The organism is Vulcanisaeta distributa JCM 11216, from assembly GCF_001315985.1.
GTDB lineage: Archaea > Thermoproteota > Thermoprotei > Thermoproteales > Thermocladiaceae > Vulcanisaeta > Vulcanisaeta distributa_E.
The window spans coordinates 55,288-110,866 of sequence record NZ_BBBI01000004.1 but is presented as its reverse complement, the minus strand read 5'-3'; the positions used below and the strand labels follow the sequence as shown (position 1 = coordinate 110,866).

The following is a 55,579-nucleotide window of genomic DNA, read 5'->3' as shown; positions in this document are numbered from 1 at the left end:
AATTTGAGTATTACGTAAACCCGAGCTTCATAGAACCCGTGATGGCTCTTTTACCTCCAACATACGTATCCCAGTTAAATGGTGATTTCCAACTTGGCCTTTTCGGGATAGTGGGTACCGTATCGATAATTCTAGTGCTAATCATGATGTACATAGTAGTTAATACATTGCAAGGTAAAGCCCATGAGGTAGGTAAGTCCGTAAAGGTGACTTTACTGGTCCTATTCATAATACAGATTTTCCTAGGTAATGTTGGGCTTATACTTGGGTTAATAATTGGCCTTATTAGTCTCGCGTTAATGAGGTGATCAACATAACGAAGTTACTTGTGACGGGTGGTGCCGGTTTCATAGGCTCTTTCCTAGCGGAGAGACTTGTGGAGGAGGGTTTCGATGTGCTTATTATTGATAACCTAAGTTCAGGTGAGTTAAGTAGGCTTAGGAATGTTATTGATAGGGTTAAGTTCATTAAGGATGACCTAAAGAACTTAAGCGACCCCGGGGGGGCATTTAGGGGGGGCGTTGACACGGTGTTTCACCTAGCAGCTAACCCAGAGGTTAGGATATCAGTAACCGAACCCAGGACACACTTTGACGAGAATGTTGTGACTACGTTTAACGTGCTTGAGCTATCCCGTAAGTACGGGGGGGTTAAGAATATCGTGTACGCATCATCAAGTACTGTATATGGCGATGCCAAGATCATACCAACACCTGAAGATCACCCAATACAACCAATAAGTGTCTACGGTGCTGCCAAGGCGGCTGGCGAGATTATGTGCGGAACCTACGCAAGGCTCTATGGAATTAACTGCGTGGTCCTCAGGTACGCGAACATTGTTGGGCCTAGGCTTAGGCATGGCATAATCTACGACCTACTAATGAAGTTGAAGAAAAATCCAGGCGAGCTTGAGGTCCTTGGTGATGGCACGCAGGAAAAATCATACCTATACATAACCGATACTATAGACGCCACATTAAAGGCTTGGGAATATGCCGTGAAGAACGGCGGTGCTTACACGTACAATGTTGGGAATTGGGACTCAATAAGTGTTAGGGATATAGTGAGTATAGTCATCAAGGCATCGGGCTTCAACCCAAGGATCAACTATAAACCAGCAACACCCGATGGGAGGGGGGGTTGGCCTGGCGATGTTAAGCGGATGTTATTATCAATCGATAAGATAGTCAGGGAGGTCGGCTGGAGACCAAGCATGAGCAGTAGGGAGGCTATTGAACTCACCGCCAAGTCACTAGCTGAGGAGCTTGGTGTTGGTAATGAAGGTGCTCATTCTTAGGGCCTCGGGAAAGATCAGGCCAATTCACGTTAATGGCGTCGACGTAATTCAAGTACCAGTCATTGACATCGTACCCAATGAGGACGTGATTAGCAAGGTCTCACTTAACGGTGTTAATTACGTGATTATAATGAGCACCACCGTGGTGAGGTACGTTAGCGAAAAGCTACGGCGGTTAAATAATGACGTGAAGGTAATCGGTGTTGGTCCACAAACATGTAACGAGGTGGAAAAACTGGGTGTTGCATGCATAGTGCCTAGGGAGTTCTCGAGCTACGGTATAATAGATATGATGCGCAGTTTACCGCGTGGTAAGGTCGTGGTATTAAGGTCACTGAGGGGGGGTAATAATTATGTCATTAACGAACTTAGGAAACTAAATTACGATGTAATTGAGTATGGGCTCTACGATGTGGGGGGGCCAAACCCCCCCGTGGGTGTTGAAATTACGTGCAGGCTCATTAATTATGTTGACTATGTCGTCTTCATGAGCCCAATGACCTATGAGGCAGTGAGAAACTGCGTCAGGGATAAGCTTAGGGGTAAGTCCGTTATAGCCATTGGTAGGGTTACGGAAAGCTACATGAGGAGTGATGGCATAAATCCCCCCCTAACTCCAAGCGAGTACACGCTAAATGGTGTTTTAAGGCTATTAGTGGGTCACTTAATGACGAGTAATGAATCGCCTGGCTGAATCACAAAATCATTACCTGGGTTAAGAATGACCTCACCACCCCTGATCACACCAATGACTAAGTAATTCAACCTAGACTTAACCAATTGCATGACCTCCATGAACCGCCTCCCAACATACTCACTGGCCTCCATTAAGCCAGGTTACCCCCCCTATTAATTATGTTCATTAATACTGAGGATAACCCACGATCAAAGACCTCATTGGCTATCATGACAGTCGTGAAGGAGCCCAGGGATATCACGGAATTAGCACCGGCACTCAGGGCATAGTCCCTATCAGTCTCATTAAGAACCTCAGCAATTATGTATGCGTTGGGGTTCAACTTCCTGACACTCATGGTTAACAATATAACCTTCGCATCCGCGGTCTTGACATCAACATCATTAAATGGGAGTATAACCACGGTGAAAGCCCTATCTACGCCAGCCCTCAATAAGTCATTAGTATTAAATGGATCACCATGAACAAACTCAACATCACTAGGTAATGACGGCGGCCTATCGCCATTACTTATATATAGAATATCAACGACCTCACTCCTCCTGTTCATTAATTCCTCAATAACATTAATAACCCTCAACGACCTATCAACATCACCAATAATAACGACATGCCTACCCTTTGAGGTTGCATGATGACCCATACCCCTCGTTATCGCTATGTTCGTTAGTTCCGTGGCTATTGAAGCCGTTAATAGACTTATCGTAGCAATACCCACAGGCATAATAACCATATCCACTAACTTTCCAAGGTATGTATTAGGGACGACATCGCCATAACCAACGGTCGTTATGGTCTCCATAACAAACCAAACAGCATTAAAGTAATTATTAAACCCAGGGTTCTTGCCGTGCTCGATTAAGTACATTACGAGAGCGCCAACAAATAAAATAACCAGGAATAGAATTAACGAATAAAACACAACGCTTCGAGTAACCCTACGAAGCTTCTTCAAAATCCTTAGAACAGTGATGGGTATGACCATAGCTAGAAAGACCGGACCAACGACCTTAATAAACCTAATCAAATAATCACACAATACCGTGGTGGGCCCGCCGGGACTTGAACCCGGGATTTCGGGCACGTTGACGTGACTCCCGCGCGTCAGGCTTGTACGGGGCATCAGCCCCCTGGGCATCCTACCAGGCTAGACTACGGGCCCCCCCGTTGATTCCTTAACTGTGTTGTTTTTAAGGTTTTAGCTTCCTTGAATTTGTTAGAGCAATTCCTTAATAAATGCCGTGATTACCTCACTTTAATGCCTGAGGTTGTGGCTTTGGGCGAGCCCTTGGTTCAGTTTAATGCCGTTACAGATGGACCGCTTAGGCACGTTACTTACTTCGAGAAGCATGCAACGGGTACCGAGGCCAACGTATGCGTTGCCCTGGTTAGGCTTGGTGTTAGTTGTGGATTAATAACTAGGCTTGGTGCTGATGAGTTTGGCCTATTTATCTATAATTGGCTTAGGGGGGGTGAGGGCGTTGATGTTAGTCATGTTAAGTTCGACACTGAGAGACCCACGGGCATATACTTCGTCCAGAGGAATTACCCAATACCCGGCGTCAGCGATGTTCTCTATTACAGGAGGGGGGGTTCCGCAGCCTCAGCCCTAAGCCTGATGATGTGGACCCGGACTACGTTGGTAGTGCCAGGGTTTTTCATACGACGGGCATAACCATGGCTATCAGTGATACAGCTAGGTCAGCGGCATTTAGGGGTTTGGAGATTGCCCGTGGTAAAGGCGTCACCACGTCATTTGATGTTAACTATAGGAGGAAGCTGTGGGTGCGGGTGGAGGACGCGATTAACGTGCTCTCAAAGGCGCTTAATTTCGTGGATATTGTGTTCCTTGACGAGGATGAGGCCAGTCTATTACTTGGCGTGTCTGCAATCGATGATGTGTTTAGGGAGTTACGTTCGAGGTTCGGCATTGACAGGATCGTGCTTAAGCTTGGCGTTAAGGGCTCGGTGGCGTATTGGGAGGGTAAGATCGTTAAGGTCAATGCCTTTAGGGTTCCTGTGAGGGACCCGATTGGCGCTGGCGATGCCTATGCGGGTGTTTTCCTTGCATCAATACTTAGGGGGGGTCACGATGTGGAGAGCGCCATGAGGAGGGCTTCGGCAGCGGCTGCGATGGTGGTGATGGTTAGGGGGGGTGATGAGGAAAACCTGCCTAGGGAGGATGACCTGAGGAGGTTTCTTGAGGGTTATGGTAGGCAGGTTGACCTTAGGTAAATCGGTTTTTAAATACAGCCTTGCTTAAGGCTTGTGCGTAAGGCGTTAATTATAGGGGGGGTGAATGAGATAAGTGTCGTAGTTGCTAGGCTATTGGTCGGTAATGGCTATGATGTGGGTATGATAGCGGGTAATGAAAATGAGGCGAAATTGGGTAGGGGGGGCGTCCCTGCCTATGTCTATGTTGGTGATCCAAGGGATGAATCAATACTCAGGAATGCCGGTATCGATGAGAGCGAGGTTGTGGTTCTATCCATGGATGATGAGTCCAACCTGGAGGTTGCTAGGATTGCGAAGTCGAGGGGGGGTGTACCAACAATAATAGCGCTGGTTAGTAATAAGGAGAAGTACCTTGACTCATTCATTGAGTTAGGCGTCTACGCAATACCTATTGTGGACGCCATCCTATCGAAGATCGCGCATTACCTAAGGTTGCCGTTTAAGCAATTGCTTTATTCCGATGATAAGGTGCAGGCATACTACGTCGTGATTAGTTCGGAGTCACCATACATAAACCAGGAGGTCAGGGGTATTGCTAGGAAGTGTGGTGTGGCGATACCATTGATCATAAGGGGGGGTGAGGATGTGATAATTAGTGATGAGGAGGTTAGGATTGAGGCAGGTGATAAATTACTTATTGTTGGTGCGTCGGACTCCGTGGTCAAGTGCGTCGAGAAGATCTATTAAGCATGTACAGTAACATGCCTATGGATAACCATGACAGCACCACCAACACATATATCGACTTAATTATAATTATGAGAATTATCGAGAATGTGTATATGGCGATACCGATAATTGACACAATAGGTATTTCCAACCGTCTTATGACTACGCCAGGTATCCTGAAGTAACGCATTAAGTGAGGTTCCTTATTTCTGAATATTATTAGTGCGATCATAGTCATTAAGTACACCATGGTCGAGGCTATTGCGTAGGAGTCCGCGATAAGCTCAACACTGCCTGGTATCACGAATAGCATAGCTACTAATGATGAGATTATTATTGCTAAATGGGGTGTTCTATACCTACCATGAACACTGCTTAACCTGCCCGGTAACAAGCCGTCTTCACTCATTACGTAGATGCTCCTTGAGAAGTCCACAATGCCGGCATTGACGGATATGAGGAGCACTATTGCTATTGATATTGAGATATAGGCGGATAAATACGTATTATTGAGTAAGTACCTGGCCAGGGCACCTATGGGATCACCAGTATTGCTGGAGACGGCCGTTAATGCGCCTGATAGTATTGTTAATAGTGATATTAGTAATGCCACGGCGGTTGATAACGCGGAGACGCTAATTATCGCCCTTGGCACTGATATGTAGGGGGTCATGGCCTCCCCCCCTGTCGATTGTGCAATCACGTCGATGCCCGTGTAACCCCCCCTAAATGAGTATGTCAACCCATGAATTAAATAAGCATAATTGAATGATAACCTGGGCATAGTAATCCCACGACTAATTACCAGGTAATAACCTAGCACCAATAATGTCATTATTCCAAGCAAATCAATTGTTAGTAGGGTTAGGTTAAAGCGTGCAGAGGCCTTTATCCCAAGTATGTTTATCACCATGATCATTACTATGACTAGTATTGACAATACAGAATTAATAGGCCATCGCGAGACAAGGGGGATTATCGCACTGAGGTAATTAATTGTACCTAAGGCGCCATAGGCAATCATTAGTATTTGGTCGAAGCTCAGTAACCAACCTGCAATAAAGCCCCAGGTATCGCCCAGTTCACGGTGGACGTAGTAATAGGCGCCGCCTGTCCTTGGTATTGCACTACCAAATTCGGCATAGGCCAACCCAACGAGCCATAGGGATAGGGACCCCAGGAGCATAGTTACTGGCAGTAATGGGCCTGAGTTCAGTGCCACTATGCCGAGTGTGAAGTAGTATGTTGATGATACATCTGAGTAGCCGAGAGCCAGTAACTCTAGGGTGCTTAGGTCCCTCTTTAGCCACGCAATTCTCTCCCTCATGACGGTGGCTCCGCCAGTTTCAACAATTTAAAAATAGTAGTGGTACTTTCCACGGATTTTCCACGATTTTTCCCAGCGTATTTTTTAAGTAATAAAAACAAAGCAACCTATTGGTGATTTCATGAAGGGTTGGGTCATAGGGGGGGCAATAATAGTTATAGTAGTGATAGGGGGGGTTATTGCCTACCTAGTGCTTAGTGGCCATGGAATTAGTATAACGAGTGGCCCAACAAGCCAGGTATATATCTACTTATCCGACAAGCCTGTTAAGGTTGACCACCTATACGTAACAATAAGCGAAATTGCTTTCCATAAGGAGGGTGGTGGCAATAATACCTGGGTAACCTGTAGCCTAACGCAAACAACATTTGACTTAGCACAGTTAGTTAATACCAGCCAACTCGCTGCCCAGTGCTCGCTAACCAATGGTACATACGACATAATACGATTATACGTTACTGGTGTTCAGGCCGTAGCCAACGGGCAAACATATAATTGCACATTACCGAGCGGTAAATTCGAAATACCCCTTGGACCAAGCCCCATTATTGTTAATGGCACTAGCTATGACGTCAATGTGGACTTTGGCGCTGTGAATAACGTTGTCATTGCGGGCAATGGTAAGTGCGTGGTGATCCCGGTAATTCATGCATCGATTAAGAAGCACTCATAAGTCCCTATTAATATCAAAATCATTTAAAACAATTGCCATGTTTTGCAACCTTCTTTAAAGGTTGCAATAAGGTTGCCGTTTAGTTGCCTGTGCGCCTTTACGATATGGTTAAAGACTGTTGCAGAGACTATGTCTCTTGATGTACAGGAAGAAACCGAGGACTAGGATTGAGATATACGCGGACATACTTCTCTCTCTGGATAAAAATGGTAGCTGTAACAGGTTGAGTAGGCTTGCGATGATGGTTGGTGTGCCCTATGACAGACTAATACGCTACTTAAATGAAATGAAGAAACTAGGGCTAATTAGGTGGGAACCGTACTCAGGGGGGGTTTACCTTACTAATAAGGGCTCAGAAACCCTGGTTAATTCCCAGGGCAATAGGGATAACCTAGTCCTTATTCTTACCGAACTTGTTCAGGGCGTTAAAACCATTACGTAGAATTAAAACATTAGTAACGCCAGCCCTCCTCCTCTCAATAACCCCCTTAGCCTCAAGCTTCTTCACAAGCCTGGACACTTGATACTTACTAAGCCCTAATTCACGCCCTAACTCCGCCTGTGTCATCATACCACCCCTCCTACGTATTATTTGCAGAGCCCTCTTTTCTAGGGTTGATAGGGCAATACTACTTACCGCATTAACACCATCTCCACGGCCATCACTACCCATTACCAAATTGTCCTGGCATCCACCAGCACTCCTATACTTATTGCCCATTAATGAGGAGTAAATAAGTACTGAGGCTAGTATGATAGTATGGCTGTTAGGACCATGCTTAATACTATATCATACGCCAGGACGGGGGGTTGCAAAGGGGGTGTATTGACCCAATAAACCTCATAGAGCCATCAACCTCAACAGCCATTATAGGCACCCTAAGACTTAGGAAGAGGGTGTCGTACAACTTAACGATTAGGTATACGGATAATGCCATGAGGGCAATACCAGTCCATAATTTGTAATTTCTCACGGTGGTCCACTCAGTCATACACATCACTTAGTGTATTTCCCTATAGAAACTACTTAAATTTTCTTCCTTAATGCAGGGTAAGATTTATTGGCTCAACACCATTCCACATTTTAGTGAACGTTTTCATAACATCAACAATGAGTGATTCGGGAAAAACAGTGATCGTAGGCGCACTATTAAGGATCCTTAGTACCAAGGGCCTCCATGCATCACCGTTTAAGGCGCAGAACATGTCACTCAATAGCTACCCGTCCATTGAGGGTGGCGAGATAGCGCTGGCCCAGGCCATGCAGGCCTACGTGGCCGGCCTAATGCCCAGCATCTATCATAACCCAGTCTTAATAAAACCCATGTTAAACGACAAGGCTGAGTATATAATTCTCGGTAAGCCAAGGGCCCAATTATCCTTCAATGAGTACCTTAGTGATAATAATGCTATCCGAAGACTTGCAATAAATGCCATTAAGACCAGTATACATAAGTTAACCGAGGAGTATGACGTAATAATTGGCGAGGGTGCCGGGTCGGCCTATGAACCTAACTTAGCTGGTAAGGACTTGGCTAATTTCAGACCCGCCGAGTGGCTTGGGGCCAATGTATTCGTGGTACTTGACATAGATAGGGGGTGGCTCATTTATTCAGGGGCTTGGCTTAATGAGGTCATTACCGCCGAGGTGGAGGAGGTTAGTTAAGGGTTTCATCATCAATAAGTTTAGAGGTAATGAGAAATTGCTGAACACAGCCATAAAGTGGCTTGAGAGAAAGACGGGAAAACCTGTTCTTGGTGTTATACCCTATGTTGATGATTTGTGGCTATGGCCTGAGGACTCTATGGACCTGAGACCAATTGGTAATGGACCTCTAGACATTGCATTAATAGCCTATCCATACGTCTCGAACTTTAACGACATCTATCCGTTAATTCTTGAGGATGACATTACCGTTAGGATAGTTAGAAGCCCTAGGGAATTAGGCGAACCTCACCTGGTCATATTGCCCGGCTCTAAGAACGTGGTCGCTAGCTTGAGTGGATGAGGAGGGTTGGGCTGGATAGGGCATTAATGAGGATTAAGGGCTCAACTGTTATATTGGGCATATGCGGCGGCTTTCAAGCATTGGGCAAGGTATTAAGTGACCCGTATGGCCTTGAGGCAGGTGTTCCAGGTAATTATCATGGGCTTGGTCTTATTAATGTCAATACTGTCTATGGTGTTGATAAGGTCGTATCATTATCAAGGGCTATTGGATTGAGGGATGGAATAGAGGGCGTTGAGATTAGGGGGGGTTACGAAATACATAGAGGCGTTCCTCAGTACGTTGATGAGAAACCACTAATAATGATCAAGGAAAGGAATGGAAAACCCACGGAGCAAGCAGATGGGGGGGTGTTTAGAGAGAGGGATTTAGTAATTGGGGGGGTAACACTGCATGATTCATTGGGTGACCCTAACTTTAGGAATTTTGTACTTAACATGGCTAGGGAGGTCGCTGGTTTACCTAGGCGTGATTTACGTGGATTATCAAGCATTGAATTATTATTGAGACAAATTGATAATTTTTCTTCGATAATAAAGAACGTATTAGATATTGATTTCATGATCAGTGATGGATAATATGATAATATATTTTCGTTAATTATTGTTATTTTTTGGGGGGGTATGTTTAAAAGCTACCTAAGCCCTGGATCAGCATATGGATAAGTGGCCCGAGAGGAAAGAACCGTACTTTCACCCTGCAGTAATAGAATTCGAGAAGATGGCTTCCGACCAGAGCAAGTACCTGGAATTCCTTAAGGAATGGCTTGCTCACTCATGGAGGTGGGCTAGGGAGGATAAGTATAAACTCGTCTTTAAGGTCCAGGCCGAAATAATAGACGCGTTAAGGGACTTCCTCAACTCAAGGGGGGGCTTTACCGAGGTATTAGCACCAATAATAGGCCCAGTGACTGACCCAGGGATTAGGGGGGGTGCGAAGCAAGCCACCGTGGATTTCTACGGCATGGAGTATAAGGTTATGTCAAGTGCCATACTCTATAAGCAGTACATGGCCGCGTCACTAGGCAAGATCTACTTCCTAAGCCCAAACATTAGGTTTGAACCGAATGATAGCGTCTTCACCGGTAGGCACCTTGTTGAGTTTTACCAACTTGACCTTGAGGTTTACGGCGCCACCTACGACCAGGTAATCGACCTTGCCGAGGACATGATGATATACGTGATTAGGAGGGTTAAGGATAACTACGGTAAGGAACTTGAGACGAAGCTCAATAGGCAGCTCCCAGACTTCAATAAGCCGTTTAAGAGGTATACACATAGGGAGGCTGTGGAGCTCGTTAATGAACTTGGATGTAAGAACCCGCAAAACACCGAGATTAGATGGGAATGCGAGAAGCTCCTGTCCGCTTATCACGATAACCCGCTTTTCATAATTGATTATCCAAAGGGTGCCAGGGGGGGATTCTATGATAGGGAGGACCACAGAGGCCTGGCATACTCAGGGACTTCGACATGCTATACCCGGAGCTTTGGTGAGGCCATTAGCGGTGCTGAGCGTGAGTACGAACCAGTGAGAATAATAGCCAGGATGAGGGAGGGTGGTGAGGACCCAAATAAGTATAGGTGGTACCTGGAGATGCTTAGGGAATTATACCCACTGAAGACCGCGGGCTTCGGTATTGGCGTGGAGAGACTGACAAGGTATGTATGCGGCTTGAGGGCTGTTTGGGAGGCTAGGCCTTACCCAAAGGTTGCTGGTATTGGGCCGGCGCCGTGAACTTCACACCCTATAAATTCTAAATAATTAGTTGTTACCTCCGTGCTGGGCTTTGGCGTAATACTTTATAAACTAAGTAATTCGTACTAAGTAATGCAGGAGCTAACCTTCACAACGTCGGTTGTCGGCAGCTTCCCAAGGCCCAGGTGGTTGATAGAGGCCTTTGATAGGTATAATAAGGGTGAGATTAGTAAGGAGGAGCTTGATGAGTACTTGGATGATGCTGTTAAGTTGACGGTTAAGGAGGAGGAGCTCGCCGGTTTAGACGTCATAACTGATGGGGGGGAGCAGAGGAGGACTAGCTTCGTGGCGTTCGTCGGCCAGAAAATACCTGGGTTTAAGTTGATTTACGTGACGGACATCAATCCAAAGGCGATAGATATAATGAAGCAGTATAAGGCTCAGTTGACCTACTGGAGGGCTGTGGCTGTTGAGCAGATTAGGGATGCGGTGATAGCGCTTGATGAGTTCAGGTTCACGAGGTCAGTCACAGAGAGGAGAATTAAGGTCACGCTGCCAAGCCCGTACTTGATCATGTGGGAGACCTGGGACGCGAAGTACTCAAGGCAGGTATACCCGCAGCCTGAGGATCTTGCTAAGGACTACAGTAAGGTGCTTAGGCAGGAGATAATTAGGCTCAGGGACGCCGGTGTAGATTTCATACAACTTGATGAGCCAATGCTTGGTGACTTAATAGAGGCCAGGGAGAACGAGCCTGACAGGTATAGGAAGGTCATTGAGGCGATACATGGGCAGAAGTACAGGGGGTTTAAGAACGAGATTTACCTGGCCAGGGACCTAATAAATGAGACGGTAAAGGGGATTGACGGTGTTAGGATCGGCATGCACATGGATAGGTGGCCAAACCCAGACTCGCCATTCTATGGCATAGGCTTTGAGAGACTGGCGCCTGAGGTCTATGACATAAAGGTTAGGCAGTACGTACTTGAGTATGCAAGCCCAGGCAGTGGCGACCCGGCGGTCTTCGCTAAGGACCTGCCCAGCGATAAGGAGCTTGGGCTCGGCGTCATTGACGTTAGGAACCCGCAGGTTGAGGATCCGCAAACCGTGGTGCAGAGGGTTGAGAGGGTTGTGAGGGTTCTTGACCCGAGGAGGATTTGGCTGAACCCAGATTGTGGGTTTGCGCCTGGTATGTATAGGAAGTTTGAGAGGAGGATAGCCTTCTCCAAGATACGCTCAATGACCGAGGCGGCAAAGATTTTAAGGAGTAAGTACGGCGAGAAGTGAGGTAGTTCCTTAAGTGATGAGTACGGACCGGCTCGATAAAAATGAAGAGTGCTATCCTTGCTGATCAGTTAGGATACCCATCGTCACCCATCAGTTCCCAATTCATCATCACTAATTACCCAACACCGTAAGGGCTATAAGTGGTTTTTACGCATTAATTACTGCACTGGTGATCAGTGAGCCACTTGCCCCCCCCACTGAGCGCGTGATGATAGAGGTGATTGAGTGAAAGGTTATTATAGTGATTATGCGTTGATTATCCGTGCCTGGAGCCCTAATAGATATTCTAAACATGACTGGGCAATTAATAGCGATACTTAACCCAATAGGTGCGATACCAACACTCTCCATATACATAATAAACATGGAACCAGAACAACTAAGGAGGGTCTACCAACTAGTTGGCATTAGCGTACCCTTACTAATGGTGATATTCGCGGTCGGCGGCAGGTACATACTACAGGCCTTCGGCGTAAACCTCGACGCCTTCAGGATAGCAGGCGGTGTGTTACTCATGGGCATAGCCATGGAGACCCTCATGGCCGGTGGACCCAGGGCGGTCAGCACCGTCAAGGAGCCTGAGGAGTTCGTGCTCGTGCCAATAGTTACACCGCTTCTCGTTGGTCCGGGCACAATAACAGAGCTAATACTCTTCTCAGCACTATACCCAATTTACGAGGTCATAATAGCGTCACTACTAAGCTCAGCATTCACGTACGCCATAATTAGGTTCTCACAACCACTACTGAAGAGACTAGGTAGTAACACACTTAAGGTCCTTGGCAGGTTCATGAGCCTAATAATAGCCGCACTAGCCATAGGGATGATACTAACCGGCGTAACGAACTACATAGAATCATTAAGTACTGCCTAGATTTGCCCGTTCTTATTTTGGCCGGATATATCTGCTCAACTTGTTGAGAGGTCTGTAACGCATTATATACTGTAAAATCAAGCGCATACACTGTGCACAGGCATTAATTATTTCCTTAGGAAATCATAGAAGCGTTCTAGATAAATATTCATTATGACTGCTTCTTTCCGTACAATTTATAAGCCCTCACTATACTCGCCACCTGAAAGACCTTGAAAGCTATTTCGGAGTTATCCTCCCACCACCAACGCTTCGCAATCTCAATGACCCTCTCAAGCTCCTCAATACTCATTTGATCAGGGTCCTTGGAGAACACGGACTTAATGAACTCAAGCTCCTCCTTACTAATTGGGTTAGCTCTGACCATACCGACGACCCTACTAACCTCATTAGTCAACACCCTAACCTCATCCTGCGAGAACAAGCCCTTAAGCCCCCCCATGTACTCAATAAGGAGTGAATTAACATTTACAACAGCCGACTTAAGCCCACTCTCTAAATTACTCATTCTATTTTCCAGATTGTTCATTCTATTCTCTAACCTAGTCTCTACCTCCTTAATCCTATTGCTCAATCTCTCCTCCAAATCCCTAAACCTCCAATCAATGCCCTCGAACTTCCTGCCCAGCCAATACGTGAATGCCGCCAGGTAGGCTATTATCGTGATCAACAGACCAATCACGTAAATAAACTCATCCACAGTAACCACTTAGCAATAAGTTATTAATAAACTCTATTTAGGCCCCTGAGAAACCCATAACAAGACTTTTGAACCTAAATTAAGAAACCAACCCGATGAGCGAGCCAGTGCCAATACATGCCGAGGGAATATTCACGATGGGCATTGATGGCGGTGTTTGGGAAGATTTAATCTTTGAATATTTAGATAAGGATCATTATTACAAGAACCTACTTAAGGATAGGGAGGGATTACTTAATGAATTGAGGACTATCACGGGGGGGAATATGCAGGGCTTCCTGGACGAGGAGACTATTAAGATTAATGGTGAGATTGTTAGGGCTAGGGTGGTTGATGTTAGTCTCGGCTTTAGGGGGGGCTCTTTCGATAAGCCGTATCTCGAGTTTTATATTTACTTCAAGGGCAATTTAAAGAAAGGTATTAACAAATATGAGGATTATTATGAGGAGGAGGTTGCCGAGTATGACTATGAGATTGTTTGGCTCTTCCCACCCGGCTTCAGGATTATTGAGTATGAATTCGCCGGCGAGGGCTCCATACTGGGTAATGGGAACATACTGAGGTTGACGGTTAAGAAGGGCCTTAGGGTTGGCAACTACGAGAGTATAACGTTTGAAGTTCCTTAAGTTTGTTATCCTAACAACGGCTTTTCAGGTATTGTCCACCAACCATTCATCTTTTTGATTACTCCTTCGTTAATAGCCTTCCTGAAGATTTCCCTCAGTTTCTCAAAGGTTCCATCATCATATAATACAACGCCGTAGTCCAGGGCATCATAGAGCGAGATTGAGCCCCTATTCACCAGCCTCTTAACCTCATCAAGCGTGTATGGGAAAACCTCAAGGGCTATTCTCGAGTCCCAGCAAACCGTGAATTCACGAATCCTATCAAGGAAGTCCTTACCCGAGTTTGGGACAATGATTAGTAAGTCAACATCACTATCAACTAGCCAGTCACCCCCCCTTACACGTGACCCAAACAGTACGACTGAGTTGATGCTAAAGCCACGATTAATTAGGCACTGAACGTACCTCCTCAACTCACTAATAATTTCTTCACCCATTCAATCACCCGAGAAGCAGACTCAACACAATGCTGAGCCTCCCTCTTTGAGTAGACTTCGCTGGGCACGCCATTGGCTGCATCGGGATAACGAGCGACCAGGTAATGAGGATTTAAATCTCTTAAATAATCAATCACCTCATCAACAGGTATACCACTGCTCCTTAATCTTTCAGCCAACTCCAGTAGATGGGTCTTTGGTGGTAATAGCCTTAGTCTCACTATGATTAATGCTTTTAACGCCTTCTCCGCAGCTTGATGCGAGTGAAACGCTGCATAATTGAGGTATCCAATCTCAAGTAAATGGCGCGCTAATTCGAGTTCTCTAATCGCTTCCCTTAACCATTGCTCTGCCTCCTCACGCATTTTCCTGACCCTTACCTCTGGAGTACTTTATATCCTTAAAATGATTTATATCATCATAATTATGCGGAATCTTCATAACGTTAAATACTTACTTAACTCATCGTTATTATTTATTATATTTCTTAGTTGTTCATGGTCCTTTATTGGTCTCGCCGCAATTATTTTGGTCAATATTTTCCTGTTCATGTGAGGAACGTACTTAAGAAGTCTCTTTGGTGCCTCATTAACGCTAACTGGGTATGGTACACCGATCACAGATCTGAAGCCGTGCTCCGATACGACAACGTCAATCCACCTCCCAAGCTCTATCTTGGCGGGTATATAAATTAACAGTGGGTATGAACCGACTTGTCTCGCGTATGTCCCATTTCCATAGTGAACCTCCGTGAATACCCTCCTCAGTATTGTACCCTTAGGCACGACTCTCCCAAGCATTTCATGGTCGAAGTACCTCCTGACCCAGTACTTAAAGGCTAGAAAGTACTTCCTATGGTCCTTCAGTAATTGCCGGATGTCCTCTGCCTGGCTCCATAGTGGTGTTGGTGGTAGTACAAGGACCTGCCTAATGTTAACCCTCCTGACCCAAATATCATCATTCAATAACCTCCTAAGAAATTCAATATTCAATCTAAAGGTCTCCCTTGTCTCGCCGGGCAACCCAACGACGAAGTTAATGCCAGGCAGTAGCTCAGGCATTCCATTCCAACCCCCCCTAACCCTACCCAACTCACTAATTGTCTTAATTGCGAAGTAAGCCTCGTCAGGCATCACCTTGAGGTTATTCAACTTAACAACCCTCGGATCCGCAGTCTCAATGCCCATCGCAGCCACATCACCGGGCGTGTGGTACTTCATTAGTATCTTCGTAACCTCAATACTCTCCTTGGGCCAGTGATAGATAGTGCCTGGATTGACATTATCAATATGCAGCGTCTCCAGTTCGGGTGCCACGTTTCTAATGCCAACGAGCAATCCCTCAATAGCCCCCCCTGGGTTAGGCCTTGGGAAGTCCAGTTTGCCTGTGTCGTGGGCCATGTAGGTGTAGAAGTCGGCCTGCCTACCAAGCCTAAAGTGCTAACCCCGAGGCTATATAATGCCTCAACCTCCTCAACAATTGCCTTAGTCTCCCTATACTTAACTGGGCCATACCTAACAGTGGCGCAGAAGGAACAGCCGCCAGTGATGTACCTTGGGCAGGACTTATACGTCTCAAGCTCGATGATCAGGTTCTTGCCGTAATTGGGGGGGTGTTGAGTGACTACTCGGGCGCCAAGCACGGCGAATTTATTAATTAGCCCGTAGTCAACGTGCATTAACGCAGGTGAGACCTTCGATGATTGGTAGCTATTCCTCAGTAATTCATAAACGACCAGGTCCACATCACCCGTGACCACTAAATCATAATACCTCTGAAACCTACTCCTAGGAATAGCTATTGTACCACCTGCTGAACCATAGCCAAACCTGGCCACTGGGCCTCCGAGGATCTTTATGGGCTTAGTAATTATGTTGGTGATTCTTTCAATTTCCTCAAGCCTTATGGGCTCGCCCCCCCAAGGTACTTACCAGGTGTTACAATGCCGGCAATGACAATGAGTACCCTGGCCTCATTGGCAATCCTAACAAAGCCTGCCCAATCGCCCCCCCTGGCCTGGTCTATCGTGAAGTACCTAACATCGATGGACCTATCCACACTCCACACTGCGCCAGCGACATAACGCGGATAAACATCTAAGTAGGGCGGTACACCAAGCCCTGCCGGCTCATCCGTATACCCATCAAGTATTACTACCCTATCCATGCCTCACTAAATCATGGCTTAAGACCCCCCCTTTATACTTTTCATGAAACCTTCAATGACCTCAACATACTCCGAATCACCGAATATACTCGTCTGCTCATCAATGACCTGCCTCATGTACTCATCAAACGTCTTGCTCATGTAGTCATAAACCCTCTCAACCTTCTCCCTAAACCTCTCATTACTGATTGGGTATGCCCTAAGGCCGACCCTGCCAAGGGCACTTCGTATGATCATCCAGTGGGCAATGACCTCCTTACTATATAATTTCGACACCTCACCCCCCCAACCCAGTAACTTGTTATGGAGCCAATAAATCTCCCTGGCGAAGTTCTTGGTTATCACAGCTAGGAACTATCCTCCCTACTCCTTATGGCCTCCCTGCACGCATTAACATTGCTAGGTACTTGCGTAGTTCATTGTATAGTTCCTCACGATCACTATACACCGATAAATTCGTTATAGCCATTACGAACTCCTTATCCCTGAGAAAGGCATCGCAGTCCTCATTAACGTATAGCCATAATGCCGTTGCCACACTATCGAGAATGCCCCCCCTGAAGAACCTCTCCTCAAGCTCCCTTAAGTCACCCTCGAACCTATTACCTAAATACTCACCGTCCAGTAACGCCTTGAGTCTCTTGAAATCAACTATCCCAGCGAACACTAACTCGCCATTAATGAAGATGCTCGGCACGGACCTGACGCCCCCCCTCTCCATGGCCGTGTATGGATCCCTGGACGTATCTATCACCCTAACCCTATCCAGGTAACCCCCCCACTGCTTCAATAACCTAATTAACGTGTGGCAAGTACTGCATGTCGGGTGTATGAATACCTCAATGTTTTGGGTGTTCACAGTTCCGTGGTCAATTAAGCCTTGTTTTTAAGGTAATTGCGGTTTTTACTGAATTTTTCAGCCTGTCGCATTTATGCCGAGCTTATTGAGCAATGACGTTGCATTACTGATTAGGTAGGTTCCATCTTGGACACTGGTTGCCTGTAATACCTGTGTCATGTTTATAGTTATCTGTTGCCCATTAATGTTAGATGAACCATACATACTTAATTCTATTAGGAGTGGTATCCCATCCTGTGTCATGCATACTTCGCCTATTATATTTATTGGTAATGAACCAAGGCCGGCTTCTATCGCAATGGGCATTATGGAACCTAGTGTTGTTGAGTTTCTTGATATGTAGCAATAGGCATTATAGCCAAGTAATTTTTGCGTGCCTGCGTATGTGAATTTTGAGTAATTGATAATGGGTAACATAAGACTTACCAGGTTAAAGGTTTGATTAATTGGGGAACAACCGGCGCTTGTGGGTCCAGCCGTGCAAAATATTGTTGTTCCATTACTTAATTTCGCGGTTACCATGTAAGCACCCATTTGCGGATAGCTTGACGAAATGACAAAGATGTACCTGTCAGTGGTTCCTTTTTGACTATATGTAAGGATGCCATTTTCCGTACTATTTTGATTTAATATGTTATAGTAAATGTAATAACTATAGCTGGCTGTGTAGGTGTTGTTACTTGTTCGTGCAAGCAATTCATTTAGACTTGGATGCATTTGAAGTACTACGACGATACCTATTATCACTATGGCCACCGCTATCACGGCTATTATTACGTACTTCATATTCATAACTAATGACCATAGCTTTCCAAACATGCCTATTAATAAATATTTACTATAATGTAATGTCGCCTTATGGCGCTCAGGTATTGCATTAAAACTTACACTGTACTCAGTGGTATACTAATAAGCAAAAACTATTATAATATTGAGCCATTAATGCTTAGTGGCCGACATATTCTACGATATTTACTATAAACGATTAATCGAACTTAACGGAGCTCACGGTATGAGGAGGATTAATGCAGCACATGATATGTTGAGTAGGATAATCAATGCCAGTGATATTAAGGATCTCTGGAAACCCCCCCTCCCAGTACTTAATAGGGCCAGTGATGCTAAGGCTGTCGCTGTTGATGGTGGTGTTAGGGAGCTTGAGCTTAGGGATGGGAGCGCCATAGTAATTGCGAGGGCTATTGCGGTTAATAATGCCGGTGAACAACCGACCAGAGATGTCATTGTGAATTGGGTACCAGTATTCACGCCATCTATTAAGTGGGTATTATTGTCGTACATAGAGAGCGAGGTTGCATTAAGGGCAATAACTGGTGGTAGGTACAGCTTTCTATTGCTGGATGGTAGTTTATACGCTAAGGTTACGGCATTGATTCACGAACTCATCTTAACCAAGGGATTCCTGGATCTCTATTACATACCTGAGGTAATAAGGGCCTTAGAAAGTCTGTATAATTTGCTTGACAGGGCTAGGGAACTAGGTGTTAATATTATTTTTGTAGCTAAGGACTCCAAGTTGAAGATCTTTAAGGACTACATATTGTTTAAGGCCCTTAAGGAAATCATACTTAGTGATGCGCCTTTTATCAATGTTAGTAAGGAGTTACTTGATGTACTTAATAGGGGGGGTATTGATTGGTATAGCATTGTCTGGATCAGGAATTATAGGAATAAGTTATTGTCATTGGCCAAGAACTATAATGGTGTTCATAAGGACCTGATTAGGATTGGCATTAGGATGGTGCTTAGTCAGTCGATATCTGATGTGATACTTCTGGAGGAATTGGCTAGGGGGGGGCAGGGTATCAGGATTGGAACGACTAGAAGGCTATTGATTGGTGCCATGGATGCGTACCTAAACCATAAGTCATTGACTCAGGTGGATAATCTCCTTAAGTTCATTAAGGATAGGATTGAGGATAGTGAGGGGGGGTTAAGGACTGTTGATGATTACGGTAACCTAGACATCGCCGATGAACTTAACAGGGTTAGGAGGGTATTGGTGAATTTTCCGAGGATAGTGATGACGTATGTTAAGTTCCATGAAAGCGATAGTCCAATTACGGTCGAGATACCGTATTATGACTGGCCAATGTTTAATCAGGGAGTTCCCTGGAAATTATTTTATGATAAAATAGACATTAATGATCACTTAAACTTATTAATGAGTATGTATAGAGATCCAATACATTATAATAAATTGCTTTGGCTTGCCCATGAGTATGCCAATTTCGGTGAGGATCAATTCCTTGAGTATGTAATGGCAGCTGTAAATAAGTTAAAGATACAAACAAAGAGGAGGTTTGGTATGGCGTTTAATATTGATTTAAATCCTCAGCCCGAGGAGGCCCAGGATTAATCGTCTATTGCCTTAGAAATGAATAAGGTATCTGATTACTCCCCCCCTATAGCCCGCAAGTCTTATGATGTCTATCTCAACATAGCTTACGTACTTAAATGCTATAATTTTAAGGAAGTTCTTAATACCATTCACATGGATATAGACTGAGTATATCACGTTGCCTTTATTCTCCATGGCCGTGCCGTCAATCTCGTTACTGAGTAGGTCTGGTAATTCAAGTTCGTTGTATTGCCATGGATCGGCATCAAGCCTTATTGCATATAATTTCTCAATTGTTTTTCTACCAAGCTTTAACTCATTTATCTTATTCATTATGACCTTCTCATCAACATTGAGCGGCAAGGTTAGGTATGTTATTTCCTCATTAACAAAGAACTTGTGCGGAGGCACCCTAAATGAATTAACCTCCACACCATCTATGGTTTCTTTAACCTTCACTGATTGTCTTAAGTATTCAGGAATTGAAGATGACATCGCCTTCAAAGGGAGGACTAAGTAGGCTAGATTAAAAAGCTATCTTTATCGTGTCTCATCTACGAATAATGGCCTAATTAATGTGATCTCAACCTCATCACCCTCATCAAAACCCTCCCTATTCTCAGGAACAACAAGGATACCATTACCCCCCCTAACCAAAGTACTAAGTATGCCACTACCCGTCAATGCCAATGGCTCAACATAGACCCTACCATCCCTACCCAGGTAAACCCTAACCCTAACGAAAGACCTAGTATTAACGGGAGTTGAAACCCTCCTAGTTAGGACCCCCCCCTTAATGACTGGTTTGGGATCATCAATGGCACCCATCATGTGCAGCAAAATAGGCCTTACCAATACATCAAAACCAGTTGCCGCAGCCACGGGAAAACCACTAAGCATGAAGATGGGCTTACCATTAACCACTGCTATACTATTTGGTCTTCCAGGCCTGATTGAAAGTCCATGGTTTAAATACTCAGGGTTTAACCTTGACACGGCCCTTATGGTATAATCGACCTTACCCACGGATACTCCGCCCGTCGTAATTACAGCATCATAATCCTTAAGGGCGTTACCCACAGTACTCGCAATCCCATCCTCATTATCACCAACAATGCCCAAGTAATTCGGTTCACAACCAAGGGATTTAAGTAACCCCCCCTCAATCACAAACCTTGAACTATTAATCACCCTGCCAGGCGGTGGCCCATTAACCGGTACATCCGTTACCTCCATGAGCTCATTGCCGGTACTTATTATTGCAACCCTCGGTGAGAACACCTTAACCCTGTAAACACCCATTGACGCCAGCACCCCCCCTAAATCCCAGGAAGAATCTTCATCCCCCCCCTCCTATACATCACCTCATTTGCCCTAACATCCTCCCCCCCCTCCTTGATACGTTACCCATGGGTGGTACGGGCCTCAGCACTTCAACGTAATCGCCAGACCTTCGTGTATCTTCGTACATGACCACGGCATCCGCGTTGATGGGTAATGGAGCGCCTGTGCTTATCTCAACTGCCTCACCTGGATTTAATGAGTACTTACCTGGGTCATCACCGACGGCCATGAATCCCACGACCCTAAGCGTTATTGGGTTTGTTGGCGAGGCACCAAACGTATCCGCACTCCTCACGGCGTATCCATCAACTGCAGACCTGTTGAATCCGGGTACGTCAAACCTAGCCGTTATATCCTCGGCAATGTACTTATTCAGCGACTCGCTTAGGGTTACCTCGATTATCCTGGGTACATGCCTAATGTACTTAATGGCCTCATTAAGTACCTGGTCTATGGTCTTCGTAGCCTTGAATCCCATGCTAAGGCCCTAGTGCTTTTTATGGCATTTAACTTTAATCAGGTTATTAAAATGGCTTAAAAATGAGGGTTATGCAATAATTACGTGAGCTCCACTTACCTAAGGATGCCGCCTAGGATTAAGGTTCTCGAGGCCCTTGGGGCCCTTGCTGATGGTAGGGTTGAGGTGATTAATGATAAGGAGGCAGTGGTTAAGTCCTCAGATGGTACGAGGATGTATAAGGTCTATGTGGATGTTTCCAAGAGGGAGGTTGATAGTACGGATAATGGAACCGTGCATAGGGGCTACATTGGTTACCCAATAATCTCGTTCCTAATGCTTAAGAAGTTATTGCCGATTAATGAGGAGCTGATGCAGTCATTGAAGGGCATACCCTGGAGAAGGTTAAATGAGGAGTATAGGAGCTACGCCAGGGTTATGGAAGTGATAATTAAGGATAAAGGGCTGAATGAAAACGAGGTGAATAAGTACATTGACCAGGTATTATCAGTGCTGAGGCGCATGAACCTAAAGCGGGCTCAAAAGTACAACGAGGTTATTGAGGAGTAAGAAGGGATGATGGACTTCGGCTTTCACTGCATTGGGCCGTAGATCCTGAATGGGCACTTACCGTTAAACTCACATACGGCGCATTTACCAATTGATGGCGCAGCCCTAGGTTCCCTACGCATTAGCCAATAATCAAGGGCCCACCTAAGGTGCGCCTCTATTGACCTGTCGAATTCGTTAATGTACATTGTGTAGTCCCTAAACCTGACCTTGGCCGGCAACTCCACGGCACTCATTAGGTACTTAATTGCGTTGGAAAATATATCCCTACGTAGTTTCTCCGTAATACCCACATCACGCTTCATCTTCACCACCATAACGAGAGGATCAACGCCTAAGCCCAGCTTGTTAATTAAGTATGCATACAACTGCGCCTGCACATACTCACTATCAAATAACCTGTCCAACCACCTATTACTCGTCTTTAACTCAATGACAGCCTTGGCAACACCCCTCATAAACACTACGGCATCTGGTATGCCAATTACGTTAATTCCGCCTATATTAATCATTAATGGTAACGTCGCAACTACAAACTCATTACTCTTGACAGCATTAATGAACTCCTCCTCATTAACTCTCCTACCCTGAATACCTCGTCATGAATTAATATGCCTGTTTCCATGCTGGAGTTTGAACTCTGCCCTCAATTATTGACAAATGTAACTTGTATTCACAATAAAGTTGTTGGGCTATTTCAGAGACGGTTACGCGATCCCGACCAAACCTAATAACCGAATTACTCACAAAGATACGCTAATTCATTCCCTAATCATTAATAAGAATAATGCATATAATTAATTAAATTGATTTAATTGCCTAATCCTTAACGGCTATAACGGATATCTCCACCAAAGCACCACTGGGTAAATTACTCACCTCAACAGTAATACGTGCCGGCGGGCTTTCCCTGAAGTACCTTGAATAAACCTCATTAAATTCTGAGAACTTGCTCAAGTCCTTGAGTGCTACAAAGACCCAAGCAACGTTACTCAACGAGTAACCGGCGGCCTCGAGAATGGCCTTAATATTCTCGAGAACCCTCTCAGTTTGTTCCTTAATGCCGCCCTTGACTAACTGCCCCGTGGATGGATCAATGGGTATCTGCCCACTGACGAATAGGAAGTTGCCAACCTGCACGGCCTGTGAGTATGGGCCTATTGGTTTAGGCGCCTTCTCCGTAAATACCGTTGCCCTGGGCATTATTAAGGATTAATGCCACGTACTTTAAAGCATTATGGTTTCTCAATATTGAAGTTAAAGCCGAGCTCCCTAAGCCTATTGATGACCTTACCTGCGGCATCCTCCTCAGGCGGTAGTTCCACGATGAATGAGACCTCTGCGTAGCCTGGCGTTATTGTTGGGTCGAACCTCTCATGGAAAACATCAAGCACGTTAACCCCCCCTAGTTCGCCTAGGGTTGTCGTGACCTTACCAAGCATGCCCGGCCTATCCGGCAATAAACCACTTATCTTTACAATCCTGCCCTCGAGGGCCAACGCCTTACTAATTACCCTGAACAGCATACTCATGTCAATATTGCCACCACTTACAACAGCAACCACATTACCACTAACCTTAACCTTATTACTTATCAGGGCAGCCACACTGGCGGCGCCGGCGCCTCCGCTATGACCTTCACGCTCTCGGCTATGGTGAGTATTGCCTTAGCAATTTCTAGGTCATTTACCAGGACTATATCATCGAGCAATTCACTCATTAATTTGAAGGTTAGGTCACCAATCCTCTTAACGGCTATGCCATCAGCTATTGTATCAACTCTCTCCACGGTAACTATCTTACCACTTTTAAGGCTTAGGTAGGCCCCCCCTGGCGCACCCTCGCTCTGTACCCCCCCGATAACCCTAACCTTGGGATTAACGGTCTTAATCACGGATGCAATACCTGAAATTAAGCCTCCACCGCCAATTGGTACAATTACGTAGTCGATATTATTAAGGTCCTCAAGTATTTCAAAGCCTATAGTTCCTTGACCAGCTATTACATCAGGGTCGTTATAGGCATGTACATAGTAAGCCCCTAATTCCTTCGCCAACTTTGTGGCGTAATCCTCAGCCTCGCTATATGATTCTCCATGAAGTATCACGTCAGCTCCATACTTCCTGGTCCTCGCTATCTTAATCCAGGGGGGGTGTACTGTGGCATGACCACCGTTGCCTTAATACCAACTAAACTTGCTGAGTATGCCACGCCCTGTGCATGGTTACCCGCTGATGCTGTTACAACATGCCCAGCACCAAGCCTATTAGCAATATTGTTAATTGCGAAATAGGCGCCCCTAACCTTAAATGACCCGGTTTTCTGAAGGGCCTCGAGTTTTAACCAAACATTTGCACCAGCTATACCGCTTAATGTCTCGGATCTTATCAACGGCGTTCTATGTATAAGGCCCCCCCTTGCCTGTGCGTCCTTAATTACCTTCAGCGCCTCAAGAGATCTCTCGTATATTTCACGTGGTGTTGTCATCTCTTGTCAATACGTTAATCATCTATATTAACCTTACCTACCTTAACCTGAACCCTTAAATGACCCCCCCCGAACAAAACCCCCCCAGTAATGGTTAAGTTAAGTAATGATGCTCTAAGGAGGATTATTTTTACGAACCTAGGTATTGAGGATGGAGACGTCATAATTGGTCCTAGGGTTGGCGAGGACGCGGCAATAGTGAAGGTTGGCAATAAGTACATGGCCGTACACACTGACCCAATAACGGGCGCTGCCGAGGGCATTGGCTGGTTTGCGATAAATATCGTGGCAAATGACATAGCGGTTAGGGGGGGTATTAAGCCAAGGTGGTTTCTCCTGACCTTGTTATTACCGCGTGATGTTGATGAGGATGGTATTAAGGCAATAATGTCTGATGTTAATAAGGCACTCAGTGAACTGGGTGGTTCATTAATTGGAGGTCACACTGAGTATACACCGGGTATTGATAGGGTTATTGCATCAACCATGGCCATCGGCATTGGCGATCGCTATGTAACAACCTCAGGGGCTAAACCAGGTGATTTGGTCCTTGTTACTAAGTACGTGGCTTTAGAGGGAACGGCTGTGCTGGCCAGTGATTTTACGGATGAATTATTAAGTAGGGGTGTTCCCAAGGAGGTTATTTATAGAGCAAGGAATTTACTTAGGGAGATAAGTATTGTTAAGGAGGCCCTTGAGCTAGCCGATATTGCGAATTCAATGCATGACCCAACCGAGGGCGGTTTACTTCAGGGATTACTTGAGGTTGCCGAGGCCAGTAATGTGCGGTTAAAGATTGATGTGGATAAAATACCCATATTACCGGAGACCAAACAAATATTTAATGCATTGGGTATTGATCCCCTTAAATCCCTAAGTTCCGGAATGCTTATAGCCACTATACCGAGAGAGCGAATGCAAGATGCAATTAGTAGGCTAGGTAGATTAGGTGTTAATTATTCGGTAATTGGTGAGGTTATGAATGGAGAACCTGGTGTTGAATTGGTTAGTGGTGGCGAGGTAGTGGGGGGGAAAGTTCGTGGATTCATTACTGATGAGGTTATGAAATTGTGGCATGGGAGGTACGGCAAGTAAATACACCACTGTTGAGTTTCATATTTAAATATATGAATATAATGTACATACCAATATGGAGATCTCCACGCCACCCAATTGGGACGTGGCAATAAATAGGGCGAAGGCTGCTAATGTAATCGTCTTTGAAATACTAAGGAAGTACCCATACCTAATGGATCTGGCAAAGGAACTTAGGAAGGCAAAGGAGGAAGTTATTAGAAACTTTGATTATTACATAGAACTGACCAGGAAATCCGTGGAGGGATTAGGCGGTAGGTTCTACCTCGCCGAGACGCCTGAGGAGGCTAGGGAAATCGTGGGTAAGATAGTGGGTAACGGCAAGGTTATTGTCATGAGTAAGAATAACGTGGCCACGGAGACGGAGCTTAGGCCATACCTTGAGAAGTTGGGTAATGAGGTTTGGGAGACTGACCTTGGGGAATTCCTGGTGCAAATAGCCAATGAGGAACCAAGCCACATACTGGCGCCTGCCCTTCACATGACTAAGGAGAGAATTGCTCAAATAATGAAGGAGAAGCTCGGAATCGACGTACAGCCAGACCCAGTCGCCATTGCCCAGAGGGCCAGGGAATTCCTTAGGGACAAGTTCTTCAGGGCTAATGTGGGCATTACCGGGGCCAATGCCATAGCGGCCGACACGGGCGCGGTATTACTTGTCGAGAATGAGGGTAACATAAGAATGACCAGTGTACTTCCTCCGGTACATATTGTGTATGACGGTATCGAGAAGATCGTGCCCACACTATACCATGCAATGGTCGAGACCCTCGTGCAGGCGGCGTATGCGGGGCTTTACCCACCAACATACGTGAACCTAACCGCCGGACCTAGCAGTACTGCCGATGTTGAGTTGTACAGGGTATCACCTGCCCAGGGACCTAAGGAGTTCCACATGGTACTTGTGGACAATGGGAGGAGAAAAGCCGCAAAGGATCCAGTGCTTTGGGAAATACTGCTCTGCATAAGGTGTGGCAGGTGCAGCATGCACTGCCCAACCTACTGGGCCATAGGTCCAAGGTTCGGTAAGCCACCGTACACGGGGCCTATGGGTATCCCATGGACAGCCGTGACTAGGGGGGGCATAATGGAGGCAGGACCAGCCGCGATGCTCTGCACCCACTCTGGTAATTGTAAGGAGGTATGCCCAATGGGCATTGACCTACCTAAGTTAATATTGTATGTTAAGAATGAATATCTAAAACAAATAATGAGGAAATAATCATTTGAGATCTTTCAACTTTAAAGTAACGCAATTATTATTAATATTATCAGTATCGCCACGGCCAGCGTAACCAGAATCATCTCAAGGTAAGTCCTTAAGTAGCCTCTCTGTATCGTCCTTATGTACCTCGACAATGCGGTTGTTGCGTCTGGTATAATGAAGTTGAAGAATATATCAATGCCCCTGTAAATGTAGAATGCGGCAAGCGTTAGTATAGAGCCAAAGCCCGCTAAAACCACATCCATAAAGGCTTGTATATAATACCTCCTCTCGAAGATCTTCGTTATTAATCCTAAATTACCAACCTAGGCCTTATCAGCGCGACTACGAATATTACCCACAAGACAATACCTATGGCAATAACCACAGGATCTTTACCCGCCTCAATGATTATGTTTGGCGTTAATACAAAGGGTATTGCCAGGGCCGCCAGTGCCGCAGTACCTGTTATTACGTAGGCAGCAACCATCAATGGGTACTTCCCATGCTCCTCATGAACATGCGGCACCTCACCCTTAATAAAGTTTAGGGATGTGAACCTCGCCAGGAAAGCCACGTAGGCCAGGCTAGCCAGTAGCATTAGTATGTACGCGCCGTAGCCAACCACGGATATAGTCTCCGTAGCCACCTCATCCATAGCTGCGTGTATCCAATAACCAGCTAGTGGTGGCACACCGCCAAGGGATATGGCTGCGGCTAACGTGGCGTAGAACGCAAGCTTCATTCTCCTGCCCAACTCTAGGTTACCCATGTTGAACCTCGTGTGTGTTACGTGTATTAAATGCCCACTCACTAGGAATAACGTCGCCTTTGATAACGCATGGACTATTAAGTATGAGAATGCTACTAGAACCGCTAAAGGCACTACGTATTGACCAATGTTTATTGTTGCAAATGGTGATTGTGGTATAAACGGCGTTAATGCGGTCACGCCCATCATGAAGCCTAGTGAGGACATTGTGGATCCCGCCAGGATAACCTTCCTCTCATCAATCATCATCGCAAACAACGCGCCGAGTAAGGCCGTTAGGAGTCCTACGTAGACCGTCACTAGGTACATGATCTCAACGCCTGGGTAGGTGATAACGCCAGCTGCGTAGAGGGACTCGGTTAATCTCATGAATATGTAAACGCCTGCTGCGACCATCGTTGCCGAGTGAAGTAATGCTGAGACTGATGTTGGGCCTGTCATTGCTGTGAGCAACCAATCATTGAATGGAACTTGAGCGCTCTTGGTGTACGGACCAAACATAAAAGCTAGTAGTAGGGCTACGGTACCACCAATGCCGAGTGTTGATATTACATGTGACCAGTTTATGGCTGAGACACCACTTACCGGCGTTAGTATTAGGGAACCACCCAGTATACCTATTGCGGCTATTGCGCCGAGCATCGGCATGTCGCCGAACCTTATTGTGGCTATTGCCCTATAGGCTGCATATGACGGTGTTGTCCAGGCCGGCTTATCGAGAATTAATTTCTCACCAAATCTACCAACGTAGGATAACTCATCATCATCCTTATACCAATGCCCTATCAATGCCCATGAACTAAAGCCAAGTCCTTCCCATCCAATAAACATGAACAATAAGTCATTAGCATACACAGTAAGTAACATGGATGCAGCAAAGAGATTATAGAAGAACCAGAACCAACCAAGTCTGTAATCATTGGCTAGGTAATCAAGACTGTAAATGCCGATTATGAAGCCAGCCAGGCCGTTAGTAGGCCCATGTTTCGACTGAGGAAATTAACTACGAATGACACATATATGGTAATACTACCACCTGAGGTTGGTAGGATCATCCATGGCATATTATAAGCTACAATTTTCCACGGGAATGCAACCTCTATGTACGTAGCTATTAATGCAGAGATCCCAAGACCAATAACTGCTAAGTAGGCCAGTGGCCTAGCCTTCCTTGGGTCTTGGTTAAATAACCAGTAAATAGCTATTGGTGCTGCAAGTATTATAGGTGATAATAGCATTAATCCCATTAATTCACCAAGTAAACTTGAGAACATTACCATCACCTCATTATCATGCCAATACTCATTAATATTGAATGCACGATATATGTTGACGCTGGTGGGAATAAAAGTATTATCGCAGCTAGACCAAGCACGTATAATGGTATTACGAGCTTAGGATCAACATTAACCTTATGATAATTACCCCTAGGTTGTCCATAAAATACCTGCTTCAGCGTCCAAAAGCCGTAGTATCCCGTTAATACAAATATTGCGGCTAAACCAACGGCTAAACCAATAAATACCCATAGTGGGTATGATGGTAGTATGACATTCACTAAGCCGAGAAATAGGTAGAATTCAGCGAGCATTGATAGAGTTAATACTCCAGAAAGAGCCATCCAGCCAAGCACCGCAGCCGCACCGACTGATGGTATATATGTTTGTAACCCGCCCATCTTCCTTATATCAAACTCCTCATAGTAAACAATTATTGAGGCCGCGGTCATGAAGAGGACTGTTTTGCCGAATAAATGCGATATGTAATGCATTGTTAACCCAAGTATTCCGTAAGAACCTAATGCCAGCCCTATTAGTAGGTACGTGGAGTTTGCCGCTGTTGAGTACGCCAACAACCACTTATAATGATATTGATGCCTAATTACGCCAAGGCTTATTATGATACCGCCAACTATGGCATAAATAAGTATTGGTAATCTAAACTCATCGATGAAGTATGGGGGGGAGATGATGTAGATCCTTGCTAATACGTAAGCCATTAAACCAACGAGACCCGATATCAGAGCTGCGACTGGTGTTGGGTGAGAACCGTGGACCCAGGGTATCCACACATGCGGACCGAAGCTTGGTAACTTAATTAGTAATCCAATGAACATCAGTGCCCATGCTATGAGCGATATGTTCTTTATCGCGGCGAGGTCCATGGTATTATTCTCTAGGGCAACCAGGACTGCGCCTATTAAGAATAATGTGCTCGCCAGCATTCCATATACGAAGTACAGAAGCGCTATCCAGCGCCTTGATTTGCCCTGGGTATCATAGCCATAGTAATAAATTAGTATGACCGGTGTTATTAATGATACTTCAAGGGCTATATACATTAATAGTAGGTTGTATGAGTATATTAGTAATTCCATGCTTGCAGCACATAATGTGAAGAGTAGGTAGTATACGTCGAATTGCTCAGGTAGTTCCAGGACATGGAATCTATGCTTCATGTATGGATAAGAGGCAATCTCTAGTGCAACCCCCCCCACAAGTGCTATTGCTAGGCCAAAGGCGTTGCTGAGACCATCACTTATTAAATATATCATGCCTATTGGTTTCGGCAAGTAACCAAGGGGGGGTATTAAGTAAGTTTTACTGAGCGCTAGTAGGTATGAGGCATATACGAAAAGTGGTGCAAAAGAGGCCGAGGTAATTATCATGGCCGCCCTACTAAATTTTTTACCTATCGCCCCCCCGGCTATTACTGAGGCTATGAAGGGTAAGGCTAATGACGCTATTAGTATGGGGGGGTCACTGTGTATTGGTATCATGCGGTATCACCCTGGTTCAACGCCTCATTATTTGATGAGTCCTTTAACGTATTTTTTACGTAATACCTATGTAATTGGATGCTATTCATAAGCATACGTGCCTTAAGGAGAGACCGTATTTTTAAGTACTACCTTCATTTATTACCTTAAGGACTAAAAATAAAGGCCTTCATAATTTACGTTCCATTAATGCAGGTGTTTAGGCCGTACATTGACCATGGGAAATCGGCAAGTTTCCTAGATGATTTAAGGCTTGGTAAGCAGAGGGTTGAGGCTAAGCAGGTAATACTTGCAATACTTAGGAAGCTCGGTATTCTCAGGGATGGCAGGGCCGGTTGGCTTAATCACCCAATAGTCCTAATGTACTTTAATAATGGGCGCCCATACCTAGATGACTTAATCAAGTACTTCTACTCCGTTGTTAATGAGTGGGAGCGCAGGGGCTTTGTGAATAATATTTCGTTAAGTGATGTTGAGCCGTTAATCAAGCATATTAATTATGAGTTGGGGACACCGGTGACTGAGGTTATGGCTCGGGAATACCGTAGGGTATTACTACTTAAGGACCCTTGTTATTACGTAAATAAATTAAGTACTGATGAGCTGCTTGAGTTACTGAATACGGAGCCTGTGTACTTTAAGGGCATTAATACGTGGATTAGGGATGTCTATGACTCATACATTGAGTTCATGAGCATGCTCAGGAGAGGCCAGGTATCCTGCAGGTCAATATTCCCGAGGAGGTGAGTCATCCTTCTCGCCCGTCACTCATCACTACTCAGAACCAACGCGCCTAATCACCAATTAATGCAATTCGCATATGTTTATAAGCCCTAATTCACATTGATAAGGCTGGACAGAGGATATGGGCTGGACAGAGCTGTTGCAGGGCTTGGTTAAGGAGGGGGGGTCATCCTCAAATCATAGAGGACTCGTAGTCCTCGTAGGCACTGATGAGGAAAAACTTGCCAAGTACGCCGCTGAAGCCCTCAGGGTATTCTCATCAATGGTTAAGGAACCGCATGGACTGTACATGTATCAACCCGAATATTCAGATGCGCAGAGGAGAATGAGTAAGTTTAAGGAGTTCATTGAGGGGGGGATTCCCGTAAGTATTGACTATAGGCCATATAAGGATACGGATAAGCTCCTCGGCACCACCGTCGACTTTGCAATCCTTGACTTAATGAATGACCTAAAGCCAAATGATGTCGGTAGGTTAGGAGGCATTGTTAAGGGTGGTGGTGTTTACGTATTCATGGTACCACCACTGGATGAATGGGTTAGGCAATTAACGAAGTTTCAGCAAAGCCTGTTGGTCCCGCAGTATAGGCCTGAGGATGTTAGGCATTTCCTGAAGATTAGGTTCTGGAATAAGTTAATGGGCATGAGCAAGGCGTTAATAATCAACGTTAATAATGATGAGGTAATCAAGGAACCCGTCATTGGTGATTCACAGCCTTGGAAGCCAAGGGAGATAGTGATGCCAGAGAGGATTAGGTTTTCGAAGGCCATTTACGAACTGGCTAAGACTCAGGACCAGGTCGAGGCCCTTAAAGCAATGGAGATACTGCTGGAGAGGCCTCCGAGGGGGGGTAAGAAGGTGGATGTTGTGTTGATAGCGGATAGGGGGGGTAGGGGGGGTAAGTCGGCAATCATTGGCTTGGCGCTGGCGGCTCTTGCTCATAGGCTTAGGAAGGTTAAGGGTAGGGCCAGGTTCGCAGTCACGGCAATGAACCCGAGCAATGTATCAACGCTGATGGAGTTCGTGATAAAGGGCCTTAAGGCGTTGAATTACGATGTAGACGTGGGTTACTGGGGGGGTGGTGATGTCGTTTCGGTTAAGGTTGGCATCTCTATCTTCATAGATTATGTGAGGCCGTACGACATGCTTAGTGAGGAGGGTAGGGATATCGTCGTAGTTGATGAGGCTGCGATGATACCGCTCCCAGTGCTATATGGGATACATGAGAGGTTTAGCAGGGTTATATATGCATCCACCATACATGGTTATGAAGGCGCCGGTAGAGGCTTTAGCCTTAGGTTCCTTAAGTACTTGCATGAGGATAAGAACACAAAGGTTATTGAGTATGAGCTTAAGGAGCCAATTAGGTATGCACCCAATGACCCAGTGGAGCAGTGGTTATTTGATACTCTATTACTTGATGCTGAGCCTGCGAAGATAACTGAGGAGGATTATGAATTAATAAATAGACATGAGTTTAATTACTTGATTCCAGATCTTAAGGAGTTCTTTCTATTAAGTGAGGATAGGTTAAGGCAATTCTTTGGTATTTATGTTCAGGCCCACTATAGGAATGAACCTGATGACTTGGGAATGATGATGGACGCGCCCCCCCATCACTTCATAAGGGCCTTAACACTTGGTAATGGTAAGATCGTGGTGTCCGTGGAGTTGGCCGAGGAGGGTGGCATAGGCGATGACTTGATCGACATGGTTGTGAGGGGACTAAAATTGCCTGGAAATATAATACCGGACAGGCTAATTAAGTATTGGGGGCTCACGGACTTTGCTAAGTTAAGGGTTGGAGGATTATTAGGATTGCGACACACCCCCCCGAGCTTCAGGACAAGGGCCTTGGTACTGAAATGCTTAGGAGGATTGAGGAGGAGGCTAAGGAAAAGGGCATTGATTGGGTTGGTGTTGGTTTTGGCGTCAACGCTAAGCTACTGAATTTCTGGATTAGGAATGGTTACATGCCAGTCCACATAAGCCCTGAGAGGAATCCAATAAGTGGTGAGTATAGTGTATTGCTTGTTAAGCCAATAAGTGAGAAGGCCAGGGATGCTGCTATCTATGCAAATAAGGAGTTTAGGCTAAGGCTTCTTAATTCATTGCAGGGTCCGTTCCATGACATGGAACCTGACGTTGTTAGAATGCTATTGACTGATTGGGGACAAGCCCTGGACCCCCCCAATTATGGTCCTAGACTCACTGAGGCTCAGGCAAGGCGCTTAATTGCGTACTCATGGGGTCCAATGACCTATGAGAATACGGCAGATGCGATAACAGAGCTTGTTAAGACGTACTACCTTAGGAAGGGCATTGATAATATCGCATTGCCGCAATACTATGAGGAGACCTTGATTTGTAAGGTGTTACAGGCAAGACCTTGGAGGGAATCAGCTAAGGTTCTTGGTATCAGGAAGTCAACGCTTATGCTCATGCTCAGAGAGGTAGTTAAAGTTCTCATCCAATACTATGTAAAGTATATCGAAATACCGGAATATATGATAAGTGTTACTAAATCGCAAAAAAGAGGTAAGTAGTTTTAGAGTGTTAGCTTTAAAATTAGTTGCTAATTCATTGAATGCATGGCTAAAAATGGTAAGAGAAGAATCGTGATCGAGGTGGATGAGCATCAATACGAAGAGTTAAAAAGGCTCAAGCAAGCATCCCATTCAAAGAATTGGGCTGATCTGCTCATTAAGTGCCTTGATAACTCATTAATTATAGCCGAGATAATGGCTATTCATAATGATATTAAGGATATGAATAAGGCCATAAATGAAATCTCTAGATTAATTAGGGAAGAGACGTAATAGCGCGTCTCATGTATACCCAATGTTATTCGCACAAGTAAAGAATAAATATAGCTTAATTAATGAGAATCTGAATGTTAGTGCTATTATTTAATACGATTGAGGATGCCATAAACAAATTGAGCATCATTAAAGACCAATTATTAAACCTGAGGGAACACTATGGATTAATTAAGGAGAGAATGAAGGAAAACGCCGAAACTGAGGAGAGACTTGTAAGGCTTGGTTTTCAGCCATCCCACCGTGTAATAACGGTCCAGGCCATACCTCAGATTATAAATATACACATAATGCCTCACTCAGCATGGCTATTAAATAAGTTAGGTGCAATAGAGAATAATATTAATTACGTTATAAATGAAATTGAAAAGATAAGCAATTATTTAAATAGAATTAAAGATAGGAATGCATCTATTATGATAATAATAGATTATACAAATAAGAAGACTAGGTTGGTGATAATGCCATGAGCACCAACGTAGACATAAGCATAGAAATCGATGAACTATACAAGAGAGTACTGGAGAATAAGAAGAGAGTTACGGAATACGTTAAGGGCCTCTATGAAGTATATAGCAAGATCACCGGCATTGCAGACCTACCGGTGAAAAGTGAAAAAATACTTATCGACATACCTAACTCAATTCCAATAATAATATATAAGAGACCATCGAGGGAGGCCTATAGGGAATTGTTCTCAAGAGCTATACAACTCCTTAAGCTGGAATATGCGGTTTACGAGGTCCTTGAGGGTAGGCTAAGCAAGCTTAAGGATCACGGTCTTAAAGCCATGGTTAGGTACTTCGCTGATGTACCATCTCTGGTGGTGATCGACCTTGATAGTGCTAAGAAGTGATAAATTAAAGAACACGATCCTAGATCTTGGTAGTAGGCTTAATGAAATACTGCAAGTTCTCAATGAGATGTATGCAATCAATCTTGATAACGAGACTGTGAACAAATTAATAAGGGAATTAAGGAGTAAGTCATCTTCAGCCAGGTATACTAAGGGTGGCACGAATGTAACATCTAAGGTGGGTGATATTGAGGTTATTTACGTGTTAACGGCCAGTGGTTATAAGGATATAATTAGGGACGCAATTAATTATTACACAAATGTGCTCATGGCTATTAAGCAGGTTACGGAATTTAGCGAAAAACTCGGTATAGGCGATAATTATACGGTTATTATTGATGGTTCATCGATAGACGTAATCATAGGTTACTCATTACCTGATGTGTCAGATTTACCATTATTGACTCTATCGAACATTAAGGAGATGGCGGAAATACCCAGCGTTTTGGTTGGCATTACTGGCTTGACTGCCGATGAGTTGGCTAAGGTAATGGTAACTATTGATAAATTGATCTCCTCAATGAGCACTGGCTCAAATAGCTTTGAAACAGTTGTGAAAATAAGTGATATAAATTACCCAGAACCCTTTAAGAAAATTGAGGAATTGATTGGTGGTACGCATGATCATCGAGATCAAGAGATATAACTCGTTGAATGAGATGATTCAATCCCTAAAGAACGAACTAAGTAATTCATATAGGTTCATGTACATGCTTAAGCAGAATTGGAATGAGATACTAGGTACTGAAAGCAGCACTACATTGGCAAGCGAAATATCAGAAAATATTAGATTTATTGATGGTTCCTCAGAGGTGTTTTCCGTGAGAATTGTCTATAAGCCGGGCACCAATACGAGAAATAATGTGATTAATGATGTTGCTGGATATATGCAGAAAAAATCAGCAATTATAAAGTCGGTAATCGATAGACTCGAGTCGCTCTACATCGATAAGGATCGCCCAATAATTGCATTACTTGTTGATTCAATACCAATAATGATAATTATGCAGGGTGAGGAGGGCGCCTAATTTTACCTATTAATCATTATGAGCTTCCTTGGTACCCCCCCATCAACGTATACAACCAACACCTGCGAATTACCCATGTATTGAGAAATATCATTATCATGCACTAACCTCTCAACTATATTGTTAAACTCATTAACATAGTTACTTATTAATTGAGTATCGTTCATTAACTCATTGGCTATCTCCTCTGGCCTTACATAAACTACTAATCTCTCTTCGACAACCTTTGTCTTCTTCTGTTTCTTAAAGACTGACTCCTCCTTAAGGGTTAAACCAAGCATTGCGGCTTTACTCTCATATTGCCTAGCCCTTAATAGGAATGGGACCTCCTTGTTCATGCTCTCTGCAATTCCTTTAATGTCCATGAATCTTCTTGAGATACTTATTATAGCGTCCGTCCAACCATCATAGTACTCAATCCAGCTACCCAATGTCTCATTAGTTGATGCACCGGATTTTAGCTCATTAATTGTTTCATTAATAAGCCTATCCAAATCCTCGGGTTTAATTTCAGTCCTCTTCTCAACCTTCGGCTTACTACTGATGTTACTCGGCCTTTTAATTCCTCTTTGACCCTGCTTTAATCCAAGGAGTGATCGTACATCCACATTCATGTACTTACTTGCTAATATGGATATTCCATAGCCTACGGCTAAGCCAATTACCGGAAGTATTATGTATTTAATACCAAGGTATTGGTTAATTGAGAAATTAGGCAGTATGTAGGGTATTAGCATCAATATTGCGTAAATACCAAGAAGCGGTATTATAACCGTTAACGGCGGCCTAATCAAGCCTAGTACAATCATACCAATCATTATTGCGATTATTAATATGGGTATTGGTATTATCATGAGCCTTCACCTAAGGTCAGTGGTTGCGATAATAAAACCCTGCTTGGTATTCCATTCTCTAATTCGAGTAGTACGATACCCGTATAATTACCGTCGTTGAATATGCTCTTTATTTCCTCAAGTAGCGTGTTTATGGCTTTGATTCTTATATCGATTTTTTCGGCTAATCCCCCCCTGATCTCCGTTATTCTTTCTCTCTTTATTGTGAGACTACCATCCTTATCTATCTCAATTATATCCACAAGCGAATCCTTGCTTAATTCCTCCTCTATTACCTTCTTAGCTATTAATAACTTATTCAATTCCTCACTTAAATACTTAACCAGGGAATTAATATCCTTAAACCTGAGCAACGCTCTCAACCTCGCTCACCTTGCCGAAGACATGGTTAAGTACTAAGTCTGGGTTCGTATAGTATGCCTGCACATACATTGAAACATCCTCGAAGTTATACACCTCATTCTTCACCATCCAATTAACAATCTTAGCCCTGGTCTCTATCTCCCTGAGTAGTTCGTCGACATCCTTACCAGTCATGTCACTTATCTGCCTAATTAAGACGCTCTTGTCCACGTATGACTCGTGAGTATCGGTTCTCGGGTTCCATCTAAACACTGTGTTAAACCTAATCTTGTCACCATCCATGTAAACCTCACCAACCTCAGTAACCCTCCTTGTTAGCCTACCGCCGATCTTAACCCTCTTAATCATGACGAATATGTTCATGGCGGGTATGTAGGCCGGTGGTATGTTCATTGGTGGCTCATGAGCCTATTAACGGCAGCCTCAAAGGACTCCGCGTGCATTGTCGATATGCCACTGTGGCCTGTGTTCACGGCTTGGAACAATACGTAGGCCTCCTCACCCCTGATCTCACCAACGATTAGGTAATCAGGCCTCATTCTAAGTGTCGCCTTAACCAGGTCAAATAGCGTGATCTCATTTATCTTCTCAGCGCCGTAACTCTGCCTGGTGACGAGTCTGACCCAATTCTTATGAGGCAGGTTTATCTCTGGGACCTCCTCAACGGTTATTATCTTCATGTGGGGCTTAATGAACGTTGCCATGGCATTGAGGAAACTCGTCTTGCCGGCGCCCGTGACACCAAGCACCAGGAATGACCTACCATTATCAAGCATCACCCAGAAGTAACCAGCAATCTCGGCACTAATGTTACCGTACCTAACCAGCTCCGTGAACGTTAACGGATTCTTCCTAAACTTCCTTATCGTGAATGTCGAACCACCCGGCGAGACCTCCCTCCTATACGTAACGGCTATCCTAGAACCATCAGGCAGCTGGGCATCAACTATTGGCGTCGCTACTGAAACGTGCCTACCGGACATGTGTATTAACTTAACGACTAAGTCGTCAAGGGCTTGGTCGGTCATTGGCACGATGTTTGTTGGTATGGACTCATACTTCCTATGAAATACATAGACGGGCCTGCCGACGCCGTCGCATGATATATCCTCAATATTCTCATCCCTCATTAAGGCATCTATTGGTCCATAACCGAGCAAGTCCCTCTCCATGTAGTATAGAAACTTGGCAAAGGATGATGACTGTACATTCCTGAAGAGTCTCCTATACCTACCAACTATCTTCTTCAGTTCATTGAGTAGGTAATTCTTAACATCGCCCATCTTCATTAAATCCTCAGGCGGTGGTAATTCGAGCATGACGATCCTCACCAACTCCTTATACACCTGCTGTTCAATTGAATCAAGTGTTATCTCCTCCAGGTAGTACATAATGTCTCCGGTCCTTTCGTCTTGAATTATTGTGGCATATGCAAACGGTTCGTATAATGAGTACCTCTCCAGTTCCTTGAATTGTCCTACTGGCTTTATTAACTGAAAGTCTAAACTCATTCAGTTTTATTAAAGAACAGACCTCTAAAAATACTTTCTGTTTCATAACTTCTTTATCTTCAACGATGAGAAACTTATATATAACCACTAGGTAGTATTAAATGGTGATGGTAATTAATAGATGGGTAATATTTGCTATATCTCTAATGATGATATTAATATTAGCCGCATTTATTTCCTACGCAAACACTATTTATGGGCCAGCACCCACACCCATGGTTTATACGACGTACGTAATAACCATGAACCTAACAGACTCAAGACCATCGATACAGTTTCTCAATGCAATCCTAAATAATTACCCATTAACCTACCGTGAGGACTCATTAATAATTAATACAACACCTGTTTGGGAAGTCACAGCAAATAGGGAGTTCACGCTATACATAATTAATGCCTCAGCTACCACTAACCAACAGGCAATTTTACTCAATGCAACGGCGATAACCAATAACACAGGCGGTATCTCATGGATGCTGAAAATTCCCTCATACCTGGTATATCCACAATCCATATACGCCAACTGGGATGTATTAATAACTGAGGACTTAAATGGGGGGGTAAAATACGTAGTCTTCGCCTTCGAGACAGGTAATGAAAGTCTTGCGCAGGTATTAAGTGGGTTAAGTACGGTTGGTGGTTACCTGATTGCCCTCAATGGTAAGCCGTATTACCTATGGAATTATTACTATGGCTATAACCCAGCCACGGGCGGCGCCGGTAAGTACTATGAAGTTAGCTTGCCTGGATTGAGTATATTCATGATGTGGGTTGGCCAGGGAGAGAATGCAAGTTCATGGCCAAGTGCAGGATTTCAGGAGGTTCTCCAAATCCTTAGTTATTCATTTAGTGAGTATGTAAATTCATCATTATTTATATACTCAACACTCAGCCCTAACATAACCATTGGTGAAATCACCAATTATGGATATACCATATATCAAAGGCCAAGGCTTGTACCATTTGGACCCATTATATATGTATCGCCAATAGTATTACTACCAAATGGTACATTAATAAATCCAACCTGCATACCAAATACCTATTACCTATTGCAGGTTAATTACGTTACACAGGGTGGTTATTCAATCCCTATCTATGAAACAAAGAACTACCCAATGGGACTATACCTACTTAACGAATCGCTACTCTTCGGAGGTTACTTACAGGCGTATGACTTTTTCAACAAGTCAGTGATACCAGTGACCCCCCCAGTACAGTATTTATCACCCATTTATCAATCACAGGTGAGCACAGTTTCATGGTGTAAATTACAGGTATTTCAAGTACTTGGTAATGGCGATATACTAAGTAACCAGACAATTAATGGCGTCATTAATAGTAATGATACAATAACCGTAAATAACATAGATATTAATAAAGTGAATGCTCAAAACACGATCTACATACTTAATGTACTTTCACATGCCATGAATGGCTTCCTCAAGCTACTAAGATTAATTGTGAGATAAAATATTTTCCCTGCGATACATTCACATAGATTAATCATTTATTCTTATGGTTTTCACGTGAAGTTTCTGTTCGATACTATTCAATGCCTTAAACAATAACGTGGTTATGTCAATCCTCTCCTTAACACTTAAGGCAGCAGCCGTTGCATGACCACCACCCTCGCCATTAAAGTACCGTGCCAGTTCATTGAAGATCTCAGCGAGCGATACCCTCTCCGCAATCCTCCTATTGCACCTACCAAATAGCCTTACTTCATTATCGTGTTCTGAGGCTACTAGTGCCACATCACAACCAGCCCTAATTAGGCATCTGCCAATGATGATTCATAAGCATTCACATTGCTTAAACACACAATATAGTCGCTAAACCTATAGGCCCTCATTCTCAATAAACCCTTAATACGGGCCATTTTCTCCGGAAAAGTCATCTCCTCAATCATTGCATTAACTATGTCCCTGTAATCCCTACCAGCCAACCTGAGTAACCAGGCCAATACCTCAAAGGTCTCAGGCCTAGCCCTACTCAGCCTGCCGCTATCGCTGAGAATACCACCAATGAGCAGGGTGGCAACCTCGCTACTTGGCTCGATGCCTAGTTCCCTAAATATTTGAGCAATAATCTCTGAGCAACTTGTGGCATCTGGATCAATAAAGGCAACTGTTGGTGCTATGTTATGTACCTCATGGTGATCAATAACCACCACAGGTCTATTGCCTATAATGTTTCTGAACTCATTCAATTGCGCATATGTACTAACATCAACTAGAAATACCAAACTTAATTCACCACAACTATCTAATCCTTGATAGTTAATGCCAAGTTTACTGATGAACGACTTAACCGAGTAGGACGGTCCCTCGGGAACCACAAGGAATGCATCATGACCAAGCCTATTAATTAACTCCCTGGTGGCCACCCCCCCACATGCATACGCATCTAGGTCAGCATGCCTATGTGTTATTATGCAGGCTCTTTGCGTACTCCTCAGCAATTCTCTCAATTTCTCCAGCTGGTAAACCAACCAATTCACCCCCCCTCCTAAACTTACCCATTAAATAATCCGCTATTTTAAATCCAAACTCAACGGCACTATTAATAATATCATCAAGATTCCCCATCAGCGGATTAGTCATCACATCAATACTTATCTCGAGTGTATAACTATTAGTATTAAATCCAACATCAATTACAACATCCTCAAGAAGTCTCTCAGGGAGTCTACGCATTAGGTACTTGTAAATCTCATCAGCGATAATATTAACGATTTCACCAAGAACATCATTATCAATGCTCATTGCACCTAACCACCATACTCTGTAACTTTACCCAAATAAATATAACTCCACATCCAGGGACACTCACAGAGTTACTTACTCATTTACTCAATACTTGTTGACACCGTGATGATCGATTTAAATGGGTAAATTCGCAGTTAATACACGTAACTGAAGTTTGGCAAGTGAATGGTTTGAGAGGTGCAAGCCAGCGCCGTTGGGTATAAACCACGTCAACGATACGGACATTCACAGTACAAAGCACAATAAAGCACCCAAAATCATGACCAATGACATAACGAACTCATCCAAACCCAGCTACAGAAGAACAAAGTTAAGAAGACAATGAGTAACTTAAGGGGGGGATTAAGGACCCGCGTGTTTAATCATTTCGTTGCCTGGAGCTTGGACAATGCCTCGTTTATCTGGGTTCTTAAGTCCTCGATCTGCTTCATAAGCATACTCTCCTGCCTCGATAGAGTCTTTATGTGAAGCTCGAGAAGTTCCTTCCTATCCTTAAGCTCCTGGAGTGCCTGATCCTTAGTCACCAAGACTAGGAAGGAACCAACGATCTTGTAAACCTTGCTCTCGGCGGGTATTTTCTCAATCTCTGAAATAGCCCTCTCAACTTCCTTAAGCTCACTCTCGAATTGCTGCTTCCTAACCCTGACACTATTTAACTGGTCCTGTAGTGCCTGAAGTTTCTCCAGGTCTGACTGTAACGATGGTGGTAATGAACTCATTAAGGCTCCATTGATATAAGCCTTAATAAATATTAATCCGCATGCTGACTATAGGTGGCTTTACCCTATACAGGGCATTAACTAAGTTCCTCAACCCTGAATATTAAGTATAGAGACTTCATAACTCCATTAACTAGGCTTCTTAAGCTCGTTAAGTCCCTAGCGCATGCAATTATAACCACGTCATCATTAATCACGTTAACGCTTACGTACCCCCTTCCAAATCTCATCTCCTTTTCGAGTGTTCTGAATGATTTAATTAGTAATTCTTTATCAACACCCTCTAACGTAAACACTGCTTTAAATTCGCACTCACTCAATCCTAATCACCCTAGGTCTTGTGTAAATAACGTCACTTATCCTAATGAAGGGACCGTAAGGACCCAGATCCCTACCATTTAGTATCTGTAGCTCATAATAATTATTGATCCTGTGAATTAGGAAAATCGAGTCATACATACCCCCCCTAATACTTTCGAAGTCATAAGCCTTATACTTGGTAACCCAAGGTACTCACTTAGCACATCCATAACCTCGGTATACTCCTTCAGAGATATTATAATTCCACTACTTGCCTTTAACCTACGAGTAACATTGACAGGCATATCCATCAATAACTTAACACCGAGGATCCTTATTAAATATGGCATTACCTCAATTACCCCCCCTTCCCTGACCCTTAGAAAGCGCATGAAACCTGGGTTGCCGCCCCCCCTAGAACCAATATAAAGTATCTTATTAGCCCCCCCCAAGCTTAATGCCTTACCCGCAATCTCAATGATTGATGACTTACCCCCCCTATTCACCTTAACCGCATTTGGAATAACCAACTCCAACTCATTGAGGAATTGCCTCATTCTAATACTGGCGTCTCTTGATGATGTTAATGCTATAAGCCCATTATGGCATTACTCACTTAGTGCCTTGCTTAGCCGCAGCCTCAGTAGCCAGTGTTTTACCCATTATTGTCTGCGGAATCCAGGCACCACCGGCGAAGGTATAACCACACTTGGGGGGGCACCTCCAGATTCCGAAGGCTATCCGCTCCATCCTAACCAGAGACTTACATCTTGGGCACCTGTGCTTACCTCTTTGTTTAACCTCTATTTGCAGAACCTTTCTCCTAACGCCCATGCCATACCTAGCGCCGTACCTCCCTGTAGGCCCTACAATCTTTGTATGGCTAAATGGCATCAAGGACCATAGCATTTAACAAAATAAAAGCATTTCTGTTAATGACACGCCTCATTAAATTATGGCGCCACCCTGCCCCCCCTGAGACACACTTGGTAATGGCTGTAACTCTACGTCTGAGTTCATGAATACCCTGAAGAGTAGGAGTATCTTCTCCCTATCCCTGCTCATCTCATCCCTATTCCTGTACATCCTCAATACTGTACCTCCCGAGTCCAATATAACGCCTATGAAGTTAACACCACTCACCTTATTTATCAGGTCTCTTGATGTTCTAATCCTTATCAACGGCATTAGGGGGGGCGAGTAGTGTATCGATACCTCGGCCTCATTACTAATGGACCTAATGAACACCGGTATTTCAGGTTTAACGTTCTGGGCCAGGGCTGGGGGGGGTATCGAGGCCATAAAACCTATTAAATTATTCAACATTAGTCTTAGATAATCGAGGGCATCATCCGCATTTGGTATCGAAAGCCTAATCTCCGAAACAAGGCCTATCCTAACTATTTCAGAAATCATCTTATCAATGACGCATCAGGATTTTATTAGTATTTCCGTATTTACTTGGCAAGGATTGGGAACCAAAAATTTAATAAGGTTATTGCTTTATAAACCAGAGTTCGTCTATGCATAGACTTAACGTAACTATAGAGTTCAAGAATGGTAACGAGAGAGATATAGAAATCGCCGTTAGTGACCTAGTGATCTTTGTCTGGTCTGGGAGGACTACGGACATTATTAAGAAGGAGGTTGAGGAGCTAAGTAGGATAGGCATTAGTGGGCCTAAGAACATACCCGAAATATACATATTACAGCCGTACTTAGTAACCACGAGCAACTACATTAGGAAGGTAAGTGACCTTCACAGTGGTGAGGTTGAGTATGTATTGTTAATTAAGAATGAGGATGAGATCTACGTAACAGTTGGTAGTGATCACACGGATAGGGAGGCCGAGAGATGCAGCATACTTGCTGGTAAGCACATGTATCCAAAGATCGTGGCCAGGAGGGCATGGCCACTTAGGGAGGTTGAGGATCACTGGGATGACTTGGTACTGAGGAGTTGGATACTTGAGGATGATAAGAAGACTCTATATCAGGAGGGCACCATGAAATTCCTACTTATGCCGGATAAACTCGTTGACTTGATACGCGAGGTCGTGCCAGACCTGAAAAATGTGGTTGTCTTCTCAGGCACAATACCAACAATAAAGGGTCAAATAAAGCCCAGTGGTTATTTTGAGATTGAACTTCATGACCCAGTACTCAATAGGTCTATTGATCATTATTATTGGATTGAGTGATGGATCGTCCAATGATGATGCTTGCAAGGTCTGATCCATGATGTGCTGGGCTAAGCTGATTATTTCAATTTCTCGTAATTAATATTAGCCGGTAGGTCGATTGACGATAACACACCGTAATTATCACATCCACTAAATATGTTCTTACTAAGTTCGTTGATTATTGCGTTTAAGTCGTCAAACTCATATACGAATATTGACACCGAGAAGTTATTAGCGACTACTGAATTTAACTCCCTAACGTAATTATTGAAGTCGAGCTCCTTACACCTATAGACAAGGACCCTCAGGGCACCACCAAAGCCTGCCCTCCTGATGGCTGTATTCATAAAGCCCTTAAACCTATCAAGTGTGTCATTGCATACATCCACAACAAGCGTTAAGCATGTTTTTTGTGTCTTCTTCACGGTAATTACGTAGAAACGACCCGCATTAATAAATATAATCCCTAGCGTGCCTCCTCAGTTATCTTAGCACTAACCTCTCTTGTTAATTCATCGTATATGGCCCTAAACACGCCAGTACTTGGCTCCTCAAAGCTATTAAGCACGACCCACGCATTGACCAGCGCCCTATACTCAAAACTAGTCATAATATCATTAAACCTATCAATCACGGGAAAGCCAGTATCCCTCAGGAATGCATAAAGTCTCACTAGATCGTCACGGCTTGCCTCCTTACCCCCCCCGAAGTTAATGGATCTACCACTGACGTGTCTCTCACCGCCACCAGGCATGACGACCTTTCCATAGGCTGCCTTAACCCTCCAGGTACTTGTGTCTGTGCTATCGATGTTTATGAACTTGAGTATTGGATTTATTACGGGAGAGCCGAGCCCAAGTACGTGAATGCACATACCAGTTTCCTGCTTGGTTCTGAGTAGGAACTTAATTGCCGACCTCCTTGAGTCCTTAGGCACACCCTTGCTGATTAGTACGTATGGTACTAAGCCACCTATTGCAATGCACTTGGGGTTGTAGTCCAGGTACTTAATTATATACTTAGTGATGACCTCGGTCCTCCAGTGATAATGAATCACCGGTAGTACATTATCGAACCTCCTAATTAAATACTCATAATTGTTAAGTGACTTTCTCAGTTTAGTCTCTAGATCGTGTTCATCATCGGTGGGGGGGCTTGGCGGATAGTCAAGGTTAAGGAAATATCTAATATCCCAGTACTGACTATAAACTTTGGCTAAGTCCTCAATGTTGGGTACCTTACCATGCCTTAGGAATTGAAAACCACCACTATCCATCCAAACCTCACCGTCATACTGTAGTACATTCTTTATAACGTGCTCTCTCCTACTACCTCTACTTCTCATAATATCAAATGCATTAACCATTATGGCTGGTACACGGAAATAAAGCCAGGGCTTGGGTCTCGAGTTCACCGGCGTGCCAAGGATTATACGCACAGTGGCCATTCACGGGAGTACAATAAAAGTTTTACCTGACCCTATTATACTCAAATTATACTTAAATTACACCTTAGTAATATTACCCCCCCTCGGTGTGAGCGATGGCGTCACACCTCCGTGTTCCGTTAACCTATCCCTAACCTTAACGGGTAATGGCATTGGTACGGCCAGCCCCGTCACCAAGGCATCATCCTCATTGAGCACCCTAACTTCCCAGAGATCCTCATCAGAGACGAACTCCACGATATTTCTAACATACTTAAGATCAACTGGATTTATTATCCTCTTAAAGACCTGAGTCAAGCACTGGCTTAATACGTCGGGGGGGTGCACCTTAGATGGCCTTTGACTAATTATGCATAGTCCAACGCCGAATTTACGGCCCTCCCTAGCTATCTTTATTAGTGTTGACGTGCTTAGTGATGAGCCAACTGATGGTGCATAGTTGTGAGCCTCTTCAACAACTATGAAGATAGGCTTATCCCTCCTCATTATTGATAACCTAAATATGTTATTCAGGATTAGGGCTACGAGGGCTTGTTGATCTATCAGGTCCAAACCACTGAGGTCTAATACGTGGATTCCATACTCCATTAGGTCCTTAATGTCCAGGAGCCTTATTGGTTCATTGCCATAGAATTCGCCTGGCCTTGTTATGAAGAATGGCCTATTCTCCACGAGCATCTTAACCTTGGTCAGTAATGTAGATAGAGCCAGCTCATTACCATAACCTCTAACAACCTTACTACCACTCTTCTCTAAATCACTCAAAAATTCATCAATACTCGTTAATTCATTATCAACCCCCCCCATGTATTGCCAAGCCTCCTCAAGAATCCTCCTTTGGGCATCGGTGAGTCCATAATAGTGGTCTAGTAACCCCCTCCATGAGCCTTAGTGATAGTGACCTCGGATTAATACCAAACCTCACATACCTCCTCTCAACGCCAAACCTAGCCCTGAAATAGTCATCAAGGCTTGCGGTATCTACCTTACCCGGCACGTATACCCTGACAAGGCTGGCCACGTACTTAGCATCATCACTTAAGGACTTGGGAACCTGCATCGCCGAGTACTCACCGTGTGGGTCAATGATTATTATCGGTACTTCCACCCTTAATGCCAATTCCTCAATAATAACACCGGCAAGCCAGGATTTACCACCACCCGTGGCGGCTAATATCGCGCAGTGATGTGACACTAATTTATTGGCATCCAGCTCGGCGGGTATCGACAATGACCTAACACTACCAATGACCAGCCTAACACCATCATTATCAGGCCTAAGCAACCTACCTAACTCGCTCTCTGTTGGTAGGTATACGAAGTCCATGGGCTTTGGAGGCTTCAGTGGCTTGGAGAACCGTGTGCCAACTCTATAACCAATTACCGATGCCCTGGCCAGGGTTGATTGTGCGATGTATTGAATGTCTATTCCGTAGTCCCTGAAGGTGTTTATAACGTCCTCACTACCTAACTGGGCGATGACCCTATCATCCACTAGGTAATTATGCCTAATGACCCTGGTCACCCTTGCGAGTATTGGGCCATTGGCCCTACTTTCGTAATTATCCAGGGTTACGAATGTGCCAACGTTTATCCTATCCTCAACATTATCAAATACCCTAAACCAAAAAGCCCTGGGACTTTGTGCCTTAATTACGACACCAATCCTCACATTACTAATGGGCACTGTCTAGGCTTTATTGTTATTAAATAAAATAAGGAGTGGCGAAGTCTGTGTTAAATTAATTGAACATGTTATTCCTTAATTACTTTAGCATGGATTTTGAAATAAAGTTTTTAATGTAATAATTAATCATTGCCAAATGTGGCGATTAAAGACTACGTAGTATTAATGAAGCCCAGAGTCATTTGGCTACTTGTACTCGCCGCGATAGCTGGGTACATATTCGCGGCGGCGCCGAGCGTAAGCGTAACCTACATAGGTGAATTGACCATTGTTGGGTTATTAAGCACGGGTGGTTCTGCTGTGTTCAACATGTACTATGAGAGGGATATTGATGCTAAAATGGGTAGGACTAGGAATAGGCCGATACCCGCAGGTCGGGTGAGCCCAGGCAATGCATTAGTTGAGTCCCTGGTCCTATCAATCCTTGGCTTCACCCTATCATACGTGTGGCTTGGCCTGTGGCCCACAATCTTCGTAGTGCTTGGCTGGTTCCTCTACGCAATAATCTATACGGTACTCCTGAAGTGCAGGAGCTGGAGTAATATCCTAATTGGCGGTGTGGCTGGTAATGCGGCTCTACTGGCCGGGTGGACTATAGCGAGGCCCCCCCTGGACCTTGAAGCTTCCTACTATCCATGGCCATATACCTATGGATACCCGCGCACATATGGAGTCTAGTGATTAGGGCCAAGGATGACTACTCAAGAACCTGCATTAAGATGCTGCCTCTCGAGATGAGTGAGGAAAGGGCATGATCATGGTGGCACTACTTAATGTATTCTCGAATATATACATGCTATTCCTCTACATACTCATACTCAAGAACCTCATTGGATTAGTGATACTACTCATTACGGCAGCCTGGAGTAGTTACTACAGCGTTAAGGCCATAATTAAACCCAGCAGAGAGGTGTTCTGGCAAATGTTCAAGCGAGCTCGCCCGTACTGACTGTCTTCCTAATAATCGGTATGGCACTATCACTCATTAAATGAGGAATTTAACCAAGTCACTTCTAAATTCCCTAATCAGTCGACTGTAATTAAGCCATAGACTCCCCCCCGTTAGCAATGAAGCGTTCACGTAATTAATCGCCTCATTAACGTCCGAAAACCTCCTCACATTAACCCCCATGCCATTCCTAACAGCCTCCCTCGCCTGCCAAATGCCGACGGGAACCTTATATTCCGGCGTTACCTCCCTAATCGCTATCGCCGATGCCTGCCTACCAACCCTATTGAGGTACTCAAGGACACCAAGCCTAATTGCATAAAACGCACCACCCGTACTCTCTGCATACCCCCCCTTCATGCCTCTCGTCCTCTCGTAGTCTACGAATACCCTGGGCGAGCTACCGCCCCCCCTATTCCATACCGAGCCGGGCATCTTCAACTCAATGAGTTCATACCTCCAGGGACCTGGCATAAGCATTACAAAGTACCTATTCCCCCCCATGTACTCCATCTCGTGAACCTCCACCTGCCCAACCTCGTCATACTCAATAACCTTATCCCTAAGGTGACCACCAATTATTGAGTCAACCGCCGTTATAGACCACCTGGTTGGAACCAACCTCCTAAACCTCCTATCACCCAACAACCCAACTGCAAAGATACGCTGTATGCGGGACACAGGTATTGAACCACGGTATAATTCAACGACTGCGTCCTAGCATCCACATCATAATCATTTACCAACCTCTCAACAATTCTCTCGGCGCTAACATTAGACGTTATTCTCAAATCCCTTAACTCACCAACATTACCAAGCGGCGCGTGGTAATCATCAGCCAACGCCCTAAGCACTAACCTCCTCAACCTAACCTCAACATCAACTGGGTTACGCCCAATGCTTAACTCCTGAATCTTATCAACTATGGAATTATTGAATGACCTAACCGAGACCTTAATCCTACTAAGTACTATCCTAGACCTAAGCTTAACAATATCCCACTGTGCGAAACCATGCCTAAACCACTCCTCTGGGTTGTCAAGTATTGATGCATCAATACTACCATCATTGATTAATGCGCCAACATTAATGTGGGGATAATTCATAGAACCAACGAAGTTCCCAGGCGGTGACAAGCCATTAAGCTCATTACCCACACTACGCCAAAGCCTAAATTCTCTCCAGAATTCAGGCGGTAATTCGCTAAATCTAACCATTGCCTATATTTAATAATCCTGGAAAATTAAATAAATTTGCTGTTAAATAAGGAGTGCTGAGTGAAGAATTCATTTGAATGCTTTTATAATTATTAATATTTATTTACATGCTAATTAATGTAATAATAAATAATGAATTTTTAAGTGTAAAAATAAGTGCATTAAATGCATCCATATGTTGGTTTATATATTGTAATCAAGTGAATGAGATTGGTGATTGAGAATGGCAGGTCTCTTTATGGATCCACTGGACATCTGGCTAATGATACTTGGAATAACACTAATAACCGCAGCGTATGGCGTCTTCATGAACTTCATTAGGAGACCTAGAATAGCCGCTGATGGATCTAGGGCAGAAACTGTGGAAAGAATTCAGGGGGGGGTTACTGCCTGTATTAATATAAATAAGTGCTTAAGCATCTTTTTCATAAGTGTTGGAATCTACGCACTAATCACCGGTCTTTGGGCTACAATGACTTGGCCTCTTCCAAGTTCGTACAACCTGGTCTTTTCTGACGCTTGGCCAATATTTGGCTTAGTAACATTAATGCTTGGCTTAGCCATGTACGTAGGTGCGGACTTGAGGTACCTGGCGTTACCCATAGCATTGTTTAGCATACCGGTTATTGTTTATGGTGTTGATATACTGGTACATGGGTTAACCACGGAGCCTTTATTCGCGAGTGCCATGTACATACTGCTTGGGCTTGCCATGCTCATTAGTCCAGGCGCCATGCTGCCTAGGAATAATGCGGGTAAGTACGTGGGTGTCCTTGTCATGGTCTTACTAATACTATCCGGCATCCTGGCATTCTTCATAGGCATAAGCGCCACGTTTGAACACACGCTAATTTGGTCTAAGTGGGTTCCCTGGTACGGCGTGTCAGGCTGATGATTAATAACGATCCCATTTTAAAATTAAAAGTTTAATTTTCCTCCCTATAACCGTTTAAGTTGGTGAGGATAAGGGCTGCTGCCTGATGAGTGATGATTGGGAAGAGTACTGAGACTAGGTTATTACGCTTGCAGGTCTCATGCTTAGGTACTTAGGCATTGTAAGTGGTCTCCTTGGATAGCCCTTGATCTCCTCCTCAATCCTGCTGATGAGTTCGTCAACGCTCATATCAACGGGCTTCTGAGCACCTCTAATCCTGACGCTCAGTTTACCGGTCTTAACCTCCCTATCACCAACCACCACGATGAAGGGCACCCAGAAGGTCTCTGCATCCCTGACCCTCTTTGACAGTGTCTCGTCAAACCTATCATCAATGTCAACCCTAATCATCCTATCCTCAAGTTTCGAGGCAATGTCATTTGCGAAGGTTAGGTGCTCCTTACTAATTGGTATCACCCTAACCTGTATTGGCGATACCCATGTTGGTAGCCTCGGAACCTCACCCCCTGGACTCAGCGATTGCCGCAGTGTCGAGGAGCGCATATATGTATCTCTCAACGCTACCTATTATCGCCGTATGTATAATCACTGGGTACCTAACCTCCCCCATTCTCATCCCTATACTTAATACCAAACCTCTGGGCATTACCAACATCGAATTGGAACGTGGCTATCTCCCTCGGCCTCCTCAACTCATCAACTATGTGGAACTCAACATTGAGGACCCAGTAATACTTCTGTTCCGGCATTATCCTGACGAGTATCGGCTTACCCTCACGCCTAGCTAACTCGATTAGGTAATCCCTATGCTCATCATAGAACTGCTTAGTTACGTTGTACAGGCTCACGTAATCCCTACCCAACTTCCTAATCTCCCTAAATATTATTTCATGAAGCTTCAGGGCAACCTCCATGGCGTTCTTGAGGTCCCTCGTGAATATGTGAAGGTCCGGCATATAGAACCTCCTGAGCCTAAAGCATAGTACTGTCTCGCCAGGTTGCTCATACCTATAACTATCGGCAACCTCGAGCATGCCAATTGGTATATCCCTATAGCTCAGCACCCAATCCCTAATCATTGCGAATTGCTGGAAGCAGGCGGCGTACCTCATTATTATCTCGTCCTTATCACCCTCGATTGTGTACATCCTCTCGTTGAATAACCTGGCATGTTCATCAATTGCCCTCTCGCCGCGCCTAAACATGTTGGTGCCCCCTAATCTTAAACACGGGTATGCCAAGCTCATTGGCTAGCCTCCATGCGTAATCCTCAACGAGCTCCATCATCAGCGTGGCCGCTGGTCCATACCTCATGTGGCCCACGTCACTCATGGGCTCCCATTCAAAGCCGAACTTACGGCAGTAATCAATGTACCTGGGCTCCTTACCACCCTCAAGCTCCCTCTTCAGAACCTCCTTCTCAACCAATGCCTTTAGGTCATCCTCACCCGGCTTAAATGAATACTTCGTTGCATCATACTCCTCACCATTCGGCGTTAACACTACGTAATAGTCCCTACTGACTACCTGCTGCACCGCCTGGGCACTGGCTATGTTTGGACTAAGGGACTTGCTTAATTCCGATAGGGGATGCCCATAGCACTTAATGTCAAATGCCTTGTAGTAACCAAAGGGCGCCCTTGACACAGGGACCGGCGACTTCTCCCTCAACTTATTGTAAACCGCAAGCAACACACCCAATGCCTTGCTCGGCTTGGCTAGGTTGGGGCTTAGGTGCGCGTATGGGTAGAGAACTACTTGCGAGGCCTTGACCTTATTAAGTACGTCCAGTATCTCATCAGCCACGTAATCCACGTAATTAGGATCATCGGTATCGTTCTCCTCAACGCTCATAAACACCACAAGCGCATTCTTCGCGGAGCCTCTCTCAAGTTCCGGTGTTAATGGTTCTGGGTTTTCAACGGCCTTATCCCTAACCTGGTATGAGAAGTCCTCTGCATGTATGAATAATAATCTCATCAATCTACGGCATAAATAACTAATATTAATTTATTTAGGTGCATTAGTACAGCTGAGGCGCATTCTCTATTACCTAGGACTTAAATAATTGCCTCAATTAATTTACTCGATTTAAACCTAACGATGGGGCCTTATAAAATATGTATGCATAACTTTAAAAGGTGATGTGTTTTTCATGGATACAAATAATGCAAGGCGTAGTACCAATGCATATAGGCGTTATACCTGATGGGAATAGGAGGTGGGCCAGGAGGGTTGGCTTGCCAATAACTGAGGCGTATAGAATTGGGTCAGACAAGGTTGAGGAGTTTCTAAATTGGTCGCTGGATTTTGGTATAAAGATTGTCACTGTATATGTACTATCCACAGAGAACTTCCTCAGAAGGTCTAAGTTAGAGTTGGACCTGCTGTATAGGTTATTAAAGGAGAAATTGATTAAGGTTAGGAGGGATGAGAGGATTCACAGGAATAGGGTCAGGGTTAGGGTCATCGGCAGAACTTGGTTACTTCCTGAAGATGTCCGTAGGGAAATAGAACTCACCGAGGAGACTACGGCAGATTACTCGGATCACTACCTAAACCTTGCGGTGGTTTATGGCGGTAGGCAGGAAATAATCGACGCCGTTAGGAAGCTATTTGCTGACTATAATAGTGGTAAGTTGAGTATTAGTGACCTTAATGAGGAAACGCTCTTTAAGTACCTCTATGTTGGTGATGAACCCTATCCAGAGCCAGACCTAATAATCAGGACTGGTGGAGAATATAGAATAAGTAACTTCCTACTCTATGAAACGGCATATTCAGAGCTTTACATCCTAAATAAGTATTGGCCTGAAATAACCAAGGAGGACCTTAAGCAGGCACTTGATGATTATGCAAGGAGGGAGAGGAGATTCGGTAGATAATTCCTACCTTAAAAGAGAGAGTACATTGACCACTGGGATGGCTCCATCCCTTGTTATTATGAATGTATCCTCAACCTGAGATACTAAGCCTTTACCATGCTCAATCAATACTGGGTAACCGTAAATGTAGTCCTTTATATACAACTCATTTATTACGTTACCAACACCTTCACCAAACCTAGCCACGAGCCACCTAGGTGTAAATGGTAATGGCCCGATTTCATTACTTATGTATGAAAGTACGTCATAATGGGGGATCCCTAGGGCTTGGATTCTTAAGTAGATGGTAAATAGTGACTTGCGGCCCATCATCCACATAACCAGCGCCATTTGTTGAGAACGGCTCCACTGCATATACCTCACCCTCAATTATCCTCTGCCTATCACCATTATCGTAATTGGGGGGGATTGACTTACCCGCATGGAGCACGTACCTCCGTATTAAATGACCGCTTAAGTTCTTAATTGGCTTGAATCCAAAGGACCTTATGGCCCTCTCTATCTGGGCACCAATTGACGTCAATGTGGCTCCAGGCTTCATGCTTAATTGCGCAGCCTCCAGCGCCTTCATTGATGCCTTAATTAATTGGCTATACATTGGGTTGAAGGCAACAGTTACCGCAGTATCCACTATGTAACCATCAATGTGAGCGCCAAGGTCTATCTTAACCACAGCGCCCTTTGGAATTACGGACTTATCGCTTATTGTGGCTGTGTAGTGGGCGGCAACCTCGTTAATACTTACATTAACGGGAAAGGCAGGTTTCGCACCGCTCTGCCTAATTCTATTCTCAACCTTTTCACAGAGTTCAAGTATTGGTATTCCAGGCTCTGCTATGGACATGGCATAATTAAGGGCGTCCCTGGCAATAGCACCAAGCCTCTCATAAATTTTTAGTAGTTCCGTGGACACGCGGTATATGCCGAACTGTCTCCTTTAAATAACCTTGCCCTATTAGTTAATTAGTTTTGCCAAGAGAAACTATTTTAACCTAGTTTAATCTTGAAGTACTTGGTGTCGTAATGGGAGCCTTAACCATAGTAGCTAAGTATTTGATAATCGCAAACGTGGAGGTTCAAGGAACGGTGGAGAAATACGACATAATAGGCGCATTGTTCAGCCAAACAGAGGGCCTGTTGGGTAATGAACTTGATTTGAGGGAACTTCAAATGAATGGGAGGATTGGCAGGATAGAGGTTGAGACGGAGTATAAGGGTGATAGGACCGTTGGTAAGGTCTACATACCGTCGAACCTCGATAGGTATGAGACCGCCCTCGTTGCAGCGATGATAGAGACCGTGGATAAAGTAGGGCCTTACAACGCGAAGGTTCAAGTAGTCGAGATTAAGGATTTGAGGGAGGAAAAGAGGAAGAAGATCTTTGATAGAGCTAGGGAACTCCTCAAGCTTGTTGAGCATGAGGCTTTACCCGACACTAAGGAGTTAATTACAAAGTTCCTGGAGAACATTAGGGAGACCGAGGTTGTTGAGTACGGTCCGGAGAAACTACCTGCAGGGCCTGAAGTTGAGAGGGCCGACACGATAATAATCGTTGAGGGTAGGGCCGACGTACTTAACCTGGTTAAGCACGGTTTCAAGAATGTGATAGGCCTTGGAGGCTCGAGTGGCGGTATACCAAAGACCGTTATTGAGTTGAGTAAGAAGAAGACAACTATAGCCTTCGTGGATGGAGATAGGGGGGTGGCGAAATGCTGCTTAAGGAGTTACT

General features: G+C 44.4%; 65 protein-coding genes, 1 tRNA gene and 9 pseudogenes (2 of these 75 running past the window's edge). 31 read left to right on the top strand and 44 right to left on the bottom strand.

All coding sequences use genetic code 11. The features are described 5' to 3' along the window. The 3 genes in view from JCM11216_RS04795 to JCM11216_RS04785 are tightly spaced (at most 5 nt apart) and all read left to right on the top strand, a layout consistent with a single transcriptional unit that may run on beyond the window. Positions 1–308: the 3' portion of a hypothetical protein gene (locus tag JCM11216_RS04795; RefSeq protein WP_054853465.1), read on the top strand. 94 nt of this gene lie to the left of the window's left edge; the window shows 308 of its 402 coding nt (coding positions 95–402); its start codon lies beyond the left edge, outside the window; it ends in the stop codon at positions 306–308. 5 nt (positions 309–313) lie between these two features. Then, positions 314–1,297, top strand: a complete 984-nt coding sequence (locus JCM11216_RS04790) for a GDP-mannose 4,6-dehydratase (protein WP_054853527.1) — start codon at positions 314–316, stop codon at positions 1,295–1,297. Continuing rightward, a complete protein-coding gene (locus JCM11216_RS04785; RefSeq protein ID WP_243675204.1) occupies positions 1,278–1,991 on the top strand; it encodes a uroporphyrinogen-III synthase in 714 nt (237 codons plus the stop codon). Before JCM11216_RS04790 ends, JCM11216_RS04785 begins: the two co-directional genes overlap by 20 nt. Here the strand turns inward: JCM11216_RS04785 and JCM11216_RS16435 are convergent. From JCM11216_RS16435 to JCM11216_RS16430, 3 genes are all read right to left on the bottom strand, one after another. Further along, complete coding sequence (locus JCM11216_RS16435; protein ID WP_243675203.1) at positions 1,958–2,125, bottom strand: TrkA C-terminal domain-containing protein; 168 nt, start codon at positions 2,123–2,125, stop codon at positions 1,958–1,960. The two genes, JCM11216_RS04785 and JCM11216_RS16435, sit on opposite strands and share 34 nt — an antisense overlap. Beyond that, the gene (locus JCM11216_RS04780) at positions 2,125–3,021 is read right to left on the bottom strand and encodes an ion channel (protein WP_243675202.1); all 897 of its coding nucleotides are present in this window, start codon (positions 3,019–3,021) and stop codon (positions 2,125–2,127) included. The genes JCM11216_RS16435 and JCM11216_RS04780 overlap by 1 nt, the downstream gene beginning before the upstream one ends. A 17-nt stretch (positions 3,022–3,038) precedes the next feature. Then, positions 3,039–3,156, bottom strand: a tRNA-Val gene (locus tag JCM11216_RS16430). Positions 3,157–3,252: 96 nt separating this feature from the next. On the opposite strand from JCM11216_RS16430, the pseudogene JCM11216_RS04775 reads away from it, so the two are divergent. Both JCM11216_RS04775 and JCM11216_RS04770 read left to right on the top strand, forming a co-directional pair. Next, positions 3,253–4,229: pseudogene (locus JCM11216_RS04775) on the top strand (sugar kinase). Positions 4,230–4,289: 60 nt separating this feature from the next. Beyond that, positions 4,290–4,916, top strand: coding sequence for an NAD-binding protein (locus JCM11216_RS04770; RefSeq protein WP_243675201.1), 627 nt, complete (start codon positions 4,290–4,292; stop codon positions 4,914–4,916). Here JCM11216_RS04770 and JCM11216_RS04765 read toward each other — a convergent pair. Then, entirely contained in the window at positions 4,891–6,225 is a 1,335-nt protein-coding gene (locus tag JCM11216_RS04765) for an APC family permease (protein ID WP_054853462.1), read from the bottom strand. The genes JCM11216_RS04770 and JCM11216_RS04765 overlap by 26 nt on opposite strands. A 121-nt stretch (positions 6,226–6,346) precedes the next feature. On the opposite strand from JCM11216_RS04765, the gene JCM11216_RS04760 reads away from it, so the two are divergent. Together JCM11216_RS04760 and JCM11216_RS04755 are read left to right on the top strand one after the other, a co-directional pair. Then, positions 6,347–6,898 carry a DUF4382 domain-containing protein gene (locus JCM11216_RS04760; RefSeq protein ID WP_054853461.1) on the top strand — a complete coding sequence of 184 codons (552 nt, stop codon included), beginning with the start codon at positions 6,347–6,349 and terminating at the stop codon, positions 6,896–6,898. Positions 6,899–7,037: 139 nt separating this feature from the next. Next, complete coding sequence (locus tag JCM11216_RS04755; protein WP_054853460.1) at positions 7,038–7,340, top strand: winged helix-turn-helix domain-containing protein; 303 nt, start codon at positions 7,038–7,040, stop codon at positions 7,338–7,340. Here JCM11216_RS04755 and JCM11216_RS04750 read toward each other — a convergent pair. Continuing rightward, complete coding sequence (locus tag JCM11216_RS04750) at positions 7,290–7,619, bottom strand: MarR family transcriptional regulator (protein ID WP_054853459.1); 330 nt, start codon at positions 7,617–7,619, stop codon at positions 7,290–7,292. The two genes, JCM11216_RS04755 and JCM11216_RS04750, sit on opposite strands and share 51 nt — an antisense overlap. Positions 7,620–7,683: 64 nt before the next feature. After that, a complete protein-coding gene (locus JCM11216_RS16425) occupies positions 7,684–7,890 on the bottom strand; it encodes a hypothetical protein (RefSeq protein WP_243675200.1) in 207 nt (68 codons plus the stop codon). Positions 7,891–7,985: 95 nt separating this feature from the next. Between JCM11216_RS16425 and JCM11216_RS16420 the strand changes: the two genes are divergently transcribed. The 5 genes and pseudogenes from JCM11216_RS16420 to JCM11216_RS04730 all read left to right on the top strand — a co-directional run bounded on the left by JCM11216_RS16420 (position 7,986) and on the right by JCM11216_RS04730 (position 12,766). Next, positions 7,986–8,564, top strand: a complete 579-nt coding sequence (locus tag JCM11216_RS16420) for an AAA family ATPase (protein ID WP_243675199.1) — start codon at positions 7,986–7,988, stop codon at positions 8,562–8,564. Further along, positions 8,527–9,485 (top strand): annotated as a pseudogene (locus tag JCM11216_RS16415) (hypothetical protein). The gene JCM11216_RS16420 and the pseudogene JCM11216_RS16415 overlap by 38 nt, the downstream one beginning before the upstream one ends. Positions 9,486–9,564: 79 nt before the next feature. Continuing rightward, positions 9,565–10,644, top strand: a complete 1,080-nt coding sequence (locus JCM11216_RS04740) for an asparagine synthetase A (RefSeq protein ID WP_243675198.1) — start codon at positions 9,565–9,567, stop codon at positions 10,642–10,644. A 93-nt stretch (positions 10,645–10,737) separates the two neighbouring features. Continuing rightward, positions 10,738–11,892, top strand: coding sequence for a cobalamin-independent methionine synthase II family protein (locus tag JCM11216_RS04735; RefSeq protein ID WP_054853458.1), 1,155 nt, complete (start codon positions 10,738–10,740; stop codon positions 11,890–11,892). 262 nt (positions 11,893–12,154) lie between these two features. Continuing rightward, complete coding sequence (locus JCM11216_RS04730; protein ID WP_243675197.1) at positions 12,155–12,766, top strand: MarC family protein; 612 nt, start codon at positions 12,155–12,157, stop codon at positions 12,764–12,766. Between the two features lie 151 nt (positions 12,767–12,917). On the opposite strand, the gene JCM11216_RS04725 is transcribed toward JCM11216_RS04730, so the two are convergent. Next, a complete protein-coding gene (locus JCM11216_RS04725) occupies positions 12,918–13,466 on the bottom strand; it encodes a hypothetical protein (protein ID WP_243675196.1) in 549 nt (182 codons plus the stop codon). A 95-nt stretch (positions 13,467–13,561) separates the two neighbouring features. Here JCM11216_RS04725 and JCM11216_RS04720 point away from each other — a divergent pair, with 95 nt between their 5' ends. Further along, positions 13,562–14,092, top strand: coding sequence for a hypothetical protein (locus JCM11216_RS04720; protein ID WP_054853457.1), 531 nt, complete (start codon positions 13,562–13,564; stop codon positions 14,090–14,092). Between the two features lie 5 nt (positions 14,093–14,097). Here the strand turns inward: JCM11216_RS04720 and JCM11216_RS04715 are convergent, their stop codons facing one another. The 6 genes and pseudogenes from JCM11216_RS04715 to JCM11216_RS04695 all read right to left on the bottom strand — a co-directional run bounded on the left by JCM11216_RS04715 (position 14,098) and on the right by JCM11216_RS04695 (position 18,373). Further along, positions 14,098–14,529 (bottom strand): nucleotidyltransferase domain-containing protein, encoded by a 432-nt coding sequence (locus JCM11216_RS04715; RefSeq protein ID WP_054853456.1) that lies wholly within the window; start codon positions 14,527–14,529, stop codon positions 14,098–14,100. Continuing rightward, on the bottom strand, positions 14,502–14,894 hold the full coding sequence (locus JCM11216_RS04710) for a HEPN domain-containing protein (protein WP_054853455.1): 393 nt from the start codon (positions 14,892–14,894) through the stop codon (positions 14,502–14,504). The genes JCM11216_RS04715 and JCM11216_RS04710 overlap by 28 nt, the downstream gene beginning before the upstream one ends. 72 nt (positions 14,895–14,966) lie before the next feature. Beyond that, positions 14,967–16,695, bottom strand: a pseudogene (locus JCM11216_RS04705) (radical SAM protein). Between the two features lie 18 nt (positions 16,696–16,713). Next, positions 16,714–17,040, bottom strand: coding sequence for a hypothetical protein (locus JCM11216_RS16410; RefSeq protein ID WP_243675195.1), 327 nt, complete (start codon positions 17,038–17,040; stop codon positions 16,714–16,716). A gap of 25 nt (positions 17,041–17,065) precedes the next feature. Further along, positions 17,066–17,554, bottom strand: a complete 489-nt coding sequence (locus JCM11216_RS16405; protein ID WP_243675194.1) for a thioredoxin family protein — start codon at positions 17,552–17,554, stop codon at positions 17,066–17,068. Positions 17,555–17,611: 57 nt separating this feature from the next. Next, positions 17,612–18,373 carry a hypothetical protein gene (locus JCM11216_RS04695; protein WP_243675193.1) on the bottom strand — a complete coding sequence of 254 codons (762 nt, stop codon included), beginning with the start codon at positions 18,371–18,373 and terminating at the stop codon, positions 17,612–17,614. A 130-nt stretch (positions 18,374–18,503) separates the two neighbouring features. Here JCM11216_RS04695 and JCM11216_RS04690 point away from each other — a divergent pair, with 130 nt between their 5' ends. Then, positions 18,504–19,931: a DNA double-strand break repair nuclease NurA gene (locus tag JCM11216_RS04690; protein WP_054853453.1), complete on the top strand. Its 1,428-nt coding sequence runs from the start codon at positions 18,504–18,506 to the stop codon at positions 19,929–19,931. A 12-nt stretch (positions 19,932–19,943) separates the two neighbouring features. On the opposite strand, the gene JCM11216_RS04685 is transcribed toward JCM11216_RS04690, so the two are convergent. From JCM11216_RS04685 to JCM11216_RS16395, 3 genes are read right to left on the bottom strand one after another with little or no spacing between them, the layout of a single operon-like run. Beyond that, positions 19,944–20,408 (bottom strand): hypothetical protein, encoded by a 465-nt coding sequence (locus JCM11216_RS04685; protein ID WP_054853452.1) that lies wholly within the window; start codon positions 20,406–20,408, stop codon positions 19,944–19,946. A 45-nt stretch (positions 20,409–20,453) separates the two neighbouring features. After that, positions 20,454–21,227, bottom strand: coding sequence for a molybdopterin molybdotransferase MoeA (locus JCM11216_RS16400; RefSeq protein WP_243675192.1), 774 nt, complete (start codon positions 21,225–21,227; stop codon positions 20,454–20,456). A 46-nt stretch (positions 21,228–21,273) separates the two neighbouring features. Further along, on the bottom strand, positions 21,274–21,735 hold the full coding sequence (locus tag JCM11216_RS16395; RefSeq protein WP_243675191.1) for a hypothetical protein: 462 nt from the start codon (positions 21,733–21,735) through the stop codon (positions 21,274–21,276). 84 nt (positions 21,736–21,819) lie between these two features. On the opposite strand from JCM11216_RS16395, the gene JCM11216_RS04675 reads away from it, so the two are divergent. Next, entirely contained in the window at positions 21,820–22,284 is a 465-nt protein-coding gene (locus tag JCM11216_RS04675) for a hypothetical protein (protein WP_243675190.1), read from the top strand. A gap of 23 nt (positions 22,285–22,307) precedes the next feature. On the opposite strand, the gene JCM11216_RS04670 is transcribed toward JCM11216_RS04675, so the two are convergent. The 3 genes and pseudogenes from JCM11216_RS04670 to ilvA form a co-directional block, all read right to left on the bottom strand. Then, the gene (locus tag JCM11216_RS04670) at positions 22,308–22,796 is read right to left on the bottom strand and encodes a hypothetical protein (protein WP_243675189.1); all 489 of its coding nucleotides are present in this window, start codon (positions 22,794–22,796) and stop codon (positions 22,308–22,310) included. Between the two features lie 307 nt (positions 22,797–23,103). Beyond that, positions 23,104–23,487, bottom strand: coding sequence for a RidA family protein (locus JCM11216_RS04665; protein ID WP_054853451.1), 384 nt, complete (start codon positions 23,485–23,487; stop codon positions 23,104–23,106). Between the two features lie 32 nt (positions 23,488–23,519). Beyond that, positions 23,520–24,771: pseudogene (ilvA, locus tag JCM11216_RS04660) on the bottom strand (threonine ammonia-lyase). A gap of 90 nt (positions 24,772–24,861) precedes the next feature. Between ilvA and JCM11216_RS04655 the strand changes: the two are divergent. Both JCM11216_RS04655 and JCM11216_RS04650 read left to right on the top strand, forming a co-directional pair. After that, positions 24,862–25,866, top strand: a complete 1,005-nt coding sequence (locus JCM11216_RS04655) for an AIR synthase family protein (RefSeq protein WP_054853450.1) — start codon at positions 24,862–24,864, stop codon at positions 25,864–25,866. 55 nt (positions 25,867–25,921) lie between these two features. Next, positions 25,922–27,088 (top strand): lactate utilization protein B, encoded by a 1,167-nt coding sequence (locus tag JCM11216_RS04650; RefSeq protein WP_054853449.1) that lies wholly within the window; start codon positions 25,922–25,924, stop codon positions 27,086–27,088. Between the two features lie 20 nt (positions 27,089–27,108). On the opposite strand, the gene JCM11216_RS16390 is transcribed toward JCM11216_RS04650, so the two are convergent. From JCM11216_RS16390 to JCM11216_RS04640, 4 genes are all read right to left on the bottom strand, one after another. Continuing rightward, positions 27,109–27,336: a hypothetical protein gene (locus JCM11216_RS16390; protein WP_243675188.1), complete on the bottom strand. Its 228-nt coding sequence runs from the start codon at positions 27,334–27,336 to the stop codon at positions 27,109–27,111. Positions 27,337–27,383: 47 nt separating this feature from the next. Beyond that, positions 27,384–28,673 (bottom strand): proton-conducting transporter membrane subunit, encoded by a 1,290-nt coding sequence (locus JCM11216_RS16385; protein WP_243675187.1) that lies wholly within the window; start codon positions 28,671–28,673, stop codon positions 27,384–27,386. A gap of 119 nt (positions 28,674–28,792) precedes the next feature. Continuing rightward, positions 28,793–29,116 (bottom strand): hypothetical protein, encoded by a 324-nt coding sequence (locus tag JCM11216_RS16380; RefSeq protein WP_243675186.1) that lies wholly within the window; start codon positions 29,114–29,116, stop codon positions 28,793–28,795. Between the two features lie 5 nt (positions 29,117–29,121). Then, positions 29,122–30,621, bottom strand: coding sequence for a complex I subunit 5 family protein (locus JCM11216_RS04640; protein WP_243675185.1), 1,500 nt, complete (start codon positions 30,619–30,621; stop codon positions 29,122–29,124). A 189-nt stretch (positions 30,622–30,810) separates the two neighbouring features. Here JCM11216_RS04640 and JCM11216_RS04635 point away from each other — a divergent pair, with 189 nt between their 5' ends. From JCM11216_RS04635 to JCM11216_RS04605, 7 genes and pseudogenes are all read left to right on the top strand, one after another. Beyond that, complete coding sequence (locus tag JCM11216_RS04635; protein WP_054853448.1) at positions 30,811–31,368, top strand: pyrimidine dimer DNA glycosylase/endonuclease V; 558 nt, start codon at positions 30,811–30,813, stop codon at positions 31,366–31,368. 118 nt (positions 31,369–31,486) lie between these two features. After that, positions 31,487–33,912, top strand: a pseudogene (locus JCM11216_RS04630) (tRNA(Met) cytidine acetyltransferase TmcA). A gap of 45 nt (positions 33,913–33,957) precedes the next feature. Next, a complete protein-coding gene (locus JCM11216_RS04625; protein WP_054853447.1) occupies positions 33,958–34,185 on the top strand; it encodes a hypothetical protein in 228 nt (75 codons plus the stop codon). A 74-nt stretch (positions 34,186–34,259) separates the two neighbouring features. Further along, on the top strand, positions 34,260–34,655 hold the full coding sequence (locus JCM11216_RS04620) for a hypothetical protein (protein WP_054853446.1): 396 nt from the start codon (positions 34,260–34,262) through the stop codon (positions 34,653–34,655). Then, positions 34,652–35,041: a hypothetical protein gene (locus JCM11216_RS04615; RefSeq protein ID WP_054853445.1), complete on the top strand. Its 390-nt coding sequence runs from the start codon at positions 34,652–34,654 to the stop codon at positions 35,039–35,041. The genes JCM11216_RS04620 and JCM11216_RS04615 overlap by 4 nt, the downstream gene beginning before the upstream one ends. Beyond that, a complete protein-coding gene (locus JCM11216_RS04610; protein WP_243675243.1) occupies positions 35,028–35,687 on the top strand; it encodes a hypothetical protein in 660 nt (219 codons plus the stop codon). The genes JCM11216_RS04615 and JCM11216_RS04610 overlap by 14 nt, the downstream gene beginning before the upstream one ends. After that, entirely contained in the window at positions 35,662–36,069 is a 408-nt protein-coding gene (locus JCM11216_RS04605) for a hypothetical protein (RefSeq protein ID WP_054853443.1), read from the top strand. The genes JCM11216_RS04610 and JCM11216_RS04605 overlap by 26 nt, the downstream gene beginning before the upstream one ends. Before the next feature lie 2 nt (positions 36,070–36,071). Here JCM11216_RS04605 and JCM11216_RS04600 read toward each other — a convergent pair whose 3' ends face one another. Genes JCM11216_RS04600 through JCM11216_RS04590 form a run of 4 tightly spaced genes read right to left on the bottom strand, consistent with a single transcriptional unit; the run spans position 36,072 to position 38,797 of the window. Next, positions 36,072–36,923 carry a hypothetical protein gene (locus tag JCM11216_RS04600; RefSeq protein WP_054853442.1) on the bottom strand — a complete coding sequence of 284 codons (852 nt, stop codon included), beginning with the start codon at positions 36,921–36,923 and terminating at the stop codon, positions 36,072–36,074. Then, positions 36,920–37,285 (bottom strand): hypothetical protein, encoded by a 366-nt coding sequence (locus JCM11216_RS04595; protein WP_054853441.1) that lies wholly within the window; start codon positions 37,283–37,285, stop codon positions 36,920–36,922. Before JCM11216_RS04595 ends, JCM11216_RS04600 begins: the two co-directional genes overlap by 4 nt. Then, positions 37,263–37,679, bottom strand: a complete 417-nt coding sequence (locus JCM11216_RS16375) for a hypothetical protein (RefSeq protein ID WP_243666391.1) — start codon at positions 37,677–37,679, stop codon at positions 37,263–37,265. The genes JCM11216_RS04595 and JCM11216_RS16375 overlap by 23 nt, the downstream gene beginning before the upstream one ends. Then, entirely contained in the window at positions 37,676–38,797 is a 1,122-nt protein-coding gene (locus JCM11216_RS04590) for a type II/IV secretion system ATPase subunit (protein WP_243675184.1), read from the bottom strand. Before JCM11216_RS04590 ends, JCM11216_RS16375 begins: the two co-directional genes overlap by 4 nt. Before the next feature lie 146 nt (positions 38,798–38,943). On the opposite strand from JCM11216_RS04590, the gene JCM11216_RS04585 reads away from it, so the two are divergent. Next, positions 38,944–40,269 carry a hypothetical protein gene (locus tag JCM11216_RS04585; protein ID WP_243675183.1) on the top strand — a complete coding sequence of 442 codons (1,326 nt, stop codon included), beginning with the start codon at positions 38,944–38,946 and terminating at the stop codon, positions 40,267–40,269. Between the two features lie 30 nt (positions 40,270–40,299). Here the strand turns inward: JCM11216_RS04585 and JCM11216_RS16370 are convergent, their stop codons facing one another. From JCM11216_RS16370 to JCM11216_RS04550, 9 genes are all read right to left on the bottom strand, one after another. Next, positions 40,300–40,554, bottom strand: coding sequence for a DHH family phosphoesterase (locus JCM11216_RS16370; RefSeq protein ID WP_243675182.1), 255 nt, complete (start codon positions 40,552–40,554; stop codon positions 40,300–40,302). A gap of 17 nt (positions 40,555–40,571) precedes the next feature. Next, entirely contained in the window at positions 40,572–41,291 is a 720-nt protein-coding gene (locus JCM11216_RS04580; protein WP_243675181.1) for a DHH family phosphoesterase, read from the bottom strand. Continuing rightward, complete coding sequence (locus tag JCM11216_RS04575; protein WP_054853439.1) at positions 41,221–41,565, bottom strand: DUF3194 domain-containing protein; 345 nt, start codon at positions 41,563–41,565, stop codon at positions 41,221–41,223. The genes JCM11216_RS04580 and JCM11216_RS04575 overlap by 71 nt, the downstream gene beginning before the upstream one ends. A 365-nt stretch (positions 41,566–41,930) precedes the next feature. Next, positions 41,931–42,287 carry a prefoldin subunit beta gene (locus JCM11216_RS04570; RefSeq protein WP_054853438.1) on the bottom strand — a complete coding sequence of 119 codons (357 nt, stop codon included), beginning with the start codon at positions 42,285–42,287 and terminating at the stop codon, positions 41,931–41,933. Between the two features lie 77 nt (positions 42,288–42,364). Continuing rightward, positions 42,365–42,607 (bottom strand): KEOPS complex subunit Pcc1, encoded by a 243-nt coding sequence (locus tag JCM11216_RS04565; RefSeq protein ID WP_243675180.1) that lies wholly within the window; start codon positions 42,605–42,607, stop codon positions 42,365–42,367. Next, complete coding sequence (locus JCM11216_RS16365; protein WP_243675179.1) at positions 42,600–42,746, bottom strand: hypothetical protein; 147 nt, start codon at positions 42,744–42,746, stop codon at positions 42,600–42,602. The genes JCM11216_RS04565 and JCM11216_RS16365 overlap by 8 nt, the downstream gene beginning before the upstream one ends. Beyond that, positions 42,725–43,144: a ribosomal biogenesis protein gene (locus JCM11216_RS04560; RefSeq protein WP_243675178.1), complete on the bottom strand. Its 420-nt coding sequence runs from the start codon at positions 43,142–43,144 to the stop codon at positions 42,725–42,727. Before JCM11216_RS04560 ends, JCM11216_RS16365 begins: the two co-directional genes overlap by 22 nt. A gap of 55 nt (positions 43,145–43,199) precedes the next feature. Then, positions 43,200–43,481, bottom strand: coding sequence for a 50S ribosomal protein L37ae (locus tag JCM11216_RS04555; RefSeq protein ID WP_054853436.1), 282 nt, complete (start codon positions 43,479–43,481; stop codon positions 43,200–43,202). A gap of 54 nt (positions 43,482–43,535) precedes the next feature. Then, positions 43,536–44,003 carry a hypothetical protein gene (locus tag JCM11216_RS04550; RefSeq protein ID WP_054853435.1) on the bottom strand — a complete coding sequence of 156 codons (468 nt, stop codon included), beginning with the start codon at positions 44,001–44,003 and terminating at the stop codon, positions 43,536–43,538. 107 nt (positions 44,004–44,110) lie between these two features. On the opposite strand from JCM11216_RS04550, the gene JCM11216_RS04545 reads away from it, so the two are divergent. After that, the gene (locus JCM11216_RS04545) at positions 44,111–44,788 is read left to right on the top strand and encodes a DUF2848 family protein (protein WP_054853434.1); all 678 of its coding nucleotides are present in this window, start codon (positions 44,111–44,113) and stop codon (positions 44,786–44,788) included. A gap of 59 nt (positions 44,789–44,847) precedes the next feature. Here the strand turns inward: JCM11216_RS04545 and JCM11216_RS04540 are convergent, their stop codons facing one another. From JCM11216_RS04540 to JCM11216_RS04530, 3 genes and pseudogenes are all read right to left on the bottom strand, one after another. Beyond that, positions 44,848–45,195 carry a hypothetical protein gene (locus tag JCM11216_RS04540; RefSeq protein WP_243675177.1) on the bottom strand — a complete coding sequence of 116 codons (348 nt, stop codon included), beginning with the start codon at positions 45,193–45,195 and terminating at the stop codon, positions 44,848–44,850. A gap of 41 nt (positions 45,196–45,236) precedes the next feature. Next, a complete protein-coding gene (locus tag JCM11216_RS04535; RefSeq protein ID WP_243675176.1) occupies positions 45,237–46,217 on the bottom strand; it encodes a hypothetical protein in 981 nt (326 codons plus the stop codon). 57 nt (positions 46,218–46,274) lie between these two features. Beyond that, positions 46,275–47,544, bottom strand: a pseudogene (locus tag JCM11216_RS04530) (ATP-binding protein). A gap of 498 nt (positions 47,545–48,042) precedes the next feature. On the opposite strand from JCM11216_RS04530, the gene JCM11216_RS16360 reads away from it, so the two are divergent. After that, positions 48,043–48,582 (top strand): protoheme IX farnesyltransferase, encoded by a 540-nt coding sequence (locus JCM11216_RS16360; RefSeq protein WP_243675175.1) that lies wholly within the window; start codon positions 48,043–48,045, stop codon positions 48,580–48,582. 73 nt (positions 48,583–48,655) lie between these two features. Further along, on the top strand, positions 48,656–48,853 hold the full coding sequence (locus JCM11216_RS16355; RefSeq protein ID WP_243675174.1) for a hypothetical protein: 198 nt from the start codon (positions 48,656–48,658) through the stop codon (positions 48,851–48,853). A gap of 36 nt (positions 48,854–48,889) precedes the next feature. Here JCM11216_RS16355 and JCM11216_RS16350 read toward each other — a convergent pair whose 3' ends face one another. Beyond that, positions 48,890–49,213: a hypothetical protein gene (locus tag JCM11216_RS16350; protein ID WP_243675242.1), complete on the bottom strand. Its 324-nt coding sequence runs from the start codon at positions 49,211–49,213 to the stop codon at positions 48,890–48,892. A 114-nt stretch (positions 49,214–49,327) separates the two neighbouring features. After that, positions 49,328–49,959 (bottom strand): annotated as a pseudogene (locus JCM11216_RS16345) (hypothetical protein); the annotation flags it as partial. 334 nt (positions 49,960–50,293) lie between these two features. Here JCM11216_RS16345 and JCM11216_RS04515 point away from each other — a divergent pair. Beyond that, complete coding sequence (locus tag JCM11216_RS04515) at positions 50,294–50,962, top strand: DUF981 domain-containing protein (RefSeq protein WP_054853433.1); 669 nt, start codon at positions 50,294–50,296, stop codon at positions 50,960–50,962. 117 nt (positions 50,963–51,079) lie between these two features. Here JCM11216_RS04515 and JCM11216_RS04510 read toward each other — a convergent pair. Beyond that, a pseudogene (locus JCM11216_RS04510) lies at positions 51,080–52,945 on the bottom strand (threonine--tRNA ligase). Positions 52,946–53,133: 188 nt separating this feature from the next. Between JCM11216_RS04510 and uppS the strand changes: the two are divergent. Next, positions 53,134–53,850, top strand: coding sequence for a polyprenyl diphosphate synthase (gene uppS / locus JCM11216_RS04505; RefSeq protein ID WP_054853432.1), 717 nt, complete (start codon positions 53,134–53,136; stop codon positions 53,848–53,850). A 3-nt stretch (positions 53,851–53,853) separates the two neighbouring features. On the opposite strand, the gene JCM11216_RS16340 is transcribed toward uppS, so the two are convergent. Then, positions 53,854–54,036 carry a hypothetical protein gene (locus tag JCM11216_RS16340; protein ID WP_243675173.1) on the bottom strand — a complete coding sequence of 61 codons (183 nt, stop codon included), beginning with the start codon at positions 54,034–54,036 and terminating at the stop codon, positions 53,854–53,856. A gap of 58 nt (positions 54,037–54,094) precedes the next feature. After that, on the bottom strand, positions 54,095–54,763 hold the full coding sequence (gene map, locus JCM11216_RS04500) for a type II methionyl aminopeptidase (protein WP_243675172.1): 669 nt from the start codon (positions 54,761–54,763) through the stop codon (positions 54,095–54,097). 110 nt (positions 54,764–54,873) lie between these two features. Between map and dnaG the strand changes: the two are divergent. After that, positions 54,874–55,579: pseudogene (dnaG, locus tag JCM11216_RS16335) on the top strand (DNA primase DnaG) (its annotated part continues 121 nt past the right edge of the window); the annotation flags it as partial.

What these genes read in the sequence shown, in the direction of transcription:
- JCM11216_RS04785 (WP_243675204.1), top strand. Translation starts at nt 1,278, where the DNA reads ATGAAGGTGCTCATTCTTAGGGCCTCGGGAAAGATCAGGCCAATTCAC.
- JCM11216_RS16435 (WP_243675203.1), bottom strand. Translation starts at nt 2,125, where the DNA reads ATGGAGGCCAGTGAGTATGTTGGGAGGCGGTTCATGGAGGTCATGCAA.
- JCM11216_RS04765 (WP_054853462.1), bottom strand. Translation starts at nt 6,225, where the DNA reads ATGAGGGAGAGAATTGCGTGGCTAAAGAGGGACCTAAGCACCCTAGAG.
- JCM11216_RS04760 (WP_054853461.1), top strand. Translation starts at nt 6,347, where the DNA reads ATGAAGGGTTGGGTCATAGGGGGGGCAATAATAGTTATAGTAGTGATA.
- JCM11216_RS04755 (WP_054853460.1), top strand. Translation starts at nt 7,038, where the DNA reads ATGTACAGGAAGAAACCGAGGACTAGGATTGAGATATACGCGGACATA.
- JCM11216_RS04750 (WP_054853459.1), bottom strand. Translation starts at nt 7,619, where the DNA reads ATGGGCAATAAGTATAGGAGTGCTGGTGGATGCCAGGACAATTTGGTA.
- JCM11216_RS16425 (WP_243675200.1), bottom strand. Translation starts at nt 7,890, where the DNA reads ATGACTGAGTGGACCACCGTGAGAAATTACAAATTATGGACTGGTATT.
- JCM11216_RS04740 (WP_243675198.1), top strand. Translation starts at nt 9,565, where the DNA reads ATGGATAAGTGGCCCGAGAGGAAAGAACCGTACTTTCACCCTGCAGTA.
- JCM11216_RS04735 (WP_054853458.1), top strand. Translation starts at nt 10,738, where the DNA reads ATGCAGGAGCTAACCTTCACAACGTCGGTTGTCGGCAGCTTCCCAAGG.
- JCM11216_RS04720 (WP_054853457.1), top strand. Translation starts at nt 13,562, where the DNA reads ATGAGCGAGCCAGTGCCAATACATGCCGAGGGAATATTCACGATGGGC.
- JCM11216_RS04715 (WP_054853456.1), bottom strand. Translation starts at nt 14,529, where the DNA reads ATGGGTGAAGAAATTATTAGTGAGTTGAGGAGGTACGTTCAGTGCCTA.
- JCM11216_RS04710 (WP_054853455.1), bottom strand. Translation starts at nt 14,894, where the DNA reads ATGCGTGAGGAGGCAGAGCAATGGTTAAGGGAAGCGATTAGAGAACTC.
- JCM11216_RS04695 (WP_243675193.1), bottom strand. Translation starts at nt 18,373, where the DNA reads ATGTTTGGAAAGCTATGGTCATTAGTTATGAATATGAAGTACGTAATA.
- JCM11216_RS04685 (WP_054853452.1), bottom strand. Translation starts at nt 20,408, where the DNA reads ATGTCATCTTCAATTCCTGAATACTTAAGACAATCAGTGAAGGTTAAA.
- JCM11216_RS16395 (WP_243675191.1), bottom strand. Translation starts at nt 21,735, where the DNA reads ATGGGATTCAAGGCTACGAAGACCATAGACCAGGTACTTAATGAGGCC.
- JCM11216_RS04670 (WP_243675189.1), bottom strand. Translation starts at nt 22,796, where the DNA reads ATGATTAATATAGGCGGAATTAACGTAATTGGCATACCAGATGCCGTA.
- JCM11216_RS04665 (WP_054853451.1), bottom strand. Translation starts at nt 23,487, where the DNA reads ATGCCCAGGGCAACGGTATTTACGGAGAAGGCGCCTAAACCAATAGGC.
- JCM11216_RS04655 (WP_054853450.1), top strand. Translation starts at nt 24,862, where the DNA reads ATGGTTAAGTTAAGTAATGATGCTCTAAGGAGGATTATTTTTACGAAC.
- JCM11216_RS04650 (WP_054853449.1), top strand. Translation starts at nt 25,922, where the DNA reads ATGGAGATCTCCACGCCACCCAATTGGGACGTGGCAATAAATAGGGCG.
- JCM11216_RS16390 (WP_243675188.1), bottom strand. Translation starts at nt 27,336, where the DNA reads ATGGATGTGGTTTTAGCGGGCTTTGGCTCTATACTAACGCTTGCCGCA.
- JCM11216_RS16385 (WP_243675187.1), bottom strand. Translation starts at nt 28,673, where the DNA reads ATGTTTATTGGATGGGAAGGACTTGGCTTTAGTTCATGGGCATTGATA.
- JCM11216_RS16380 (WP_243675186.1), bottom strand. Translation starts at nt 29,116, where the DNA reads ATGTTCTCAAGTTTACTTGGTGAATTAATGGGATTAATGCTATTATCA.
- JCM11216_RS04640 (WP_243675185.1), bottom strand. Translation starts at nt 30,621, where the DNA reads ATGATACCAATACACAGTGACCCCCCCATACTAATAGCGTCATTAGCC.
- JCM11216_RS04635 (WP_054853448.1), top strand. Translation starts at nt 30,811, where the DNA reads ATGCAGGTGTTTAGGCCGTACATTGACCATGGGAAATCGGCAAGTTTC.
- JCM11216_RS04625 (WP_054853447.1), top strand. Translation starts at nt 33,958, where the DNA reads ATGGCTAAAAATGGTAAGAGAAGAATCGTGATCGAGGTGGATGAGCAT.
- JCM11216_RS04620 (WP_054853446.1), top strand. Translation starts at nt 34,260, where the DNA reads ATGTTAGTGCTATTATTTAATACGATTGAGGATGCCATAAACAAATTG.
- JCM11216_RS04615 (WP_054853445.1), top strand. Translation starts at nt 34,652, where the DNA reads ATGAGCACCAACGTAGACATAAGCATAGAAATCGATGAACTATACAAG.
- JCM11216_RS04605 (WP_054853443.1), top strand. Translation starts at nt 35,662, where the DNA reads ATGATCATCGAGATCAAGAGATATAACTCGTTGAATGAGATGATTCAA.
- JCM11216_RS04600 (WP_054853442.1), bottom strand. Translation starts at nt 36,923, where the DNA reads ATGATAATACCAATACCCATATTAATAATCGCAATAATGATTGGTATG.
- JCM11216_RS16375 (WP_243666391.1), bottom strand. Translation starts at nt 37,679, where the DNA reads ATGAACATACCACCGGCCTACATACCCGCCATGAACATATTCGTCATG.
- JCM11216_RS04590 (WP_243675184.1), bottom strand. Translation starts at nt 38,797, where the DNA reads ATGAGTTTAGACTTTCAGTTAATAAAGCCAGTAGGACAATTCAAGGAA.
- JCM11216_RS04585 (WP_243675183.1), top strand. Translation starts at nt 38,944, where the DNA reads ATGATGATATTAATATTAGCCGCATTTATTTCCTACGCAAACACTATT.
- JCM11216_RS04575 (WP_054853439.1), bottom strand. Translation starts at nt 41,565, where the DNA reads ATGAGCATTGATAATGATGTTCTTGGTGAAATCGTTAATATTATCGCT.
- JCM11216_RS04570 (WP_054853438.1), bottom strand. Translation starts at nt 42,287, where the DNA reads ATGAGTTCATTACCACCATCGTTACAGTCAGACCTGGAGAAACTTCAG.
- JCM11216_RS16365 (WP_243675179.1), bottom strand. Translation starts at nt 42,746, where the DNA reads ATGTATGACTCGATTTTCCTAATTCACAGGATCAATAATTATTATGAG.
- JCM11216_RS04560 (WP_243675178.1), bottom strand. Translation starts at nt 43,144, where the DNA reads ATGAGGCAATTCCTCAATGAGTTGGAGTTGGTTATTCCAAATGCGGTT.
- JCM11216_RS04555 (WP_054853436.1), bottom strand. Translation starts at nt 43,481, where the DNA reads ATGCCATTTAGCCATACAAAGATTGTAGGGCCTACAGGGAGGTACGGC.
- JCM11216_RS04550 (WP_054853435.1), bottom strand. Translation starts at nt 44,003, where the DNA reads ATGATTTCTGAAATAGTTAGGATAGGCCTTGTTTCGGAGATTAGGCTT.
- JCM11216_RS04545 (WP_054853434.1), top strand. Translation starts at nt 44,111, where the DNA reads ATGCATAGACTTAACGTAACTATAGAGTTCAAGAATGGTAACGAGAGA.
- JCM11216_RS04535 (WP_243675176.1), bottom strand. Translation starts at nt 46,217, where the DNA reads ATGGCCACTGTGCGTATAATCCTTGGCACGCCGGTGAACTCGAGACCC.
- JCM11216_RS16355 (WP_243675174.1), top strand. Translation starts at nt 48,656, where the DNA reads ATGATCATGGTGGCACTACTTAATGTATTCTCGAATATATACATGCTA.
- JCM11216_RS16350 (WP_243675242.1), bottom strand. Translation starts at nt 49,213, where the DNA reads ATGAAGGGGGGGTATGCAGAGAGTACGGGTGGTGCGTTTTATGCAATT.
- JCM11216_RS04515 (WP_054853433.1), top strand. Translation starts at nt 50,294, where the DNA reads ATGGCAGGTCTCTTTATGGATCCACTGGACATCTGGCTAATGATACTT.
- uppS (WP_054853432.1), top strand. Translation starts at nt 53,134, where the DNA reads ATGCAAGGCGTAGTACCAATGCATATAGGCGTTATACCTGATGGGAAT.